Origin of the sequence: Rhodococcus sp. NPDC058505, assembly GCF_042720095.1 — a bacterium.
Taxonomy (GTDB): Bacteria; Actinomycetota; Actinomycetes; order Mycobacteriales; family Mycobacteriaceae; genus Rhodococcus_G.
Window position 1 is genome coordinate 56,029 of record NZ_JBHXNB010000009.1, and the last position, 57,671, is coordinate 113,699.

The window sequence follows — 57,671 nt, forward strand, 5'->3', positions numbered from 1 at the left end:
GATGATCTCTCGATCTCGAAGTTCGGCAAGGCAGGAACGGGCTGCCCTTACGAGCTCACGGCCTCGCTCACGAACGTCCCGCCCGCAGCCCCGATCCTCTTTCGCGATGGCGCCACAGCCCTTGGTGCAGGTGTGAAGGCTGGCGACGTCGCAACGATCGATTGGACACCGGCAACAACCGGCGAGCACACCCTGTATGCGGGGGTGTCAGGCCCGGCTCCCGGCTGGAAGGAACTCAAAGTCGACGTCGGGCGCGGCATCGATCTGGGGAGTACATGCATGGGCATGTGAATTGGTGCCCACGGGTATCGAGCGTCGTGAGTGAGTGCATCCCTGCCGGGTAGAACTCGCTCAAGGGTGGCTGAGCCGCAGCCGCACCCGGCACACCACGGCGTCGGTGTTGCGGCGCAGCGCGCGATCGAGGTCGGCGCCGTTCCCGGTCGGCAGGATCCGCTGCCAGGCGGCTGCCGGCTCGACCTCGCCGATGACCACGACGACCCGCCGTCCGGCGAAGTGTTCGGTGATGTACCGGGTCAGCGGCGCGGCGACCCCCTCGGTGCCGCCGTCGATAAGGTCGAGGCGGACACCCGGATGCCAGGCCTCCCACGCCCGGGTGAACGCGCTCGGGGACTCACCAGCCGGGCAGACCCGGACCGCGACGACGTCGCCGCCGAACGCGAGTGCGGTGTCGATCGACTCGCGGCTCAGTTCCGAGACCTCCGCGACGGGGACGACCACGATCGTGCCCGCCCGGCGGGTGGGCGGGCCCGGGACCTCGCCGCGATGCAGCCGCACGCCGAGGGCCGTGTAGGCGGCCCGCACCCGGCCCATCGCCAGGACCAGCGCGGGCAGCGCGACCACGATCAGCCAGGCGCCCTCGGTGAACTTCATCGCGGTGGTGACGAGCGCGGCGGCGGCGGTGGTCGTTGCGCCGAGCCCGTTGAGGGCCGCCCGCCACCGCCAGCCGCTGCTGCGCACGGTCACCCAGTGCCGGACCAGCCCGGCCTGGGCCAGGGTGAACCCGACGAACACCCCGATCGCGAACAGCGGAACGAGGGCGTTCATGTTGCCGCGGGCAGCGACGACGAGCACCGCGGCGCAGCCGCCGAGCGCAAGCACCCCGTACCGGTACACCTCGCGGGCCGAGCGGACCGCGAACCGGTGCGGCAGGTAGTGGTCGTCGGCGAGCAGCCGGAGCAGGGTGGGCAGGCCGCCGTAGGAGGTGTTGGCGGCGAGGGCGAGCAGCACGACGGTGGCGAACTGCACCACGTAGTAGCCGATCCCGCGGCCGAGTGCGGCCTCGGTGAGCTGCGCGAGCACCGTGCTGCCCTCGACCGGGTGCAGGGAGAACTTGCCGATCAGGACGGCGAGGCCGATCAGCATGGTGCCCAACAGGATTCCCAAGGCGACCTCGGTTCGCTGCGCGGTCCGCACCCGCGGCTCGCGGAAGCTGGGCACCGCGTTGGCGATCGCCTCGACACCGGTCAGTGCGGCGCAGCCGCTGGAGAACGCCTTGAGCAGCAGCAGCACGCCCACCGCCTGGACATTGGTGGCGACGGCCTCGCCCTCGGCGACGCTCAGCGGCTCCGTGCGCAGCAGGCCCGCCACGATGACGACGGCGATGCTCGCGACGAACACCACGGTCGGGAGCATGAACGCGCGGGCGCTGTCGGCGATGCCGCGCAGGTTCAGCGCGGTGACGGCGACGACGACGGCCAGGCAGATCCACACGGTGTGGGGGAGCAGGGCGGGCACCGCGGAGGTCAGTGCGGCGACGCCCGCCGCGACCGACACCGCGACGTTGAGCACGTAGTCGATCACCAGCGACGACGCGGCCACCAGCGCGGAGCGGTCGCCGAGCCGGGCCCTGGCCACCGCGTAGGCGCCGCCGCCGTTCGGGAACGCGGCAATCAGCTGCCGGTAGGACGCCACCAGCAGCGCGAGCAGCGCGGCGATCGCGAGCGTCACCGGGAGGGTGAACCCGAGCCCGACCCCGCCCGCGGCGGCGAGCACCAGCACGATTGCCTCCGGCCCATAGGACACCGACGCCATCGCGTCCAGGGACAGGCCCGCGAGGCCGGTGGGCACCGACAGCCGGTGCCGTTCGGGCGGCTTCGCGGCGGGGTCGCGGGGCTTCCGGATCAGCAGCGTGGAGGTCATGCGGCGAGTCTCGGCCGGTCCGCCGCGGATCCCGACGATCTTGACGATGACCTGACGGCGGTGGCCGCGGTGTTGACGGGACCGGTCGATCGGGGGATCAGCCGCCGGTCCTGCTCCGGCCGTCACCGCACGCATCGCGGCGCGCGGGCCGAGCATCGACCGACATGCCCGTCGGTATCGCCAACACCGGTCCGTATTCTCGACCCGTGCAGACGAGCCTCGACACCGCCGACCGACCCGCCGCCCCCGCCCCCACCGCGCCGCGGGTCGGCGTGCTCGCCCTGCAGGGGGACGTGCGCGAACACCTGGCCGCGCTGCGGGCCTCCGGGGCCGAGGCCATCACCGTCCGGCGCGCCGAGGAACTCGCGGGCGTGGACGGGCTGGTTATCCCCGGCGGCGAGTCGACGACGATGAGCCGTCTGCTCGTGGTGTTCGACCTGCTCGAACCGCTGCGGGCCCGGCTCCGCGCTGGCATGCCCGCCTACGGGTCGTGCGCTGGCATGATCCTGCTCGCGTCGGAGGTGCTCGACACCCGCCCCGACGCGCACTGCCTGGCCGGGCTCGACATCACGGTGCGCCGCAACGCCTTCGGCCGTCAGGTCGACTCGTTCGAGGAGGACCTCGACGTCGCGGGCGTGGCGGGGGAGCCGATGCGGGCGGTGTTCATCCGCGCGCCGTGGGTGGAGCGGGTCGGGGCGGGGGTCGAGGTGCTCGCCACCGTCCCCGACGGACCGGCCGCGGGCCGGGTGGTCGCGGTGCGGCAGGGTCCGGTGCTGGCGACGTCGTTCCACCCCGAGGTGACCGGAGACCGCCGCATCCACGAACTGTTCGTCGGCATGGTTCGCCAGGCCAGGGTGGACCGCGGGTAAACTGGCGCTACTGTGTGCTTCCCGCCGTGGCCGCCGCGCCGCCGCGGGCGCACCCACACACCCCGCACCACGACAACCAACGGGAAGAGGGAATTCACGTATGAGCGGCCATTCCAAATGGGCCACCACCAAGCACAAGAAGGCCGTGATCGACGCCAAGCGCGGCAAGGCCTTCGCGAAGCTGATCAAGAACATCGAGGTTGCCGCGCGCACCGGCGGTGGTGACCCGGCCGGAAACCCGACGCTGTACGACGCCATCCAGAAGGCGAAGAAGACCTCGGTCCCCAACGACAACATCGAGCGGGCCCGCAAGCGTGGCGCAGGCGAAGAGGCCGGCGGCGCCGACTGGCAGACGATCATGTACGAGGGCTACGGCCCGAACGGTGTCGCGGTGCTGATCGAGTGCCTGACCGACAACCGCAACCGCGCCGCTGGCGAGGTGCGCACCGCGATGACCCGCAACGGCGGCAACATGGCCGACCCGGGTTCGGTGTCGTACCTGTTCAGCCGCAAGGGTGTCGTCGTCCTCGACAAGGCCGGGCGGTCCGAGGACGACATCCTGGAGATCGTGCTGGAGGCCGGTGCCGAGGAGATCAACGACCTCGGTGAGCAGTTCGAGATCGTGTCCGAGGCCGGTGACCTGATCGCGGTCCGCACCGCCCTGGTCGACGCGGGCATCGACTACGACTCCGCCGACCCGGACTTCCGCGCCTCCGTCGAGGTCCCGGTCGACGCCGACGGGGCCCGCAAGGTGTTCAAGCTCGTCGACGCGCTCGAGGAGTCCGACGACGTGCAGAACGTCTACACCAATGTCGACGTCTCGGACGAGGTGCTCGCCGAACTCGACGCCTGAGTCGGGCCGTCCCGGCCGGGGTCGTGTTGGTCCCGGCCGGTGTCGGTGCCCGCGCCTATACTCTCGAACAGCTGTTCGCAGCGGCTGTGAGTCTTGTCGAGAGGTGGGCGCGTGCGGGTGATGGGTGTCGACCCGGGTCTGACGCGGTGCGGTATCGCACTGGTCGAGTCCGGGCGCGGGCGGCAGGTGACCGCGCTCGACGTCGACGTGGTGCGTACTCCCGCGGACATGGACCTGGCGATCCGGCTGAACGCCGTCTACGACGCGGCCTGTCACTGGATGGACGTGCACAGCCCCGAGGTCGTGGCGATCGAGCGCGTCTTCGCGCAGCATCAGGTGTCGACCGCGATGGGGACCGCCCAGGCCGGCGGTGTCATCGCGTTGGCCGCCAGCCAGCGCGGCGTGCCCGTCCGGTTCCACACCCCCTCGGAGGTCAAGGCGGCGGTGACCGGCAACGGGCGCGCGGACAAGGCGCAGGTCACCGCGATGGTGACCCGGATTCTCGGTCTCCAGCAGGCGCCCCGGCCCGCGGACGCCGCCGATGCGCTCGCGCTGGCCATCTGCCACTGTTGGCGGGCGCCGATGATCGAGCGGATGGCACGTGCCGAGGCGGCCGCCGCCGACCAGAAGCGACGGTACGAGGCGCGCCTCGCGGAACTGAACAGGTCCAGGGTGAAGAAGGCAGGTACACGATGATCGCGTCCGTCCGTGGTGAGGTGCTCGAGATCGCCCTCGACCACGTGGTCCTCGAGGCGTCCGGTGTCGGGTACCGGCTGAACGCCACCCCGGCGACCATCGCGACGCTGCAGCGCGGCACCGAGGCGCGACTGGTCACCGCGATGATCGTCCGCGAGGACTCGATGACCCTGTACGGATTCCACGACACCGAGTCGCGGGACCTGTTCGGGCTGCTGCAGACGGTGTCCGGTGTCGGCCCGCGGCTGGCGATGGCGATCCTCGCGGTCCTCGAACCGGAGGCGCTGCGCAAGGCGCTCGCCGAGGGCAATGTGTCGGCGCTGACCCGGGTTCCGGGGATCGGGAAGCGGGGCGCCGAGCGGATGGTCGTCGAACTGCGGGACAAGGTCGAGGCGGTCCCGGTGGCCCCCGGATCCCCCACCTCCGCGCCCGCGGCAGGCCCGATCCGGGACCAGATCGTCGAGGCCCTCGTCGGGCTCGGATTCCCGCTGAAGCAGGCCGAACCGGCGACCGATTCGGTCCTTGCCGCGGACCCCGACGCCGACACGTCGCGGGCGCTGCGCTCCGCGCTCGCGATGCTGGGTAAGACCCGGTGACCGGGTTCCCCGACGACGCGGGCTACCCCGACGACGACACCTCCCCGGTCACCGCCGAACTCGTTGCAGGCGACGGGGACGTCGAGGCGAGCCTGCGCCCGACGTCGCTGACCGACTTCATCGGCCAGCCGCGGGTCCGAGAGCAGCTGCAGCTGGTGCTGGCCGGCGCGAAGCTGCGCGGCGGCACCCCGGATCACGTCCTGCTGTCCGGTCCGCCCGGACTCGGCAAGACATCGATGGCGATGATCATCGCCGCCGAGCTGGGCACCTCGCTGCGCCTGACGTCCGGCCCCGCGCTGGAACGGGCGGGGGACCTGGCCGCGATGCTGAGCAACCTCGTCGAGGGCGACGTGCTGTTCATCGACGAGATTCACCGCATCGCTCGGCCCGCGGAGGAGATGCTGTACCTGGCGATGGAGGACTTCCGCGTCGACGTCGTCGTCGGCAAGGGCCCCGGCGCCACCTCCATCCCGCTTGAGGTCGCCCCCTTCACGCTCGTCGGTGCGACCACCCGGTCCGGCGCGCTGACCGGACCGCTGCGGGACCGGTTCGGGTTCACCGCACACATGGACTTCTACGATCCGCCCGAGCTGCAGCGAATCCTGTTGCGCTCGGCCGGGATTCTCGGTGTCCGGCTCGGTGAGGAGGCGAGCGCGGAAATCGCGGGCCGATCCCGCGGCACGCCGCGCATCGCGAACCGACTGCTGCGCCGGGTCCGCGACTTCGCGGACGTCCGCGCGGACGGGGTCATCACCAGGGACGTCGCGCGGGCCGCGCTCGCCGTCTACGACGTCGACCAACTCGGCCTCGACCGGCTCGACCGCTCGGTGCTCAGCGCCCTGGTCCGCAGCTTCGGCGGCGGACCGGTCGGGGTGTCGACGCTGGCGGTCGCGGTCGGGGAGGAACCCGGCACCGTCGAGGAGGTGTGCGAACCGTTCCTGGTACGCGCCGGTCTCGTCGCCCGGACCCCGCGGGGCCGGGTCGCGACGGCAGCGGCCTGGGAGCAGCTCGGATTGACGCCGCCCCCGGAGGCGGCGACCGGCGGAATAGAGGTGCGTGTGAACGAACCACAGCAGGCGCCGTGGGAGTAATGGCACACTGGTGTACTGCGCCGGTCCGCACGGGACCGGTCGCGCCGACAAACCTCAAGGACTGACTTCAACGATGGAATTGCTGTTCCCGCTCCTCATCCTCGTCCTGCTGGTGCCGATGTTCCTCGGCATCCGCCGCCAGAAGAAGGAGATGGCGAAGACCGCAGAACTGCAGGATTCGCTGAACGTCGGTGACCGCATCATGACCACCGCGGGCCTCTACGGCACCGTCGCCGCACTGGGTGAGACGACCGTCGACCTCGAGATCGCGCCGGGCGTCGTGACCACCTGGGCGCGCATGGTGATCCGGGAACTCGTCACCGAGGACCAGGACAACGCCGCCGCCGACACCGACGACTCGACGGTCGAGGAGACTCCCGAGCAGACTCAGCGCCGCCTCGATCAGGAATGATCTGATCGTCCCCGCTGCCGAGTGACCGCACTCGGCAGCGGTCGCGTGCGAGGCGGGCAGTCCGCACCCAGCTACTAGGAGAACTACGGATCGTGGCATCACCCAGCGGAGCCGTCCGGCCTGCGCGTTCGCTCGTGATCTTCGGGCTGATCGTCGCCGTGCTGTATGCGCTCGTCTTCTTCACCGGGGACAAGTCCCCGACCCCGAAGCTCGGCATCGACCTGCAGGGCGGGACCCGGGTCACCCTCACCGCACGCACCCCGGACGGCAGCACGCCGAGCCAGGACAGCCTGCGGCGGGCCCAGGAGATCATCGAGACCCGCGTCAACGGGCTCGGTGTTTCCGGCTCCGAGGTGGTCATCGACGGTGACAACCTGGTGATCACGGTGCCCGGTGACGACAGCGCCCAGGCCCGCACGCTCGGTCAGACGGCCCGCCTGTACATCCGCCCGGTGCTCGGTTCGCAGGTGTCGGCGAACACCCAGGCGCAGTCCGGTCAGGCCCCCGCGGCGGAGTCCCCGGCCCCGGCGCCCGCTCCGGCCACCGATGACCCGGCCACCGATGTCCCGGCCCCGCAGAACCGCCCGTTCCCCGCGCAGGAGCCCGACGTCCCCGCGACGGACACCCCGGAGCCCGAGGCGCCGGCACCCGCCGCCGAGACCCCGGTCGCGGACGAGGCCGACGAGGCCGCCGCGGAGATCGCGGCAGCGAAGGCGACCCGGCAGAGCACCGACCCGGCCGTGCAGCAGCAGGCGATGGCGTCGCTGGACTGCTCCGCCGCCGACCCGCTGCAGGGCAACGACGACCCGGCGCTGCCGCTGGTCGCCTGCTCCACCGACGGCACCACCGTGTACCTGCTCGGCCCGAGCATCATCGACGGCCAGGAGATCTCGGACGCCACCTCGCAGTTCAACACCCAGCAGGCCCGGCACGAGGTCAGCCTCACCTTCAAGTCCGGTGGCAGCTCCACCTGGGCGCAGTTCACCGCGGCCAACATCGGCAAGCAGGCCGCGTTCACCCTCGACTCGAAGGTCGTCAGCGCACCCGTCGTGCAGGGCGCGACCCCGGCGGGCAGCGCCACCTCGATCACCGGTGATTTCACCGCAACCACCGCGAAGGAACTCGCGAACACCCTCAAGTACGGTTCGCTGCCGCTCTCGTTCCAGGCGTCGGAGGCCGAGACGGTGTCGGCGACCCTCGGACTGGCCTCGCTGCAGGCCGGCCTGATCGCGGGCGCGATCGGTCTGATCCTGGTGCTGCTGTACTGCCTGATCTACTACCGCATGCTCGGCATCCTGACCGCGCTGTCGCTGGTCCTGTCCGGGCTGCTGGTCTACGCGATCATGGTGCTGCTCGGCCGCTACATCGGGTTCACCCTCGACCTCGCGGGCATCGCCGGTCTGATCATCGGCATCGGCATGACGGCCGACTCGTTCGTCGTCTACTTCGAACGCATCAAGGACGAGATCCGGGAGGGTCGCAGCTTCCGGTCCGCGGTGCCGCGCGGCTGGGCACGGGCCCGCAGGACCATCCTGTCCGGCAACGCGGTCAGCTTCATCGCGGCGGCGGTGCTGTACGTGCTCGCCGTCGGTCAGGTGCGCGGCTTCGCGTTCACCCTCGGCCTGACGACCATCCTCGACGTCATCGTGGTGTTCCTGGTGACCCATCCGCTGGTGCACCTGGCGTCGAAGTCGGCGTTCTGGTCGAAGCCGAGCGTCAACGGCCTCGGTGCCGTCAGCCAGGTGGCACGCGAACGTAAGACGGCGGTCGCCGCCTCGCAGGCGAAGGAGTCCTGAACATGAGCAACAACACGGACATCTCCGACGGCGCCGTCGACGAGGCGACCCTGCCCCGGCACGGTCTGCTGTCCCGGCTCTACACCGGCACCGGCGCGTTCGAGGTGGTCGGCAAGCGCCGGGTCTACTACGCACTGGTCGCCGCCGTGGTGGCCATCTCGCTGCTGAGCATGATCTTCCGCGGATTCTCGCTCGGCATCGACTTCGAGGGCGGGTCCCGCATCCAGTTCCCGGCGGCGACGGGGGCGACGACCGAACAGGTCGAGGCGGTGTACTCGGAGGCGCTCGGCCAGGATCCGGTGTCGGTGCAGACCGTCGGCGCCGGGGACAGCGCCACCATTCAGATCCGGTCGGACGCGCTCGACGCGCGGCAGACCGTTGAACTGCAGAACGCCCTGTTCGACGCCTTCCAGCCGGAGGACAAGAACGGCGAACCGAGCAAGAACGCGATCAGCGTCGCCGACGTCAGCGAGACCTGGGGCAGCCAGATCACCAAGAAGGCGCTGATCGCGCTGCTGGTGTTCCTGGTGATCGTCAGCATCTACATCGCGATCCGATTCGAGCGGGACATGGCGATCGCGGCGATCATCGCGCTGTTCTTCGACATGGTGGTCACCGCGGGCGTGTACTCGCTGATCGGTCTTGAGGTGACCCCGGCGACCGTCATCGGCCTGCTCACCATCCTCGGCTTCTCCCTGTACGACACCGTCGTCGTCTTCGACAAGGTGGAGGAGAACACCCGGGGCGTTCTGCACACCACCCGCCGCACCTACGGGGAGCAGGCGAACCTCGCCGTCAACCAGACGCTGATGCGCTCGATCAACACCACCGTGATCAGTGTGCTGCCGGTGATCGGTCTGCTGGTCGTCGCGGTCTGGCTGCTCGGCGTCGGCACGCTCAAGGACCTCGCGGTCGTGCAGCTGGTCGGCATCGTGGTCGGCGCCTTCTCGTCGATCTTCTTCGCGACGCCGCTGCTGGTGTCGATCAAGGAGCGGTGGGGGCCGGTTGCCGCGCACACCAGGAAGGTGCACGCGCGCCGGGCGGAACGATCCGGCGGGTCGGCCCCGGTTTCGGGGGCGGCACTGGCAGGCTCGACCGGGGTGCTGCCGACGCCGCGGCCCACCGGCGCTGCCCCGAGGCCGGGTGCACGGCCGACCGGGAAGCGCGACAAGAAGAGGTAGAGCGACATGCGCAGCAGTGCCGTCCGGAACCGGATCGCGGTGGCCGCCGCCTGCGCGCTGGTCGGGGCCAGCGCCGCGTGTTCGACGCAGGAGGACCAGGTCCCCTCGATCGGGTATGCCGTCGACAACGTCGTCAGCACGTACAACGCGAACACCGTCGCCGGCGCCGCCGACGGTGCGCGGCAGGCGTTCGTGCGGGTGCTGACCGGCTTCAGCTACCTCGGCCCGGAGGGCACCGCCCTGTCCGACGGTGACGTCGGCTCGATGCTGACCGCGCCCGGCGACACCCTGACCGTCGCCTACCGGATCAATCCGGACGCCGTCTACTCCGACGGTGTCCCGGTGACCTGCGACGACATGGTGTTGGCCTGGGCTGCGGGCAGTGGACGGTACCCGCAGTTCCACGCGGCAAGCCGGGCAGGCTACGCGGACATCGACCGGGTCGACTGCGCGCCGGGCGGCAAGGACGCGACGGTCGTGTTCAAGCCGGGCCGCGCGTTCGCCGACTGGCGCGGGCTGTTCGGGGCGACCGCACTGATGCCCGCGCACGTGGCGGGACGGGTCGCGAACGTGCCCGACGTCGTCGGCGCACTCAACGGCGGCGACACCGAAGCGATCGGCAGGCTCGCCGAATTCTGGAACACCGGCTGGGCCCTCACCCCGGGACCGGCGGACCCGGCGCTGTTCCCGTCGTCGGGGCCGTACCGGTTGGACTCTGTCGGCCCGGACGGCGAGGTGGTCCTCGTCGCCAACGACAAGTGGTGGGGGAACAAGCCGGGCACCGACCGGATCGTGGTGTGGCCGAAGAACTCCGACCTTCCCGCGCGGCTGTCCGCCGGTGAACTCGACGTGATCGACGTCGGCGCGGGCTCGATCGACGGGCTGGCCCCGGGGGACGGCTTCACCACGACCACCGCGCCGTCGCGCAGCAGCGAGCAGTTCGTGCTCGCGACCGGCGGGGTGTTCGGGTCGGCGGACGCGCGGCGCGCGTTCGCGTCGTGCGTGCCGCGGCAGAGCCTGTTCGACGAGTACGGCCACCCCGGCTTCGACATCGCGTCCGGGCTGGGATCGGGTGTGCTGAACTCGCGGATCGCGCAGCCGGACATGCTGATCTATCCGACCGCGGCGGGCGTGGTCGGAGACCGCTACCTGCAGCCCGACGTCGACGCCGCGCGGTCCGCCCTCGCGGCGTCGGGTCAGGGGCCGATCACCGTCCGGGTCGGCTATCTCGCCCCGGATGCGCGCCGCGCGCAGATCGTCGCCGACGTCGCCGCGGCGTGCGCGCCTGCCGGGATCACCGTCGAGGACGCGGGATCGCCGGACTACACGCCGGGCGCGCTCGGCGCGGGACAGGTCGACGCCGTGCTCGGCGGGACCGGGTCCGCGCAGGGCGCGGCGGGACTGGACTCGGTGGTGCCGCCCGCGTATTCGCTCGCGGCGGGGAACGGCACCAACATCGGCGACTTCCGCAACGGCCGGGTCACCGAGATCGCCGACCAGTTGGCGGTCGACACCGCCGAGGGCAGCCGGCTGAACCTCACCACGGAGGCCGAGAACATTCTGTGGACCGAGATGCCGTCGCTCCCGCTGTTCGCGGCGCCGCGCGCCACCTCGATCGCCGCGGGGATGCACGCGGCGGTACCGAACGCGACCGTCGCCGGGGCCGGGTGGAACATGGACCGGTGGATACTTCTCCGGTGAGCACCGACCGAACCGACCTGGCGTCCGCCGACGTCGCCCGCCTGATCCGCTGGGTGGATGACTTCCCCGAGCCAGGGGTGCGGTTCGCGGACCTGACCCCGGTGTTCGCCGACGCCGCCGCGTTCCGGGACGTGGTCGATGCGATGGCCGCGCTCGCGGACGGCGTCGACCTGGTCGCCGGCATCGACGCCCGCGGCTTCCTGCTCGGCGCAGGCGTCGCCCGGGCACTCGACGCCGGGGTGCTCGCGGTCCGGAAGGCGGGCAAGCTGCCGCCGCCGGTGCTGTCGCAGTCCTACGGGCTCGAGTACGGCACCGCGACGCTGGAGATCCCGGCGGACGGCATCGACCTGCGCGGGCGCCGGGTGCTGGTGATCGACGACGTCCTCGCGACCGGCGGCACCCTCGGTGCCGCGGCGGAGCTTCTCGAGGCGGCGGGTGCCGTCGTCGTCGCGATCGCGGTGGTCCTCGAGATCGAGGGGCTTCGCGGACGCGGTCGCCTGCCGGACCGCCCGCTGACCTCGTTGCTGCGGGTCTGAGGGCTAAAGTTGGTGCGGGTGAGCAGTTCGAATCGGTAGGGAGGTGACGGATGTGACGCAGAACCTCGACAGGTCCGGGTCCGGGGGTACGACGCCGAACGACGCGTCCGCGCAGGCGGTTCCGACCTCGGCGTCGCGTCGCGTCCGGGCCCGGCTGGCCCGCCGGATCACGGCACAGCGCAACACCACGATCAGGCCGGTGCTCGAACCGCTCGTCGCGATCCACCGCGAGCTGTACCCGAAGGCGAACCTCGCCACGCTGCAGCGCGCCTACGACGTCGCCGAGGAACGGCACGCGCACCAGAAGCGCAAGTCCGGCGACCCGTACATCACCCACCCGCTCGCCGTCGCGACGATCCTCGCCGAACTCGGCATGGACACCACCACCTTGATCGCGGCGCTGCTGCACGACACCGTCGAGGACACCGGCTACTCGCTCGAGCAGCTCACCGGCGACTTCGGGGAGGAGGTCGCGCACCTCGTCGACGGGGTCACCAAGCTGGACAAGGTGGTGCTCGGTCACGCCGCCGAGGCGGAGACCATCCGCAAGATGATCATCGCGATGGCCCGCGATCCGCGGGTGCTGGTGATCAAGGTCGCCGACCGCCTGCACAACATGCGCACGATGCGGTTCCTGCCGCCGGAGAAGCAGGCCCGCAAGGCTCGCGAAACACTGGAAGTGATTGCGCCGCTTGCGCATCGGCTGGGTATGGCGACCGTCAAGTGGGAGCTGGAGGACCTGTCCTTCGCGATCCTGCACCCGAAGAAGTACGAGGAGATCGTGCGGCTGGTCGCGGACCGCGCGCCGTCCCGGGACACCTATCTGGCGAAGGTGCGGGCCGAGATCAACGCGACCCTGTCCGCGTCCCGGATCAGCGCGACCGTCGAGGGCAGGCCCAAGCACTACTGGTCGATCTACCAGAAGATGATCGTCAAGGGCCGCGACTTCGACGACATCCACGACCTGGTCGGCGTCCGGATCCTGTGCGACGAGATCCGGGACTGCTACGCGGCGGTCGGTGTCGTGCACTCGCTGTGGCAGCCGATGGCGGGCCGGTTCAAGGACTACATCGCCCAGCCCAGGTACGGGGTGTACCAGTCGCTACACACCACCGTCATCGGCCCGGAGGGCAAGCCCCTTGAGGTGCAGATCCGCACCCGCGAGATGCACCGGACCGCGGAGTTCGGCATCGCCGCGCACTGGCGGTACAAGGAGACGCGCGGCAAGCACGGCTCCGACACCGCCGAGGTCGACGACATGGCGTGGATGCGTCAGCTGCTGGACTGGCAGCGGGAGGCCGCCGACCCGGGCGAGTTCCTCGAATCGCTGCGCTACGACCTCGCGGTCAAGGAGATCTTCGTCTTCACCCCGAAGGGCGAGGTGATCACGCTGCCCGCCGGGTCGACCCCGGTCGACTTCGCGTACGCGGTGCACACCGAGGTCGGGCACCGGTGCATTGGCGCCCGCGTCAACGGCCGCCTCGTCGCGCTCGAACGGACCCTGGAGAACGGTGAGGTCGTCGAGGTGTTCACCTCGAAGGCCGCGAACGCCGGACCGAGCCGGGATTGGCAGACGTTCGTGGTGTCACCGCGGGCGAAGGCGAAGATCCGGCAGTGGTTCGCGAAGGAACGCAGGGAGGAGGCCCTCGAGGCGGGCAAGGAGGCCATCGCCAAGGAGGTCCGGCGGGGCGGGCTGCCGCTGCAGCGGCTGCTCAGCGCCGAGTCGATGACCGCGATCGCGCATGAACTGCGGTACGCCGACGTGTCCGCGCTGTACACGGCGGTCGGCGAGCACAACGTCTCCGCGCAGCACGTCGTGCAGCGCCTCGTCGCGCAGCTCGGCGGCGTCGGCGCGGTGGAGGAGGAACTCGCCGAACGGTCCACGCCGTCGACGATGCCGATGCGGCCGCGGCGCGGCACCGACTCCGGTGTCCTGGTTCCCGGCGCGGAGGGCACCGTTGCGAAGCTCGCGAAGTGCTGCACCCCGGTGCCCGGCGACGAGATCATGGGGTTCGTCACCCGCGGCGGCGCGGTCAGCGTGCACCGTACCGACTGCACCAACGCGTCGTCGCTGCGCGGGCAGTCGGAGCGGATCATCGAGGTGCAGTGGGCGCCGTCGGCGTCGTCGGTGTTCCTGGTCGCGATCCAGATCGAGGCGCTCGACCGGCACCGGCTGCTCTCGGACGTGACGAAGGCCCTCGCCGACGAGAAGGTGAACATCCTGTCGGCGTCGGTGACCACCTCGGGGGACCGGGTCGCGATCAGCCGGTTCACCTTCGAGATGGGCGACCCGAAGCACCTCGGGCACGTGCTCAACGTGGTCCGCAACGTCGAGGGCGTGTACGACGTCTACCGGATGACCAGCGCGGCCTGAACGCGATCGGCTCGGTTCAGGCCGCGCGGCGTCACTCAGCCGACGGTGGCCGTCTCGATCTGCACCGGGGTGTTCGGCTTGCCGCCGCCCGCGGACATCGACCCGTCGTCGCCGGCCGCGGCGACCTTCTCGACGGTGGCGAGGCCCTCGTCGGAGATGGTGCCGAAGACGGTGTACTGCGGCGGCAACACCGAGTCCGCGTACACCAGGAAGAACTGGCTGCCGTTGCTGCCCGGCTGCCCGGAGTTCGCCATCGCCACCGTGCCGCGCGGGTACCGCATCGGCTGCTGCCCGGCCGGGTCGTCCGCGCCGTACACGGTGGTCGGGTACTCGTTGTCGAAGCCGTAGCCGGGTCCGCCGGTGCCCTGCCCGGTCGGGTCACCGCACTGCAGCACCTGCAGCCCGGGGCTGGTGACCAGCCGGTGGCACGGGGTGTCGTCGAAGTAGCCCTGCTCGGCAAGCGACACGAACGAGTTGACCGTGCACGGGGCCTCCGCGCGGTCCAGGGTCAACCCGATCGGGCCCTGCGAGGTGGTCAGGGTGACCGCGGCCGTCCCCACGGTCGAGACGTCCGTCGTCGCGGGCGGCTGCACCGGCTTCGCGGCCTGCCGCGACGTCGACGGGTACTCGCAGGACACCGTCGACGCTGCCGCCGCCGGGACCGCGGGCAGCGCCGGGTACACCGACATGTCCACCTCCGGCTGCGCCGTCCGGGCCGCGGCCGACGTCGTCGACGCGGCGGCGTCGGTTCCGGTGTCGTCGGACGAACAGGCGACGGCGGTCAGCGCGAGGCCGACGCCGGCCGTCGCGGCGAGGGTGCGGATCAACGGGGTACGCATCATGCGGCCACCGTAGCCGTCTGGATCTGCACGGGGGTGTTGGGCTTGCCGCCGCCCGCGGACATCGAGCCGTCGTCACCGGCGGCGGCGATCTTCTCGACGGTGGCGAGGCCCTCGTCGGAGATGGTGCCGAAGACGGTGTACATCGGCGGCAGCGGGGAGTCGTCGTACACCAGGAAGAACTGGCTGCCGTTGCTGCCGGGCTGGCCGGTGTTGGCCATCGCGATCGTGCCGCGCGGGTAGGTCACCGGCTGGTCGATCGTCGGATCCTCCGGGCTGTACTGGTCGGTGGGGAACTCGTTGACGAAGCCGTAGCCCGGCCCGCCGGTGCCCTGCCCGGTCGGGTCGCCGCACTGCAGGATCTTCAGGCCGACGGTGGACAGTCGGTGGCAGGGGGTGTCGTTGAAGTAGCCCTGCTCCGCCAGCGAGACCATGCTGTTGACCGTGCACGGTGCCTTCGCCCGATCCAGGTTCAGGCCGATCGGCCCCTGGTCGGTGGCCAGGTCCACGGTGACGGTGCCCTCGGTGGAGACCGCCGTCGCGTTCGGCACGGTCGCCTGCTTGGCCGGGGTTTGCCCGTCGGGAATGTAGGTGCAGTCGACGGTGGCGGGCAGCGCCTCCGCGCGGGCGGTGGGCAGCGCGCCCGGCGTTGGCTGCTCGGTGGGTTCCTGACCGGCGTCGGCGGCGGTGTCGACGGAGTCGTCGGAGCGGGTCAGCCCGAACACCACCGCACCCGCCGCGACCACGACGACGGCGCCGAGGACGGACACCGCGATCGTCATCCGCTTGCGTTTGCGTTCCCGCTCCGCCCGTCGCTCGAGCTGTCGCTCCAGCTTGCGTTTCGCTGCCTGGCGACGCTGCTCATTGCTTGGCACTGCTGGCTACCTCCGGATCTGGACCCACACGTGCGGCGCCGGTTTCGGCGCCGAATTTGTCGGTGACCGAGTCTGCCACCCGAACCTGTGAAACGGCGCCGCTGTCGTAACACATAGGCTGTGCGGCGGACCTGTCCCATCACCTCGAGGAGCGATTGCCGTGCTCGTCACCGGATTCCCGGCCGGCGCCTTCCAGACGAACTGCTACATCCTCGCGCAGGACGGCGCGAGCGAGTGCCTCGTCGTCGACCCCGGACAGAACGCGGCGGAACCGCTGATCGAGTTCCTCGGCAAGCAGTCCCTGACCCCCGCAGCGGTGCTGCTCACGCACGGGCACCTCGACCACACCTGGTCGGTGCAGCCGGTGTGCGAGAAGTTCGGGATCCCCGCCTACATCCATCCCGAGGACCGCTACATGCTGTCCGACCCGCTGCGCGGCACCGGTGCAGCGCTGTCCGCGATGATCGGGGACGCCGAGTTCCGGGAGCCGTCCGAGGTGATCGACCTCGCGGACGGCGACGTCCTCGACCTCGCGGGCATCACGATCACCGTCGACCACACCCCCGGCCACACCCAGGGCTCGGTGGTGCTCCGCACGACGGTCGGCACCGAGCACGGCGTTGTCCCGCTGGCCTTGACCGGCGACACCCTGTTCGCCGGGTCGATCGGCCGCTCCGACCTGCCCGGCGGCAACCACGAGCAGCTGCTCGCGTCGATCGCCGCCAAGCTGCTGATCCTCGACGACGCGACCGCGGTGCTCCCCGGCCACGGCGGCGCGACATCGATCGGGCAGGAGCGGGCGTCGAACCCGTTTCTGGTTGGACTGTCCGGGTAGCGGTAGGGAAAAGTAGGCATCGTGAGCAAGTCCAGAAACAGCGCGTTCTCCGCCCCCAAGGGCGTCCCCGACTACGTGCCGCCGGTGTCGGCGGAGTTCGTCGCCGTCCGCGACGGGCTGACCCGGCCCGCCCGGCTCGCCGGGTACGGCCACATCGAGCTGCCGATCTTCGAGGACACCGGCCTGTTCGCGCGCGGTGTCGGCGAATCCACCGACGTGGTCAGCAAGGAGATGTACACCTTCGCCGACCGCGGTGACCGGTCGGTGACGTTGCGGCCGGAGGGCACCGCGGGCGTGATGCGCGCCGTCATCGAGCACGGACTCGATCGCGGGCAGCTGCCGGTGAAGCTGAGCTACGCGGGCCCCTTCTTTCGGTACGAGCGCCCGCAGGCGGGCCGCTACCGGCAGCTGCAGCAGGTGGGGGTCGAGGCGATCGGTGTCGACGACCCGGCCCTCGACGCCGAGGTGATCGCGATCGCCGACGCCGGCTTCCGCGGGCTCGGGCTCGACGGGTTTCGGCTCGAGATCACCTCGCTCGGCGACGACACCTGCCGCCCGCAGTATCGGGAGCTGCTGCAGGAGTTCCTGTTCGGGCTCGACCTCGACGAGGACACCCGGCGGCGCGCGGAGATCAACCCGCTGCGGGTCCTCGACGACAAGCGCCCGCACATCAAGGAGCTGACCGCCGACGCACCACTGATGCTCGACCACCTGTCGCAGGAGGCGAAGGCGCACTTCGACGAGGTGCTGGCGCACCTGGACGCGCTGGGCGTGCCGTACACGATCAACCCGCGGATGGTGCGCGGACTCGACTACTACACGAAGACGACGTTCGAGTTCGTGCACGAGGGCCTCGGCGCGCAGTCCGGGATCGGTGGCGGCGGACGCTACGACGGCCTGATGGCGCAGCTCGGCGGACAATCGTTGTCCGGCATCGGGTTCGGACTCGGTGTCGACCGCACGATCCTCGCGTTGCAGGCGGAGGGCAAGACGGCGGCGACGCCCGCCCGCTGCGAGGTGTTCGGCGTGCCCCTCGGCGCCGAGGCGAAGGGCACGCTGGTGGTCATCGCCGCGCAGCTGCGGTCTGCGGGCATCCGCGTCGACCTCGCCTACGGTGGGCGCGGCGTCAAGGGCGCGATGAAGGCCGCGGACCGTTCCGGCGCGAAGCTTGCCCTCGTCCTTGGCGAGCGGGACATCGAGGATGGGGTGATCGGCGTCAAGGACCTGGCGACCGGGGACCAGCGTCAGGTGTCGCTCGATGCCGTTGTCGCCGAGGTGGGTTCGGTCCTTGCCGGCAGCTGACGGCGGGTCGGTCGACCTGGACCTGGTGCCAGCGCGCCTGATCACGCCGCGGCTGCGCCGGCTGGCGGTGTTCGCGTTCCTGCTGGGGGTGGTGGTCGGTGCGATCGTCGGTGTGTTCACCTCGGTCGCCGTCGGCGCCCTCGTCGGGTCGCTGCTCGGTGTTCCGACCGCGCTGTCCGCGTTGGCCGCGACCCGGCGCCGAACATCGATGACCGACACGGTGATTCATGCCCACTCCGGTCTCCGCGCGGTGTCCGTCGACGTCGCGCGGGCGGTGAGCGCGGAACTGCTGGTGCGCAGCGGCCGGGTGTCACAGGTCGCGCTGCGGGTAGGGGACGGCGACCGCCGGGTCACCGTCCCGCTGGCGCTGTACACCGCCGACGGCGGCCGCGAGCTCGAGGTGCTGCCGCTGCGCGCGCTGGCCGACGGGCTGGTGTCGGGGGAGCTGGCGCCCGCGGTCGCGATGTCCACGGTGCTGATCGCGCAGCTGCGGGCCGAGGCCCGCGGGGCTGGCCTGGAGGAGCGGCCGCTGTACCGGGCCGTGCAACTCGCCAGGGAAGCGAACCGCGTCCCGCAGACCGTCCTCACCGACGAGGAGGTCGTGCGGCTCACCGACTGATCGGTGTGCAGCACGAGCTCTCGTCGGTGGGCGGCGGCAGGGTCAGAGCGCGATCAGCGCCGTGCTGAAGAACAGTGACTGCGTGAACAGAACCCAGTCGTTGATGATGTGGGCACCGATCGACACCGTCAAGTTCTTGGTGCGAATGTAGGCCAGCGTCAACACCAGTCGGGCGCCGCCGATGACGATGAGCGCCTGGGCGAAGTTCCAGTCGTAGGTCGGCAGGTGCGCGGCTCCAAACCACACCGCGCTGATCAGCCACGCGAGCACGATGGCCGTCGTGCGCGGCAGCTTCCCCTTCGTGACGAGGAAGTACAGCAGCGCGAGGAACGGGATGATCGTGAACAGTTCCTCGCCGACCAGCTGGATGCCGGTGCCCGCGTAGAACGCAACGTAGTCGAGGGCGCCCCAGCCGTCGGAGCCGTCGACGGCGGGATTCTCGGCGGTCCCGAACAGGGCCTTGACGATCAGGGCGAGGATCGAGGTGACGACCAGGTTGAGGACGGCGAACCCGATCATCGTGCGCACGTCGGCGCCGTTCACCTTCCGGAACAGCGCCTTCCACTGGTCGCGAGCCAGGTACGCCAGTGTGCCCAGCGGGATCGCGACGAACAGGATCCGCGGTAGCAGGGCGACGAGGGGAGTCGACTGGGGGAGGGTGACCAGGGCAGCGAACCCGACGGCGACCGAGATCCACAGCAGGATCCACTGCTGCACGGTGAAGCCGACCGGGACGCCGGTGTAGTAGGGGAAGTCCTTGCCGTCGCGGCGCTCCACAAATTTGCCGAACCGGTCGCTCGGGGCGGCGTGGCGGACGGGTGCGGGGCGAGCACTCGATGGGTCGCTCACGGATGTGCCTCTCGTCCAAGGGATGTGTCGGCTACATCATCACGGCTCACGCCTCATAATCGGGTGACCGTCCCGCCGTGTCCGCCACCGCGTCGGGCGCGGCGAGCCGGTCGAGCACCGCGGACAGCCGGTGCATTGCCTGGAGTGTGCTAGCCAGCTCGTCCGGGTCGAGCTCCCGCGTCAGCCGCCGCGCGAATGCGCGGTGTGCCGGGTCGATCCGGCGCACCGCCCGGCGGCCCTCCTCGGTGGCCGCCACCAGTTTGGCGCGGCGATGGGCCGGGTTTGGCCGGTACTCGGCGAGACCGCGGTCCACGAGCAGGTTCGCGATCCGCTGCACCGCCTGGCGGGTGATGCCCATGTCGCGGGCGATGTCGGCCACCGGCTGGGGCCGCGGCAGTACCGCGCCGAGGACCTGCCACCAGGCGGCGGTGAGGCCGACCGGTCGCGTCAGGTCCTCGGCGACGGCAAGGAACTGCCCGTTGAGGCGGAACGACGCCAGCGCGAGGCCACTGAGGAGCTGTTGGTGGGGGAGCTCAGTCACCGGTTGGCCAGCGCGTAGAAGCCTGCCGGGTCGCGCAGGCCGTATAGGGCGAACCAGGCGTCGAGCACGTCGGGCTCGTACAGGTCGAGGCGGCGGAAGATCTCCCGCGCGAAGTGGACCGGTGCGATGCCCGACGCGGTGATCAGGTCGCGGTCGGTGACCGCGGGTTCGTCTCGGTAGCGGGATCCGCCCGCGTAGCCGACGCCGTCGAGGAATTCGGCCGCGTTGCTGGTGTGGGCGTGCTCGTCGAGGAGTCCGGCGAGGGCGAGGCCGCCCGTTGCGCCGCAGATCGCCGCGACGGGGACGCCCGCCCGCAGGAACTCGCCCGCCTTCTCCGCGAACGGCGTGAACGTGTCGGTGTTCCAGATGTTGTTGCCCGCGAGGATCAGCATCGCGCTGCCGCGCGGGTCGAGGTCGTCGAGGGTGGTGTCGGGCAGCATCCGCAGGCCGCCGGTGGAGGTCACCGGTGCGGTGGTCGCGCCGACGGTGGCGACGGCGTACCGGCCGGGGGTCTTCTGCCATTCCGGATTGTTGATGTGGTCGATGGCGTAGCCGATCTCCCAGTCGACGAACGTGTCGTAGAGGGCGACGTGCACGGTGTCAGTCATGACAACAGACTGTCAATATGACAAGGCGTTGTCAAGGGTGTTGGGTGTTGGGTGCTGGTCGGGTCAGAACGGTGCCGGCTCCTCGCGGGCGGTGGGCCGGGTCGGGTCCGTGAGGTCGACCTCGATCGGCGTCGCCGGGACGACGACGGACGGGCCGGGTCGCGGGTGGGCGTCGATGACGTAGCGGAGGTCGGCCTCCACCCCGCGGCCGTGGTGCGGGTCGAAGAGTCGGTCGAGGGTGAGCGGGTCGGTGAGGGTCAGGCCGTACGACTCGGCGAGGTTGCGGTCGGCGGCGCCCACGGTCGCGGTGTCGTCGCTGAAGGCGCCCGCGGGGTCCGTGGTCGCGAATTCCCCGGTCGGGGCGGTCCATTCGAGCCGGCCGCCGCCAAGTTGTCGAACCGTCCAGAGTCCGCTCGTCTTGAGGCGGTGGTGGCGCCGGCACAGGCAGGCGAGGTTCTGCTCGACGGTGCGGCCGCCGCGCCCGGGGTCGGCATGGTCGAAGGGGACGGTGTGGTCGAGGTCGCAGGTAGCGGCGCGGGCGCTGCAGCCGGGGAACCGGCAGGTGCCGTCGCGGGTCCGCACGATCTCGGCGAGGCGCGCCGAGGGGCGATAGGTCAGCTGCTCGCGGCGGTGCGCGGTGCGTTCGCGAATCGCGGTCGGGGTGATTCCGGCGGCGCGCAGGGCGCGCCCGATCCCGACGACGGCACCGTGCGGGAGGCTGCCCGCGCGGCGGCGGGCGAGCCAGGCATCATCGGAAACCGGTTCGGGCGCAGGGGTGTCCGGCGGGTGGAATGGCTCGCCGCGGTCGGGTGCGGGTTCCGGCGTCGGTTCGGTCCCGGTGTGTCCGCAGAGGGCGTCGAGGATCGCCTCGCGGTCGGCGTCGGTCAGGGTGAGGACCCGCCGCCAGGTGCCGTCGGCGGACAGCTCGCGTGCGAGGTCCGCGTCGATCCAGCCGTGCCCGGCCAGATACCCGGGGAGATCGTCGAGGCTGAGGAGGGTGGTCAGGTTCACGCCGACATGGACGGTGGTCGGGGGCAGCGGCCGCGCCGTGAACGACGGTGCTGCGGCGTGATGCGTCGGTGTGGTGCACTCGCTGCTCGTTCGGCCGGCGGCGGTGCAGTCGGTGCGGCCGCAGCGGCAGTCTAGGTACGGACTGTCGGTGGCGAGGGCGAGCAGGGCGTCGGCGCGGCGCTGCGCGAAGCTGCGGGGATCGTCGGCGCAGACGTCGAAGCACATCGACCGCAGTCGCATTGCGATGATCTGCCCGGCGGGGCCGGGGAGGGTGCCGTCGACGGTGCACGTCCCGTCCTCATTGGCGTGGAACCGGATGTCGCGATCGGCCTCGGCCTGCTGCCTGCGGCGTGTTGCCGCATCGGGATCGTGGCGGGCGATCAGGCGGCGCGCCTTGGCCCGCAGCTTCGTGGTGTTCAGGGTGTCCGACCCATCGAGGAGTAGTCGCTCGATGTGGTCCACCCGGTCCGGGGAGACGTTGGTGAGGGCGTCGGAGATGGTCTGCGCGCGGGCCTGGTCGATGGCTCCCGCTGCGAATGCGGCTGAGGTGGCGTGCAGTCGCCAACGCAGGTCGACCCCGAGGCCGATCACCCGGTGCGCGGTCGGCTCGGTCCACCGATAGACCAGGCCGACCTCCGCGGCGGCGAACTCGCCCTGGAATGCGTCATTGCAGCCCCGCTTCGCATCGGCCGCGCACCGCGCCAGGTAGACGGTGGCGACGGCGTCGACCTCGAGGAACTGTGCCCGCGCGATCGCCGCGTGCTGCTCGCGGAGTACCGCCGACCACTCGACCTCGGGAACGCCGGCCAGAACCCCCGACGCCGGTGCCGAGTCTCGCGGTGTCGCGTCGTCCCGCGGTGTCGAGTCTCGCTGTGTCGAATCCCCCGAATCGAACATGCGTACGAGTGTAACGGGGGGTGGGCCTCGGGTCGAGGATGCTTCGCCAGCCGTACCATGTGGTCCCGCTGCCGCCCGCGATGGTGGTCAGCTGAGTGCCCTTCTGATCCGGTCCGCGACGGCGCTCGCCTCGGCATGGTCGACATATCTCGTTCGGGGCCAGAAGAAGCCGCGCAGGCCGTCCCCCGTGGTGCGGGGCACGATGTGCACGTGCAGGTGCGGCACCGACTGCGACACCGTGTTGTTGATCGCGACGAACGATCCCTGTGCGCCCAGGCCAGCGACCATTGCCGCGGACAGCCGTTGTGCGGCGGTGAACACCGGCGAAATCAGGTCGGCGGGCAGATCGGCCAGCACCGGGACGTGGGTGCGCGGCACCAGCAGGACGTGGCCCGCGAACACCGGCCTGTGGTCGAGGAACGCCACCGTGTCCGCGTCCCGGTGGACGATGTGCGCGTCGATTCGGCCGTCGGCGATCCCGCAGAACAGGCAGTCGCCCGGCGCTGTTCGCGCCCCCGGCGGATCGGTGATCATGGGTCCATCCTGCGCCCCGGAGATGGTGGCTGTGGCTACTCGCCGGCCGGCACTCGACGTGGCTGCCCGCTGCTGCCATCGTTGAGGGAGGGAGTTGAGGAGGCGACCATCATGGATGCGAAGACGTGGTCGGTGACCATGGAGATCGACGAGCACGACGGACGGACGCGCGCGAAGGCGCGGCTGCACGCGGAGGGGAGGCCGGACCTGGTCGGCGTCGGCTTGGCCCGGCTCAACCCGGCCGACCGCGACGTGCCCGCGATCGGTGACGAGCTCGCGACCGCGCGTGCGCTTGCGGACCTGTCGCATCAGCTGATCGATGCGACCGCGGCCGACATCGAGAGCATCACCCACCGGAAGGCGCTGCTGTACGCGTAGCTGCCCGGGAAGCGAATTCCCTGCCAGGCTTGACTCGACCTAGAACGAATGTTCGACTATGGGTCATGCGGTGGCAGGGACAGACGCTGGAGGCCGTCGAATCGGACGTCGAGGACGGCGCCCTCCCCGGTCTGGCGCGGGCCGGGCTGGTGCGCAGCGTGCAGACCCCCGAGTTTGACGGCGTCACCTTCCATGAGGTCCTGTGCAAGTCCGCGCTGAACCGGGTGCCGGACGGGTCGCCACTGCCGTTCCGGTTCACCGTCAACACCTTTCGCGGCTGCACCCATGCGTGTCGCTACTGCTTCGCCCGGCCGACCCACGAGTACCTCGACCTCGACGCGGGTGCGGACTTCGACACCCAGCTGGTCGTCAAGGTCAACGTCGCCGCGGTGCTGCGCCGCGAACTCGCGCGCCGATCCTGGAAGGGGGAACCGGTCGCGCTCGGCACCAATACCGACCCCTACCAGCGCGCCGAGGGCCGCTACCGGCTGATGCCCGGCGTCATCACCGCGCTCGCTGAGTCGGGGACACCGTTCTCGATCCTCACCAAGGGCACCCTGCTGCGGCGCGACCTGCCACTGCTCACCCTCGCAGCCCGTCAGGTCCCGGTCTCACTCGCGGTGTCGCTGGCAATCGGCGACGCGGACCTGCAGCGGGCGATCGAACCGGGCACCCCGTCGCCGCGGGCCCGGCTCGACCTGATCCGGGCGATCACCGATGCGGGCTTCGACTGCACGGTCATGGTCGCGCCGGTCATGCCGTATCTCACCGACTCGACCACGCACCTGGACGGCCTGCTCGGTGCGATCGCGGAGGCAGGCGCGACCGGTGTCACGGTCATCCCGATGCACCTGAGGGGCAGCACTCGCGGGTGGTTCCTGAACTGGGTGGCCGACCACCATCCGGCGCTGATCCGCCGATACCGGCAGCTCTACGGGCGCGGCGCCACCGTCACCCCCGAGTATCGGGCATGGCTGCGAGACCGGGTGACGCCCCTCGTCGAGCGGTACGGACTCGGTGGCGCGGCCCCGCGTCCGCCGGCGCCTGCCGCGCAGCCACCGGAACCGGTCGGCGCTGGCGCGCAGGCGCTGACACTGTTCTGAGCGCGGGGTAGATTCCGGACACCGGCACGAACCATCCGACGGCGGAGGGTGCGATGAGCGAGGACCGTGCGGCGGGTCGGCGGGCGAATCTCCGCTGGCTCCGGCTCGCGATCGTCTACGTTCTCCTCGCGATCGCCGCCTATCAGATGTCGGGCTGGCTGTTCCACAATCTGCGCGGATTCCTCGGTCTGCTGTTCCTGGCGTGGCTCGCGAGCGTCACCATCGAACCGGTCGTCGACTGGTTCGAACGGAAGGGGCTGCGGCGCGGCGCGGGCACCGGCATCGTGCTGGTCGCGGTGATCCTGTTCGCGATCGGATTCGTCGCGGTCTTCGGTGCCCTCCTCGCTGAACAGTTGGCGCAGCTACTGACCGCGCTGCCCGACGCGCTGTCTCGGGTGACCGACTGGGCCAACCGCACGTTCGGAACCGACTTCGCGACCGGCAAGGATCTGATCAAGATCACCCCGGAGACGGTCCGGGACCTCGCCCAGAAGTACACCCCCAGCGTCCTCGGGGTGGTGTCGTCGCTGGTCGGCGTCGTGTTCCAGGGACTGACTCTGCTGCTGTTCGTGTTCTACATGTCCGCGGAGGGCCCGCAACTGAGGCGGACCATCTCCAGTTGGTTCCCGGCGCGGCAGCAGGAGATCATCTCCACGGTGTGGTCGATCTCGGTCGACAAGGCGGGCGGCTACGTGGTGTCGCGGCTGATCCTTGCCGCCGTCAGCACGGTCGCCACCGGGATCTTCCTGATGCTGATCGGGGTGCCCTACTGGCTGCCGTTGGCGATCTGGACGGGGGTCGTCTCCCAGTTCATCCCGACCCTCGGCACCTACCTGGCGATCGCGTTGCCCGCGATCATCGCGGCGGCCCAGCAGCCGATGGACGGGGTGTGGGTGGTGGTGTTCGGGACCGCGTACCAGCAGGTGGAGAACTACCTCCTGCATCCCCGGATCACGTCGAGGACGGTGTCGATCCATCCGGCAGTGGCCTTCGGCTCGGTGATCGTCGGGGCGTCGCTGTTCGGCGCCGTCGGCGCGCTGGTGTCGGTCCCAGTGGTCGCCGTCATCCAGGCGATCGTCGAAACCTACGGGCGCCGTTACGAACTCGTTCATGAGCGGCCGGACGGCGCGGATTCGACCTGACGCCGAGCGTGGGGACGACTGCTTCCACCTTCAACCTATAGCGCACCCGGGGGCTTGCCGCAAGGCCCGGGGTGCGGCGCAGAATCGTCCGCCGAAGCCGCAACCAGCGGACTTCTCGACGCCGAGGGGGCGCATGTCACAGCACGGGTACGAGGACGAACTCCGGTCCGAGCAGGACTACGTTGCGGGATTGCACGCGCGGCTGGACGCGGAGCGGGCCCGGGTGCAGCAACGGCACGGCGCCGCGCTGCGCAGCCCGGTCGACGCCGAGAACGGCGGCACCCTGGTCGAGCGCGACGTTGCGGTGCGGACGTTGGCAGCCGAGGTGGCGCGCCTGAACGTCGCCGACAGCGGGCTGTGCTTCGGCCGGCTGGACGCGATCTCCGGGGAGCGGTCGTACATCGGCCGCATCGGCCTCCTCGACGACGCGAACGATCGCGAACCGCTGCTGCTCGACTGGCGGGCGCCCGCGTCGCGTGCCTTCTACACCGCCACCGGTGCGCACCCGGAGGGCATGCGGCGGCGCAGGCAGTTCCACGGACGCGGCCGTGCGGTGGTCGGGTACACCGACGAGGTGCTCGGCAGTCCGGACGGCGACGCGGCGGGCGATGATGCGCTGCTCGCGGCGGTGAACGCGCCCCGCGGCGACGGCATGCGGGACATCGTGGCGACGATCCAGGCCGAGCAGGACCGGATCATCCGGCTCGAGCATCCCGGCGTGCTCGTCATCGAGGGCGGACCCGGCACCGGGAAGACGGTGGTCGCCCTGCACCGCGTCGCCTACCTGCTGTACACGCAGCGGGAGCAGATCGCCCGCCACGGCGTCCTCGTCGTCGGGCCGAATCGGGCGTTCCTGACCCACATCGACCGGGTGCTGCCGTCGCTGGGGGAGACCGACGTCGTGTTCACGACCACCGGCGACCTGGTTCCGGGCCTGCACGTCACCGCGGTGGATCCGCCCGAGACGGCCCGGATCAAGGGATCGCTGCGGATGCTGGACGTGCTCGCGGCGGCGATCGCCGACCGGCAGCGACTGCCGGAGGATCCCGTGACGCTCGACCTCGCCGACGTGACGGTGCGCATCGACGCCGAGACCGCGGCGTGGGCCAGGGAGGAGGCGCGGGGAAGCGGCCTGCCGCACAACGCCGCCCGCGCAATCTTCACCGACATCGTCACGTACGTGCTCACCGAGCGGGCGATCGGGCGGATCGGTCGCGGCTGGCTGAGCCGGACCGACCGTGAGGCATGGGAGCAGCTGCGCGCGGACCTGCGCGCCGAGCTGGCGGAGCACGCCGCCTTCACCGCGGCGCTCGACGAACTGTGGCCGATGCTCGCGCCGGAAACACTGCTGGCGCAGCTGTATTCGTCACCGAGCCGGCTCGCTGCCGCGGGAGCGGACCCGGTGTTGCTGCGGGAGGAAGGCGACGCCTGGACGGTGTCGGACGTGCCGCTGCTCGACGAATTGGTCGACCTGCTCGGGACCGACCCGGCCGCGGAGCGGGCCGCCGACCGGCGCCGGAGGGCCGAAGCCGACGCGGCGGCGACCTACGCGGCGGGGGTGCTCGATCTGATGGTCGGTCGCGCCGACCACATGGACGACGACGATCACCTGTTTGCGACCGACCTGCTCGACGCGGGAGAGTTGGCGGACCGTTTCGTCGAACGGGACACCAGGGACCTCGCGGACCGCGCTGCGGCGGATCGGGACTGGACCTACCGGCACGTGGTGGTCGACGAGGCGCAGGAGCTCTCGGAGATGGACTGGCGGGTACTGATGCGGCGCTGCCCGAGCCGGTCGTTCACGGTCGTCGGCGACCTGGCGCAACGGCGATCGGCGGCCGGGGCGTCGTCCTGGGCCGCGCTGTTCGACCGGCATGTGCCGGGCCGGTGGGTGTACCGGCCGCTGTCGGTCAACTACCGCACCCCGGCCGAGATCATGGCGGTCGCGGGCGCGCTGCTCGGTGAGTTCGCGCCCGATGTCGTGCCGCCGGAATCGGTGCGCGCGTGCGGGGTCCGGCCGTGGGCCAGGCGGGTCGACGGGGACGGTGACCTCGGGGTCGCCATCGACGAGTTCGTCCGTGCCGAGTCGGGAAGGGCGGGGACGAGCGTGGTCATCGGGCCGGACGGCGTCCCCGGTGCGGTGCCGCCGTCGCAGACGAAGGGTCTTGAGTTCGACGCGGTGCTGGTCGTCCTTCCGGAACGGATCCTCGCCGACGGCCCCCGCGGTGCGGCCGATCTGTACGTCGCCCTCACCCGAGCGACCCAACGGCTCGGCGTCCTGCACCGCGCCCCGCTGCCGCGGGCGCTGGCCGGGCTCACCGGTGACGGCCCGCACGGCGTCGACGGCGGCGCCCGGTAGCGCCGTTCGTCAGCTGCCCGTCAGCGCGGACGGGTTGTCGAGGTCGCGGGCGGCGTAGGTGTTGCAGTCCGACACCTGGCCGGTCTGGTAGCCGGTGAGGAACCACTTCTGCCGCTGTTCGGCGGACCCGTGGGTCCAGCCCTCGGGGTTCACCCGGCCGGTCGCCGCCCGCTGGATCCGGTCGTCGCCGACCGAGGACGCGGCGGACAGTGCATCCCGGATGTCGTTCTTGCTCAACGGCTCCAGGAACGGTGCTCCGCCGTCGGGGCCGGCCTGGTTGTCGGCGTAGTGCGCCCAGATCCCGGCGTAGCAGTCGGCCTGCAGCTCGGTGCGCACCGCGCCGGACTCGGGTCCGCGGGGGTCGGCCTGGGCGCGTCCGATGTCGCCGAGCTGGTTCTGGATGTGGTGGCCCACCTCGTGCGCGACCACGTACTCCTGCGCGAGGGGTCCGCCCGACGAGCCGTATTGGTCGACGAGCAGCTGGAAGAAGCTGGTGTCGAAGTAGCCGGTCGAGTCGGCCGGGCAGTAGAACGGCCCGACGTCGCTGGTCGCGTTGCCGCAGCCGGTGTTGATCGCGCCGGAGAACAGGGTGATGCCCGGCTCGACGTATCGGGTCCCGGTCTGCTCCTCGAGCTCCGCGCCCCACACCGAGTCCAGGCTCGCTGCGGTGAACGCGACGCGGCAGTTCACGTCGCGGTTGGCGTCGGCGCCGGTCTCGCAGTTCTCCAGGGTGCCGCCCGCGGCGCCGGGCTGCGGTTCGGTGCCGGACTGCCCGCCGCCGAGCAGGCTTGCGGGGTCGCCGCCGAGCAGCAGGGCCAGCACCAGCACCACGATGCCGCCGAGACCGCCGCCGAGCGCGACCTTGCCGCCGGGGCCGCGGCGCCCGCCGCCGCCCCCGCCGACCCGCACCCGGCCACCGTCCATCCGCGCGCCCTCGTTGAAGGTCATCGTCCACCCCTCGCTCTCCGCGTCCGATCCGTGCGCATCAGCTTGGCACGAAGGCTGCTGGTCGTGATGGTCCGCCGCATTGTGTCTTCGGATCGGGACCTCCGTAGGATCACAGGGCAACCACTCCCAGACATCTCGTGCTGGACGCGTGAAAGGAACCCCGTGCTGCGCACCCATCTCGCCGGCTCGTTGCGAGCCGAGCAGGCCGATCAGACCGTCACCCTCACCGGCTGGGTAGCGCGGCGGCGCGACCACGGCGGCGTCATCTTCATCGACCTGCGGGACGCGTCCGGCGTCGCGCAGGTGGTCTTCCGCAGCGATGACGTGCTCGAGCAGGCGCACCGGCTGCGCGCCGAGTACTGCGTGAAGGTCACCGGTGCCGTCGAGGTCCGGCCCGAGGGCAACCAGAACTTCGAGATCCCGACCGGCGCGATCGAGGTCAATGCGACGCAGCTCGAGGTCCTCAACGAGAGCGCCCCGCTGCCGTTCCAGCTCGACGACCAGCCCGGCGAGGAGGCCCGCCTCAAGCACCGCTACCTGGACCTGCGTCGCGAGGGCCCGGCCCACGCGATCCGGCTGCGGTCGAAGGTCAATGCGGCGGCCCGCGAGGTGCTCGCCCACCACCAGTTCGTGGAGGTCGAGACCCCGACCCTGACCCGGTCCACCCCGGAGGGTGCGCGCGACTTCCTGGTTCCCGCCCGCCTGCAGCCGGGCAACTTCTACGCGCTGCCGCAGTCGCCGCAGCTGTTCAAGCAGCTGCTGATGGTCGGCGGCATCGAGCGGTACTACCAGATCGCGCGCTGCTACCGCGACGAGGACTTCCGCGCCGACCGGCAGCCGGAGTTCACCCAGCTCGACATCGAGATGAGCTTCGTCAACCAGGACGACGTGATCCTCCTCGCGGAGGAGATCCTGACCAACCTGTGGAAGCTGATCGGGCACGAGATCACCACCCCGATCGCCCGGATGACCTACGCCGAGGCGATGCGCCGCTACGGCTCCGACAAGCCGGACCTGCGGTTCGGCATCGAACTCGTCGAGTGCATGGAGTTCTTCTCCGACACCACCTTCCGGGTGTTCCAGGCCGAGTATGTCGGCGCGGTGGTGATGCCCGGCGGCGCGAGCCAGCCGCGGCGCCAGCTCGATGCCTGGCAGGAGTGGGCGAAGCAGCGCGGCGCCAAGGGGCTGGCCTACGTGCTCATCGGCGAGGACGGGGAGCTGACCGGTCCGGTCGCGAAGAACCTCACCGACGCCGAGCGTGCGGGCCTCGCCGCGCACGTCGGCGCGCAGCCCGGCGACTGCATCTTCTTCGCGGCAGGCGCCACCAAGGCGATGCGGGGACTGCTCGGCGCCGCCCGCGGCGAGATCGCCCGCAAGCAGGACCTGATCGACCCGAACGAGTGGGCGTTCGTGTGGATCGTCGACGCGCCGCTGTTCGAGCCCACCTCCGACGCCGTCGCGGGCGGCGACGTTGCCCTCGGCTACAGCGCCTGGACCGCCGTGCATCACGCGTTCACCTCGCCGAAGCCGGAGTCGATCGACTCCTTCGACACCGACCCCGGCTCGGCGCTGGCCTACGCCTACGACATCGTCTGCAACGGCAATGAGATCGGCGGCGGGTCGATCCGCATCCACCGCAAGGACATTCAGGAACGCGTCTTCAAGGTGATGGGTATCTCGCACGAGGAGGCGGAGGAGAAGTTCGGCTTCCTGCTCGACGCCTTCGCGTTTGGCGCCCCGCCGCACGGCGGCATCGCGTTCGGCTGGGACCGGATCACCGCGCTGCTCGCCGGGATGGACTCGATCCGTGAGGTGATCGCGTTCCCGAAGTCCGGCGGCGGCGTCGACCCGCTCACCGAGGCGCCTGCCCCGATCACCGAACTGCAGCGCACGGAGTCGGGTATCGACTTCACGCCGGAGCCGGACGAGGCCTGACCTGCCGCTCCCGGGCCGCACCGGCGCGGGCCGTGACCGTTTCGTTACGCAACGGACGGATCGGTCCGTTGTCGCTGGTCGGCTCGGGAGCAGTCCGGGAACCACCCTTCCCCGCCGCGCGGAGTGCCCCCGCGATGTCACCTCGGGCAGGTAGGTTGTTGGGCGCTATGACCGCACTCTTGGCTGATCCAGTATCCGAAGTGGTTGCCGCCGCCGAACGGCTGCTCGAGCGCCGCACCGGCGCGCCGGTGACCCTCGTCGATCCCGTCGATCTCGGGGGCAGTGGCCGCACCGTCGTCCTCCGCGTTCGGTGCGCGGCGAACCCGTTCTCGCTGCCCCGCACCCTGGTGATCAAGCAGGTCCGGGAACTGTCCGAGGTCGCGCACGCCCGCAGTGTCGCCGGGTACCCGGGCGGCACCGCCGGGGACGGCACGTTCGAGGGCGACCTGCTCGGCCGCGGCGGAGCGGCAGGCGGGGAGGTGGCCGAGACCGCGTTCCTGCGGGAGGCCGTCTCCTACCAGTTCGCCACCGCGCTCGCGACGGACAGCCGTCCCGGTCCCTCGCTGATCGCGTACGACCTGTCCGCGCGGTTGCTGATCCTCACCGACCTCGGTGACGCCGACCCGCTGGCTCGGCTCCTCGTCCGCCAGGACGAGGCGGCGGTCACCAATTCCCTGATGGCCCTTGCCCAGTCGCTGGGGCGCATGCACGCCGCCACCGTCGGTCGGGAGGAGGACTTCGCCGCGCTGCTGCGCCGCTCCGGTGTCGCGCACCTCGGGAACGCGGTGTCCGGTCAGGTCGCGACGACGATTCCGAAGCTGCCCGGCATGCTCGACCGGGACCTCGGCGCCGCGCCTGCGTCGGAGGTGATCGAGATGGCGCAGCGCGCGACCGCCCTGTTCGACGGCGGACGGCACCGCGCGTTCAGCCCGTCCGACCTGTGCCCGGACAACATCATCGTCAACGACGAGGGTGTCCGATTCCTCGACTACGAGTGGGGTGGCTTCCGGGACGCCACCCTCGACCTCGCCTACGCGCTCATCTCCTTCCCCGGCTGCCTGTGCAGCTTCGAGCTGTCCACGCAGCGCTCGCTGGCGATGGTCGAGGCCTGGCGGGCCGAGGTTGTCGGCATGTGGCCGCACCTCGCCGACGATCGGACCCTGTACGCCCGGCTCCTCGAGGCTCAGCTGGTGTGGGTGTGGCTGTCCACCTACTGGTTCCTCCCGGAGGACCACGCCCGGATCGCCGCGGTGCGCGAACACCAGCTGTCGGCGCCGCGCTCCAAGGCGCTGACCGCGCGGTGGCGCGCGCTCGGCGAGTTCGCCGAGCACGCGCAGGTCGCGGTCGTCGCCGACCATGCCAGGGACGTCGCCGACCGGCTCGCCGACGTCTGGACCTGAGCCAGCGCTTGGACCTGAGCCAGCGCCTGGACCTGAGCCGACGGGACGCGACCCGGATCACCCGATCCGCGCCGCCCCGTCCCAGCCGCCCGCCGGGGCGGACATGCCGAACAGCGCCGCGACGGTCGGTGCCACGTCGACCGTCCGCACCGGGATCCGGTCGATCCGCGGCGGCCCGACAACGCGGTGACCACCGGCGACGAAGAACGGGATCGGCAGCGTCGCGGCGTGCCCGTGGTTGCCGGGGATCGGGTTGGACATCGGGGTTGGGTCGCTGAACCGCCACCCGGGCAGGCAGAACACCGCGACGTCCCCAGCGCGGTCCCCGAGCGCGGTGTCTGCGACCGCCCACGCCGACTCGACACCCTCGACCGCGGCGGCGATCCGCCGGATCCGGGTGATCGCGGCGGCCCGCTCGTCGTCGCCGCCGGTGAAGTAGACCAGGTCGGCGCCGCCGTTCTGCGCGATCCGCACCCGACCCCGGAGCAGCGGATCCGCGGCCAATGGCGCGGTCAGGCCGACCAGCCTGGTCGGCACCGACCAGTCCATTGAATGGTCGGCGAGCACGATCAGCACACTGCGGTCCCACCGCCCGGACTCGTGCAGGAACGCGGTGAACCGGCGCACCAGTTCGTCGGTGCCGCGCAGTGACTGCGTCCTGGCCAGCCGCAGCGACGGCCCGGACAGGTCGAGGTGCCCGACCCGGTCCACGTCGCCCAGGTTGACGAACGTCAGCCGCGGGGAATGCTCGGCGACGATCTGCGTCAGCGCCGTCGTGGTGAACAGGTCCGGGGCGTGCTCGGTTCCCGGGATCTGCGGCACCGGATCCCACGCCACCGATGCCCGCCCGCCGAACAGGCCATGCAGATAGCGTTTCGACAGCACCGACGCCGTCACCCACCCGCGCTCGGCGCGCACCCGGTCGAGCATCGTCGGCGCCAGCAGGTCACCCGGCCGATCCAGTTCGCGGGTGCCGCCCTCGGCGCGGTCGTGGATCGTGTTGGCGGGCACCCCGTTCCGGTTCGGGAGCACCCCGGTCATCATCGCCGCGTGATTGGGCAGGGTCTCGGCCACGGTGATCGCCGACGCGTTCGGGAACCGGACGCCGGACTCGGCCAGCGCGGTGAGGGCCGGGGTGCGGTCCGGCGTCAGCTCGTCGGGACGCATCCCGTCGACCACCAGGACGTACACGTCCGCGTCCGGGGCGGCGGCCCGCCTGCCTGCCGCCGTCGCGCGGGCGGGGGCGGTGCCCAGCACGGTGAGCCCGGTCAGGGCGGCCGCGCCGGCGAGGACGGTGCGCCGGGACGGCCCGGACGGGTTGGTGCGGTGGGTGTGGGTGGGGTGCACGGTCACCTCGTCGTTCGCGGCGGTCACGGCAGCGGGGTGGCGGGGGAGAGTCGCTGGCTGCCGTCCGCGACCGCGAGGCTCGCGCCGACCCGGGCGCCCGCCGCCGGATCGGTCGGGTCGGTCAGATACCACCAGTCCATCTGGGCGCGGTCGGCGGTCACCTCGAACACCCCGAACCCGTGCGAGTCCAGTTCGACGTGCCGCAGGTGACGGTTCGTCGCCCGCAGCGCGGCCTCGACCGCCGGGGAGGCCGAGCGGGATGGGACGCCGAGCAGGTCGTCGATGTTGGGGGAGGTCACCGACGGGACGACGAACTCGGTGCCCACGGTGCCGCCCGCGGGCTGCTGCGCGGCGTCGAGGGGCAGTTCCGCCGCCCACGACGAGTGGATGTCGCCGGTGAGGAAGACGGTGTTCGGGGCGGCGGCCGCGGCGATCGCGTCGAAGAGACGGCGCCGGTCGCTGGTGTAGCCGTCCCACTGGTCGGCGTTGTACGACAGCCCGGCCCGGGGCACGCCGACCGCACGGGTGAGCGCCTCCGTCGTGCGAACATCCAGGGGCGGCAACAGGATCGGCGCGATCATCACGGGATTGCCGACCAGCCGCCATCGGGTCGGCGCGGTGACGATGCCCGCGGTCAGCCAGTCGAGTTGGCGCGCGCCGGTGATCGTCCGGTCGGTCGCGTCGACCGCGGCCGAGGCGGCCGACACCTGCTCGGAGCGGTGACTGCGCAGGTCCAGCATCGACAGTTCCGCCAACCGGCCGAACCGCAACCGCCGGTACAGCGGCTGGTCGGGGCGGGTCACGCGGAGCGGCATCCATTCCAGGTAGGCGCGCCTGCCGTCGGCGTACCGTCGCGCCCAGGCGCCCTCGAGCCCGGGGGTGTGGTTCTCGGCGCCGTCCCGCCAGGCGTTGTCGGCGGTCTCGTGGTCGTCCCAGGTGACGATGAACGGTTGCCTGGCGTGCAGGGCCTGCAGGTCCGGGTCGGTCTTGTACTGCGCGTGCCGGATTCGGTAGTCGGCGAGCGTCACGATCTCGTGCGCCGGGTCGTGCAGTCGGACCGGGCCGCCGCGGGCGCCGTACTCGCCGCGCCCGTACTCGTAGAGGTAGTCGCCGAGGTGGACGATCGCGTCGAGGTCGTCGCGGGCGGCGAGATGCCGGTATGCGGCGAAGTACCCGGCCTCCCAGTTCGAGCAGGACACCACCCCGAACCGCAGGCGGGCGACGTCGGCGTCCACGTGCGGTGCGGTGCGGGTGCGGCCGGGGCGGGACCGCTGGCCGTCGGGTGCGGTGAACCGGTAGTGGTAGGTCGTCGCGGGTGCGAGGCCCGTCACGTCCACCTTCACGGTGTGGTCGGTGTCGGCGGTCGCGGTGACGGCGCCCGCCCGGACCACGGCGGCGAATCCGGGGTCGGTCGCGACCTCCCAGCGCACCCGGGTCGGCGCCCCCGCGCCGGATCCGGGGGTGGCGTCCGGGGTCGGGGTGATGCGCGTCCAGATGATCACCCGGTCGGGCAGCGGATCCCCGGATGCGACCCCGTTGGCGAATGCCGTGCCCGGCTCGGTGGCGGTCGCGGTCCGGGCCGCGAGCACGGCGGCGCCCGCCGCGAGGGTCGAACCCAGCAACACGGTGCGGCGGGTGAGGCGGGGCGAGTCGTCGGTGGACATGCCTGCATGACAACCGAAACTGGACGAGTGTTCAATCGGTGGCGCTGGGTCCGAACCGATGTTCACGAAGAGTTCCGACGGCCGTCGCCCACCGGCCGCCGGGCCGGCCGGGCCCGGTAGGTTCGAGCACGTGAGCGATTGGCTGGGACCGTCCGACAGCGCGGCCGAGGAGAACGGTCTGTTCGAGGCGCCGGGCGCGGTGGACCGGGAACCCGCACCCGGCGGCGTCACCGGGGGTCTCGCGCCGACCCGCCCCGACGCGCCGCTGGCCGTCCGGATGCGCCCGGAGACCCTCGAGGAGGTGCTCGGCCAGGACCATCTCCTCGGGTCGGGTGCCCCGCTGCGCCGCCTCGTCGAGGGATCCGGCGCCGCCTCGGTGCTGCTGTACGGTCCGCCCGGCACCGGCAAGACGACCCTCGCGTCGCTGATCTCCCGGGCCACCGGACGCCGGTTCGAGGCGCTGTCCGCGCTGTCCGCCGGGGTCAAGGATGTGCGCGCCGTCATCGACCTGGCCCGCAGGCGACTCGCGGCGGGGACCTCGGGTCGTTCCGTGGGCTCCACTCCCGGCGAACAGACCGTGCTGTTCATCGACGAGGTACACCGCTTCTCCAAGACCCAGCAGGACGCGCTGCTCGCCGCCGTGGAGAACCGGATCGTGCTGCTCGTCGCCGCGACCACCGAGAACCCGTCGTTCTCCGTCGTCTCGCCGCTGCTGTCCCGGTCGCTGGTGCTGCAGCTGAAGTCGCTGACGGACGGGGACATTCGTGAACTTCTCGACCGTGCGGTGACCGATCCGCGGGGGTTCGGCGGTGCCGTCACGCTGGCGGACGAGGCGATCGACCACCTGGTCCGGCTTTCCGGCGGCGACGCGCGGCGGGCGCTGACCGCGCTCGAGGCGGCGGTCGAGGCCGTGCAGGACCGCGACGGTGGTGCCGTCGTCGACCTCGCCGCGGTCGAGGCAAGCGTCGACCGGGCCGCGGTCCGCTACGACCGGGACGGCGACCAGCATTACGACATCATCAGCGCGTTTATCAAGTCGCTGCGCGGATCCGACGTCGACGCCGCGCTGCACTACCTCGCACGGATGATCGTCGCGGGGGAGGACCCGCGGTTCATTGCCCGGCGGTTGATGATCCATGCCAGCGAGGATGTCGGGATGGCCGACCCGACGGCGCTGCAGACCGCGACCGCAGCCGCGCAGGTGGTGCAGCTCGTCGGGATGCCGGAGGCGCAGCTCGCGCTGGCGCAGGCCACCATCCACATCGCCACCGCGCCCAAGTCCGGTGCGGTCACCGCCGCGATCGGGGCCGCGATCGCCGACATCCGGGCGGGCAAGGTCGGGGCCGTTCCGCCGCACCTGCGGGACGGGCACTACGCGGGCGCGCAGCCCCTCGGCAATGCGGTCGGCTACCGGTACCCGCACGACACGTCCGACGGGGTGCTGGCGCAGCAGTACCCGCCGGACGACCTCGTCGGGGTCGACTACTACGACCCGACCACGCACGGCTCCGAGCGCGAGATCGGCGCGCGGGTCGGCAAATTGCGGCGTATCGTCCGCGGCTGACGCGCCTGTGCGTGCTGTGCACCCCGATCGGGGTGCACAGCACGCACCGTTCGACGGACGAGGGGAGCCGACATGACGGGCACTCGGGAACCGGACTGGCAGCCCCGGTCCGACGCGGTCCAATCCGACCAGCTCGCGTCCTACGACGCGATGCGGGCCCGCTGCCCGATCGCATACGACGGCAACGACAGCTGGACGGTATTCGGGCACGCGGACACCGTCGCGATCGCCGACGACCCCGGCACCTACTCGAACGAGGTGTCCCGGCACCTGCAGATCCCGAACGGTCTCGACGGCGAGCGGCACCGCAGCCTCCGGCGGATCGTGGACGGCTACTTCACCGGGGACCGGATCGCCGCGTTCGAGCCAATGCTGCGGACCATCTGCGCCGGGCTGGTCTCGGCCCTGCCGAGGGGCGTCGACGTCGACGCGATGGCGGACCTGGCCGAACCCTTCGCGAACGACGCGACCTGTGCGTTCATGGGCTGGCCGGACACGCTGCGTGCCCCGATGCGGGACTGGACGGAGAAGAACCGGCGCGCAACGCTCGCCGTGGATCGGGCCGCGATGGCGGCGATCGCGGTCGAGTTCGACGGTCACATCCGGGAACAGTTGGACCGGCGCAGGGGACGCCCCGCCGCCGACCCGACCGGGGAGTTGCTCACCGAACGCGTCGACGGCAGGCCCCTCACCGACGAGGAGATCGTCTCCATCATCCGGAACTGGACGGTGGCGGAACTGTCCACGATCGCGGCCAGCGCCGGTGTCGTCGCCGAGTTCCTCGCCCGACACCCGGACGTCCAGGCGGTGCTGCGCGCCGACCCGGCGCTGCTCGACGCCGCCACCGACGAGATCCAGCGGATCAACTCGCCGTTCGTGGCGAGCAGACGCCGGGTGACCCGGCCTGCCGACGTGGCGGGGACCCCGGTCAATGCCGGGGACCGGGTGTACGTGGTGTGGGCTTCGGCAAACCGCGACCCGCGGGTGTTCGGCGACCCCGACGAGTTCCGCCTCGACCGGGACCGGGCCGACAACCTGGTCTACGGTCGCGGCGTCCACTACTGTCCCGGCGCGCCGCTCGCGCGGCTGGAGTTGCGGGTGCTGTTCGAGGAACTGCTGGCGGCGACGACCGCGATCGCGCCGGGCGGCGGGGCGACCGTCACCGCGCGCTATCCGACCGGCGGGTTCACCCGGCTGTCCCTGCGTCTTCGGTGATCGCGCCACTGCCCGCGGAACTCGCCTGACACGGACGTTAAGCTTGTGAAGGGTCGATGTCGTCGTGCACGGCGACGGTCGACGGCAGATTCAGTTCAGACGCGAAGGGCAACCAGGTGCAGACCCACGAGATCCGCAGGCGATTCCTCGACCACTTCGTCACGGCGGGTCACACCGAGGTGGCCAGCGCCTCACTGATCTTCGACGACCCGAACCTGCTGTTCGTGAACGCGGGCATGGTGCAGTTCAAGCCGTACTTCCTCGGCCAGCAGACCCCGCCGTACTCGACCGCGACCAGCGTCCAGAAGTGCGTGCGTACCGGCGACATCGAGAACGTCGGCGTCACCACCCGGCACAACACCTTCTTCCAGATGGCCGGGAACTTCTCCTTCGGCGACTACTTCAAGGAAGGTGCGATCACCCTCGCCTGGGAGCTGATCACGAAGCCGCAGGAGGAGGGCGGCTACGGCTTCGATCCCGAGCGCATCTGGGTGACCGCGTACAACCAGGATCCGGAGGCGGCCGAGATCTGGCGGCGGGTAGCCGGGATGCCCGAGGAGCGGATCCAGTTCCGTGACGGCGAGGACAACTACTGGGATATGGGCGTGCCGGGCCCGGGTGGGCCGTGCTCGGAGATCTACTACGACCGTGGACCTGAATACGGCAAGGAGGGCGGGCCCGTCGTCGACGAGGACCGCTACATCGAGATCTGGAACCTGGTCTTCATGCAGGACGTGCGGGGTGAGCTCAGCCCGAAGAAGGGGCACCCCCCGGTCGGTGTGCTGCCGAAGAAGAACATCGACACCGGCATGGGCGTCGAGCGCGTCGCGTTCCTGCTGCAGGACGTCGACAACGTCTACGAGACCGACCTGGTACGCCCGGTGATCACCAAGGCGGAGGAGCTGACCGGCGCCGCCTACGGCGTCGACAACGAGTCCGACATCCGCTTCCGCGTCATCGCCGACCACGCCCGCACCGCGGTGATGCTGATCGCGGATGGCGTCAACCCCGGCAACGAGGGTCGCGGCTACGTGCTGCGCCGGCTGCTGCGCCGCATCGTCCGCTCCGCGAAGCTGCTCGGCGCGGACCAGCCCAGCATGAGCGAGTTCGTCACCGTCGTCCGGGACACGATGGCCCCGTCGTACCCCGTCCTCGAGACCGACTTCGACCGCATCCTCGGCGTCGCGGTCGGCGAGGAGACCGCGTTCCTGCGGACCCTGGCGTCCGGCTCGAAGATGTTCGAGGCTGAGGCAGACGAGATCAAGTCGTCGGGCAAGAAGGTCTTCGGCGGCAGCGAGGCGTTCGTCCTGCACGACACGTACGGGTTCCCGATCGACCTGACCCTCGAGATGGCGTCCGAGGCGGGCCTGTCCGTCGACGAGGACGGCTTCCGGTCGCTGATGGCCGAGCAGCGCAAGCGCGCCAAGGAGGACGCACAGTCCCGCAAGCACGCGCACGCTGACCTGAGCATCTACAAGGAGTTCGTCGACCGCGGCGAGACCGAGTTCACCGGCTTCGCGGAACTGACAACGGAGGCAACGGTTCTCGCGCTGATCTCCGGTGGCGTTCGGGTGCCGACGGCGACCGTGGGGCAGGAGGTCGAGGTGATCCTCGACCGCACCCCGCTGTATGCCGAGTCCGGCGGCCAGATCGCCGACATCGGTGTCCTCACCGGCCCCGGCATGCGGGTGCGGGTCCGGGACGTGCAGAAGATCGCGAAGAAGCTGTGGGTGCACAAGGTCACCGTCGAGGACGGGCAGATCACCGAGGGTGATGCGATCCTCGCGCAGGTCGACCCGTCCTGGCGGTCCGGTGCCACCCAAGGCCACTCCGGCACGCACATGGTGCACGCCGCGCTGCGGCAGGTGCTCGGCCCGAACACCACCCAGAAGGGGTCGTTGAACAAGCCCGGCTACCTGCGATTCGACTTCGCCGCGCAGAACCAGCTGTCGGCGCAGCAGCTCGCCGACATCGAGGCCGTCGCCAACGAGGCGGTCGCCGCGAACCACCCCGTCAACACGTTCGTCACCGATCTCGACAAGGCCAAGTCGATGGGCGCGATGGCGCTGTTCGGCGAGAACTACGGCGACGAGGTGCGGGTCGTGGAGATCGGCGGCCCGTTCTCGATGGAACTGTGCGGCGGCACCCACGTGCAGGCGTCGGCGCAGATCGGCCAGATCACCATTCTCGGTGAGTCGTCCGTCGGCTCCGGAGCCCGCCGCGTCGAGGCGTTCGTCGGCCTCGACTCGTACCGCTACCTCGCCAAGGAGCGGGCCCTGCTCGCCGGTGTCGCGACCGCGCTGAAGGTGCCCTCCGAGGAGGTGCCCGGCCGGGTCGAGCAGCTCGTCGAGCGGCTCAAGGTCGCGGAGAAGGAACTCGAGGCAACGAAGGCGGCGGCGGTGCTCGCGTCGGCGGCCGGATTCGTCGAGAAGGCCGAGCGGATCGGTGGGCTGCTGCTGGTGGCCGCGCAGGCGCCGGACGGGGTGTCCGGCGGGGACCTGCGCACCCTCGCCACCGACATCCGGGGCCGCTTCGGCACCGAGGCCGCGGTCGTCGTGCTGCTCGGTGCCACCGACGGCAAGGTGCCGTTCGTCGTCACCGCCAGCAAGGCCGCGCAGGACCTCGGCGTCAAGTCCGGCGACCTGGTCGGCGCGTTCGGCCCGCTGATCGGCGGGCGTGGCGGCGGCAAGCCGGAGATGGCGCAGGGATCCGGCGCCGACCCGTCCGGCATCCCGGCCGCCCTCGCCGCGGTCCGCGCCCGCGTCACCGAGATCGCCGGGTGAGTTCGGGCCCGCCGCCGGCGGCTGACCAGCCCGGTGCGGACGACCCCGGCAGGGGGCGGCGCATCGCCATCGACGTGGGCAGCGTCCGGATCGGGGTCGCGGCGAGCGACCCCGACGGCATTCTCGCCACGCCGGTCGAGACCGTTGCCCGGGCCAAGAGCAGGGCGGACACCTCCGACCTGACGCGCCTGGTCGCGATCGTCGAGGAGTACGAGGCGGTGGAGGTTATCGTCGGTCTGCCGCAGACCCTGCGCGGGGAGCGCGGCGCCGCCGCCGGTCTCGCCGTGGCGTTCGCGGATCGGCTCCGGGAACGGATCGCCCCGATCCCGGTCCGGATGACCGACGAACGCTTCACGACGGTCACCGCGTCGCGGGCCCTGCGGGAGAGCGGGGTCAAGGCGAAGGGGCAGCGGTCGGTGATCGACCAGGCCGCGGCCGTCGCGATCCTGCAGGGATGGCTCGATCAGCGAAGCGCGGTGCTGCGGTCGGCGCACACCGCGGACGTGTCGACGGAGGAGGAGTGATCGACGAGCATCGGCAGTACCAGAGCCGTGCGGAGGCCCGCCGAGCCAGGGAGGCAAGGGAATCCGCCGTTTCCCGCCGTAAACGCGGCCGTACGGTGGGGGTTGTCGCCGCCGCGGTCGCCGGCGTCGGCGTGCTCGCGGGTGGTGGCTACCTCGCGCTGGGTCTGCTCGGGGACGACGCCCCCGCCGACTACGCGGCGGGGGACGCCGGACCGGAGGTGGTCGTCGAGGTGCGCCCCGGCGACACCGCGACCGAGATCGGCGCGCAGATGGTCGAGAAGGACGTCGTCGCCAGCAGCGCCGCGTTCTACACCGCCGCCGTGCAGAACGCGTCGATGAACTCGCTGCAGCCCGGGTACTACCACCTGGAATCCCGGTTGCCCGCCGCCACCGCGGTCAGCACGCTGGTCGACCCGTCGTCGCGGGTCGGATCGCTGGTGATCTCCGAGGGCAGGCAACTGCACGACACCACGGACGTGAAGACCGGCGCAACCAAGCGGGGCATCTACACCCTGATCTCCGAGGCCAGCTGCCTGCCCGCGGCGTCGGGTGCGCTGGACTGCGTCAGCGTCGAGGAACTCGACGCGGCAGGCGCGGGACCCGACCTCGCCGCGCTCGGGGTTCCCGACTGGGCGGCCGCGCGGGTCCAGGGGGTGCCCGACCGCACCCGCCAGCTCGAGGGGCTCATCGCCGCGGGCAGCTGGGACTTCGACCCGGGCGCCGACGCCACCGAGATCCTCCGTGGACTGGTCAGCGGAAGCGCCGCCAAGTACGAGGCGACGGGCATCACGTCCGCGGGCGCCAGCATCGGGCTGGACGGGTATCAGGTGCTGATCGCCGCATCCCTCGTCGAACGGGAGGCCCTGCCCGCCGATTTCGGCAAGGTCGCGCGGGTCATCATCAACCGGCTCGCGGTTCCGCAGCGCCTCGAGTTCGACTCGACCGTCAACTACGCCCTCGACACCACGGAGCTGGCGACCACCGACGCCGACAGGGCGACGGTCACGCCGTGGAACACCTACGCGATGGAGGGGCTGCCCGCAACACCGATCTCGTCGCCGAGCATCAAGGCCGTGCAGGCGGTCGAGACCGCGCCGCCCGGCGACTGGCTGTACTTCGTCACCATCGACGACAGGGGCACCACCCTGTTCACCAAGAGCTACGCCGAGCACCTCGAGAACAGCAAGAAGGCTGTGCAGAGCGGGATTCTGAGCAGTGGACGCTGACCACACGAGCGGGCCGCGGCGGGCGGCCGTCCTTGGGAAGCCGATCGAACACTCCCGGTCCCCGCAGCTGCACCTCGCGGCGTACCGGGCGCTCGGCCTCACCGACTGGACCTATGAGCGCATCGAATGCACCGGCGAGCAGCTGCCCGGCCTCGTCGACGGACTCGGACCCGAATGGGTCGGGCTGTCGGTGACGATGCCCGGCAAGGTCGCCGCCCTCGGGTATGCGGTCGAGCGGACCGAGCGGGCCGTGCAGGTCGGGTCGGCGAACACGCTGGTCCGGATAGACGGAGGCTGGCGCGCCGACTGCACCGACGTCGACGGTGTCGCCGGTGCGCTCGCCGAGGTCGGGGTGGTGGACCTCGCCGGTGCGAGCGCCGTGCTGATCGGTGCGGGCGGCACCTCACGCCCGGCCCTGCGCGCGCTCGCCGACCTCGGTGTCGCGGAGGTGTCCGTCGTCGCCCGGTCCGCGGACCGCGCCGCCGACACCCTGGCCTGCGCGGGCACGATGGGGCTGCGGGCCCGCCATCAGGGCTTCGAGCAGGTCGCGCTGGCCGCCGCGTGCCGGGACGCCGCGGTCGTGATCAGCACCGTCCCCGCCGACGCCGTCGCGCCGTACGCGTCCGCGGTCGCGCACGCGCCGGTGGTCTTCGACGCCATCTACGACCCCTGGCCGACGCCGCTCGCGTCGGCGGTGCTGGCGGCGGGTGGCACCGTCGTCGACGGGCTGCGGATGCTGCTGAACCAGGCGTTCGGGCAGGTCGAGCAGTTCACCGGGCGGCAGGCGCCGCGAGCCGCGATGGCCGCAGCGCTCCGCGCCCGTGCGTGATCTTCACCCGCATTGGGGTAAAAATCACGCACGGTCGGCGGCGCCGAATTCATCCACAGGACGGCGATAGCCCCAGGTCGCCGGTCGGGGAGGACTGACGGCGCGTGCGACGCTGCCCGGATGGGGGACATCGGGGGACTACTACCGCTCGCGGCCTGGTGCGGCTGGCTCGGACTGATCGACCTGCGGACGCGGCGGCTGCCGAACCTGCTGACGCTGCCGGGGGCTGCGGCGATCCTCGCGGTCGCCGCCGCGACCGGCGGGCTGCGCCAGGCCCTCGTCGGCGCCGCCCTGCTCGGGGGCGGGTACCTGCTGATGCGCCTCGCCGCCCCCACCTCGATGGGCGGCGGGGACGTCAAACTCGCGGTCGGGCTCGGCGCCGCCACCGGGATGGGCGGGGCGCAGGTGTGGCTGGCGGCGGCGGTCGGGGCGTTCGCGCTCACCGCCGCAGCCGGGGTGACGCTGCGCATCGCCGGGCGGGGCGGGGCGAGTCTGCCGCACGGACCGTCGATGTGCGCGGCCTCGCTCGTGGCGCTCGCCGTCCTCGCGTGACCGGTGTGACGAGCGGGAACAGTCCCGTGGAATGATGGGCGGCGTGCTGCGCTGGATAACTGCCGGAGAATCCCACGGACCCGCCCTCGTCGCGATGCTCGACGGCATGGTCGCCGGGGTCGAGGTCACCTCGGACGAGATCGCTTCCCAATTGGCCCGCCGCCGCCTCGGTTACGGGCGCGGCGCCCGGATGAGCTTCGAGAAGGACGTCGTCACCGTCGTCGGCGGCGTCCGGCACGGCCGCACCATGGGCGGACCGATCGCCGTCGAGGTCGCCAACAGTGAATGGCCCAAGTGGGAGACCGTGATGGCCTCCGACCCGGTCGACGAGGCGCTCCTCAAGGACCTGGCCCGCAACGCGCCGCTGACCCGTCCGCGGCCCGGCCACGCCGACTTCTCCGGGATGCTCAAGTACGGATTCGACGACGCCCGTCCCGTGCTCGAACGGGCCAGCGCCAGGGAGACCGCGGCCCGGGTCGCCGCGGGCACCATCGCCCGCAACTTCCTGCGCCAGGTGTTCGGTGTCGAGGTGCTCTCGCATGTCATCTCCATCGGCGCGTCCGAACCCTACGTCGGCCCCGGGCCGCGGCCCGACGATCTCGATGCCGTCGATGCCAGCCCGGTGCGCGCCTTCGACAAGGCAGCCGAGGAGTCGATGATCACCGAGATCGAGGCCGCGAAGAAGGACGGCGACACCCTCGGCGGTGTCGTCGAGGTGATCGTCGAAGGCCTGCCCGTCGGGCTCGGCTCATTCATCAGCGGCGAGAACCGCCTCGACGCACGACTGGCCGCCGCTCTCATGGGAATTCAGGCGATCAAGGGTGTCGAGGTCGGGGACGGCTTCGAGACCGCCCGCCGCCGCGGAAGTGCCGCGCACGACGAGATGACGCCCGGCCCCGACGGGGTGCTGCGCTCGACCAACCGGGCGGGTGGCCTCGAGGGCGGCATGACCAACGGCGAGGCGCTGCGGGTGCGTGCCGCGATGAAGCCGATCTCCACCGTTCCGCGCGCGCTGGCCACCGTCGACATGGCCACCGGCGAGGAAGCGGTCGCGATCCACCAGCGCAGCGACGTGTGTGCGGTCCCCGCGGCCGGTGTCGTCGCGGAGTCCATGGTCGCGCTCGTCGTCGCGCAGGCGGCGCTGGAGAAGTTCGGTGGCGACTCCGTCGCCGAGACCCAGCGCAACGTCGAGGGCTACCTCGCGGCCGTGCGGGAGCGGCTGGCGAGGTGAGCCCGCGCGCGGTCCTGATCGGGCCGCCCGGTGCCGGGAAGTCGACCATCGGGAGGCGGCTGGCCCGGGCGCTCGACCTCGACGTCTACGACACCGACGTGGCAATCGAGCAGGAGACCGGCCGGACCATCCCGGCGATCTTCGCCGAGGACGGCGAGGCGGGGTTCCGGACAATCGAGGAGGACGTCGTCCGCCGCGCCCTCGGGGAGCAGGACGGCATCGTCTCCCTCGGCGGCGGCGCGATCCTCTCCGACACCACCCGGCGCAGGCTGGCCGGGCACACCGTCGTCTACCTCGAGATCAGCGTCGCCGAGGGCCTCAAACGGACCGGCGCCAACACCGGTCGCCCGCTGCTCACCGGCGGCGACCCGCGACAGAAGTACCGCGATCTGATGCGCCGCCGCCGACCCCTCTACCGGGAGGTCGCGACCATTCGGTTGCGCACCGACGGCCGCAGCCCCGCCCGGGTCGTCGAGCAGTTGCTCGCGAAGCTTGACCCGACGAAGACCGACCCGGCGCCGCTCGACCCGCGGCCCGGTGACACGCAGAAGGAAGAAGGCAGGCAGTGACCGAACCCGTACGCGTCCAGGTCGAGACGGCCAACCCGTATCCGGTGATCATCGGCCGCGGTCTGCTCGACGACATCGTCGGCGAACTTGCGGGCATCCGGACCATCGCGATCATCCACCAGCCGACGCTGCTGCAGACCGCGGACGTGCTCAAGGCGGCGCTCGCCGCGAAGGGGATCGACGCGCACAGCATCGAGATCCCGGACGCCGAGGACGGCAAGGATCTCGCGGTCGCCGGATTCTGCTGGGAGGTGCTCGGCCGGATCGGCCTGACCCGCAGCGACGCGGTGGTCAGCCTCGGCGGCGGCGCGGCAACCGACCTCGCCGGGTTCGTCGCGGCGACCTGGATGCGCGGGGTGAAGGTCGTGCACGTGCCGACCACGTTGCTGGCGATGGTCGATGCCGCGGTCGGCGGCAAGACCGGCATCAACACCGACGCGGGGAAGAACCTCGTCGGGTCGTTCCATGAACCGTCCGCCGTCCTGATCGACCTCGCGACCCTGGAAACGGTGCCGCGCAACGAGATCGTTGCCGGCATGGCCGAGGTGATCAAGACCGGCTTCATTGCCGACCCGGTGATCCTCGACCTGATCGAGGCGGACCCGGAGGCCGCCCTCGACCCGACCGGGGAGGTCCTGCCCGAACTGATCCGCCGCTCTGTCGAGGTGAAGGCGACGGTCGTCGCCGCGGACCTCAAGGAGTCGAGCCTGCGGGAGATCCTCAACTACGGGCACACCCTCGGCCACGCGATCGAGCGGCGCGAGAAGTACCGCTGGCGGCACGGTGCCGCGGTGTCCGTCGGGCTGGTCTTCGCCGCCGAACTCGGTCGGCTCGCGGGCCGCCTCGACGATGCCACCGCCGATCGGCACAAGTCGATCCTCGAGTCGATCGGGCTGCCCACCGGCTACGACGCGGACGCCTTCGCCGACCTGATGAAGGGCATGCAGACCGACAAGAAGAACCGCGCGGGCATGTTGCGGTTCGTGGTCCTGGACGGCCTGGCGAAGCCGAGCCGACTGGAGGGCCCGGACCCGACGCTGCTCGCCGCGGCCTACTCCGCGATCTCCCGTGACCCGGGCGCGACCGCCGGTACGGTACTGCTGTGACGATCCAGATCATCAACGGGCCGAACCTGGGGCGGCTCGGACGCCGTCAGCCCGAGGTGTACGGCGCGACCACACACGCCGACCTGGTGGCCCTGTGCGACCGCACCGCCGCGGAACTCGGTGTGCAGGTGCAGGTCCGGCAGTCCGATCACGAGGGCGAGCTGCTCGGCTGGATCCACGACGCCGCGGACGCGGGGGAGCCGGTGATCCTCAATGCGGGTGGTCTGACGCACACCTCGGTGGTCCTGCGGGATGCCTGCGCGGAGCTGACCGCGGGGCTCGTCGAGGTGCACATCTCGAACGTGCACGCCCGCGAGGAGTTCCGGCAGCATTCGTACCTGAGCCCGCTCGCGACCGCTGTCATCGTCGGTGCCGGGGTGCAGGGCTACGCTCTCGCGATGCGGTTCCTCGCCGAGCGCTGACCATCGGCGGCCGCGCCGCCCCGGGAAGCCGGAACTGTGAGTGATTTTCACCCCGACCGGGGTGAAAATCACTCACGGGCAGCGGAGCTGCATTCAGTCCTTCGGCGGCTGGACCGCGCGGAACACCTCGGTGGGGGCGTCGTCGGCGGGACCGGTGTCGTCGGAGGGTTCGGAGTAGGGGCCCTCGGCGAACCCGTACGATCCACCGTCCTCCTCGTGTGACCACTGCTCGGTCGTCTCGGGGTCACCCGCGATTGCTGCCGCCACCGGGACCGGCGCGGCGACCGCGGCCTGCTTGTCCGCCTTGTTCGCGTCCCGATGCGCGAGGAACCGCCCGACCGCGACCGCGAGCATCGCGGGAACGAACACCAGCAGCAGGGTGAAGGCGGCGCCGGAGGTCAGTTCGAAGAACAGCGGGTTCTCGCCGAGCGCGATGTCGGACACCGCGCCGATCAGCCAGCACACCGCACCCGAGAGCAGGCCGGCGACGGCGCCCGCCTTGAGCCAGGTCATCGTCAGGTCCGCCTCCTCCCGCTCGGACGGATGCGCGCGGGCGTCACGGATGCCGTCGACTCCCGCCCACAACAGTGCCGCGAGGACGACGACGATGATGCCGAGCCAGCGCATCAGCGACCCGTGCAGGGGCCACGCGGTGATGGCGATTCCGAGCACGACACGGGTGATGACGTGGACGAATGTCATGCCGAGACCGCGAACAATCCAGGGTTTCATGCGGACAGCGTAACGAGCGTCACGTCGGGGCTGTGACCCAACCGACACCGCCGGCCGCGGATACTCGGCCAATCGGACGGCGACCGCGCCCGACCGGGCGGGTCACTGTCGTACGTTGGACCCATGTTCACTGCCGATCACGGCGCACGCCGCGCCGCCCTGCGCCGACTGCTCGCCGAGCATGACCTCGACGTCCTGCTGGTCACCGACCTGCTCAACATCCGCTACCTCACCGGATTCACCGGGTCGAACGCGGCGCTGATCGTCGACGCGGGCGACGGCCCGGACACTGAGGACCGGACGGTCATCTGCACCGACGGCCGCTACGTCACCCAGGTCGGTGCGCAGGTGCCGGACCTGCGGGCGGTGATCGACCGGTCGAGCGCGGCGGCCCTGGTCGGGCGGCTCGCGGACCGTGCGGGCGTGCGGGTGGGGTTCGAGAGTCATGTGGTGACGGTCGACGCGCTGGCCGCGTGGCGGTCCGCGGCGCCGGACCTTGCCCTGACCCGTGCCCCGCGACTGGTGGAGCGGCTGCGGGAGGTCAAGGACGAGCACGAGGTCGGTCTGCTCCGGCGGGCTTGTGCGGCTGCGGATCTGGCGCTGGCCGTGCTGATCGAGCGGGGCGGGCTGCGGCCGGGCCGGACCGAGCGGGAGGTCGGGCGGGACCTTGAGTTCCTGATGCTCGAGCACGGCGGCGACGGCGTCTCGTTCGAGACGATCGTGGCGGCGGGCGCGAACTCGGCGATCCCGCATCACCGGCCGACGGACGCGGTGTTGGCGTCCGGGGACTTCGTCAAGCTCGACTTCGGAGCCACCGTCGCCGGCTACCACTCCGATATGACCCGCACCTATGTGCTCGGGTCGGCTGCGGCCTGGCAGCGGGACGTGTACGACCTGGTGCTGCGGTCGCAGGCGGCGGGGCGGGCGGCGCTGGCACCCGGGGTCGCGGTCGGCGAGGTGGACGCGGCGTCCCGTTCGGTGATCGAGGACGCGGGTCACGGCGACCTGTTCCTGCACGGTCTCGGGCACGGTGTCGGCCTGGAGATCCATGAAGCGCCGGGGATCGGGAAGGGCGGCACCGGTACACTGCTAGCCGGTGCTGCGGTGACCGTCGAGCCGGGGGTGTACTTCTCCGGGCGCGGAGGCGTCCGGATCGAGGACACCCTCGTGGTCCGCGAGCAGGGGCCCGAGCTCCTCACGCTCACCAGCAAGGATTTGACAATCGTCTAAAAGGAGACGCGAAGCCAGTGGCGGACACCAGTGATTTCAAGAACGGGCTCGTACTGAAGATCGAGGGCCAGCTCTGGCAGATCGTCGAGTTCCAGCACGTCAAGCCGGGCAAGGGTCCCGCGTTCGTGCGGACGAAGCTGAAGAATGTGCTCTCGGGCAAGAACGTGGACAAGACGTTCAACGCCGGGGTGAAGGTCGAGACCGCGACCGTCGACCGCCGCGACATGACGTACCTGTACCACGACGGCAGCGACTACGTCTTCATGGACGGCGACACCTACGACCAGATCTCCATCCCGGAGGCCACCGTCGGGGACGGCCACCGCTTCCTGCTGGAGAACATGCAGGTCCAGGTCGCCACGCACGAGGATGCCCCGCTGTTCGTGGAGCTGCCGGTCACCGTCGAGCTGCTGGTCCAGCACACCGATCCGGGCCTGCAGGGTGACCGCTCCACCGGCGGCACCAAGCCCGCGACCCTGGAGACCGGCGCCGAGGTGCAGGTCCCGCTGTTCATCAACACCGGTGACAAGCTGAAGATCGACTCGCGTGACGGCAACTACCTGGGCCGCGTGAACTCGTAGCGTGTCCGGTAGCCAGAAGAAGCTCGGGGCCAGGCACAAGGCCCGCAAGCGTGCCGTCGACTTCCTGTTTGAGGCGGAGGCGCGTGACCTCGACCCGGTGAACCTTGCGGATGAGCGGGTCGAGCTGTCCAGCAGGGACGACACCGTCGCGCCGGTGAACCCGTACACGGTCACGGTGGTGACCGGTGTCGCGGAGAACCTGGACCGGCTGGACCGGGTGATCGCCGACCATCTGCAGGACTGGACGCTCGACCGGCTGCCCGCCGTCGACCGGGCCATCCTGCGGATCGCGGTGTGGGAACTGTTCCACGCCACGGACGTGCCGCCGGTCGTCGCGGTCGACGAGGCCGTCGAACTTGCGAAGGAACTGTCCACCGACGAGTCGCCCGCGTTCGTCAACGGCATCCTCGGGCAGGTCGTCCTCGTCGCGCCCCAGGTGCGGGCCGCCGCCGCCGCGACCGCGCAGTCTCAGCAGCAGGCCGCGGAGTCGTCCGACGACTGACTCGCCGCCACGGGTGAAGGGCACCCTCGACCGGTTGGACCGGGCGAGGGTGCCCTTCACCCGTATCCGGGCTGTGGTCAGGCCCACGTCGCGCGGGTGCGGGTGACGGGTGCCCGCGCTGCTAGGCTGAGCGGCGTCAGACATCCTTTAACGATCCGTCCCGAGAGGCGGAGAAGGAGGTCCAGCTTGTCGAACACACCCACCGGTAGGGAGTTGCTCTCCGCTGCCGACGTCGGTCGCACGGTCGCCCGGATCGCGCACCAGATCATCGAGAAGACCGCGCTGGACGCGGAGAACGATCCACCCCGTGTGGTGTTGATCGGTATCCCGACCCGCGGCACCACCCTCGCCCACCGCCTCGCCGCGAAGATCGAGGAATTCTCCGGCATCCGGCCCCCCGTCGGATCCCTGGACATCACCCTCTACCGCGACGACCTGCGGACCAAGCCGCACCGCCCGCTCGAGCGGACCTCGGTGCCGGACGGCGGGGTCGACAGCGCGCTGGTGATCCTCGTCGACGACGTCCTGTTCTCGGGCCGCTCGGTGCGGTCGGCGCTGGACGCGCTGCGGGACCTCGGCAGGCCCCGTGCCGTGCAGCTGGCGGTCCTCGTCGACCGCGGCCACCGGGAGCTTCCGCTGCGCGCGGACTACGTCGGTAAGAACGTCCCCACCGCGCGCAGCGAGGACGTCCAGGTGCTGCTGGTCGAGCACGACGGCGTCGACGCCGTGACGCTCAGCAGCGGAGAGAACGAGGGAACCGCCCAGTGAAGCATCTGCTCTCGGTCACCGACCTGACCGCGGAGTCGGCCACCGCACTGCTCGACGAGGCCGAACGATTCCAGCAGGCGCTGCTCGGCCGCGAGGTCCGCAAGCTGCCGACCCTGCGCGGGCGCACCGTGATGACCGTCTTCTTCGAGAACTCGACCCGCACCCGCGTCTCCTTCGAGGTCGCCGGGAAGTGGATGAGCGCGGACGTGATCAACGTCAGCGCGTCGAGTTCATCGGTGAGCAAGGGCGAGTCGCTGCGGGACACCGCGCTGACCCTGCACGCCGCTGGCGCGGACGCGCTGATCGTGCGGCATCCCGCGTCGGGCGCCGCGCACCGGATCGCCGAGTGGACCGGCGACGGTAACGGCGGCGGGCCCGCCGTCATCAACGCGGGCGACGGCACCCACGAGCATCCGACGCAGGCGTTGCTGGATGCGCTCACCCTGCGGCAGCGGCTCGGCGACATCGCGGGCAAACGGATCGCGATCGTCGGCGACATCCTGCACAGTCGGGTCGCGCGGTCCAACGCGTTCCTGCTGTCGATGCTCGGCGCGGAGGTGGTGCTGGTCGCGCCCCCGACGCTGCTGCCGGTGGGGGTGTCGAGCTGGCCGGTCACCGTCTCGCATTCGATCGACGCCGAACTGCCGGGCCTGGACGCGGTGCTGATGCTGCGGGTGCAGGCGGAGCGGATGAACGGCGGGTTCTTCCCGTCGCCGCGCGAGTACTCGATCACCTACGGCCTCAACGAGAGGCGCCTCGCGCTGCTGCCGGAGCATGCGGTGGTGCTGCACCCGGGGCCGATGCTGCGCGGTATGGAGATCGCGTCCGCCGTTGCCGATTCACCGAAAACTGCTGTGCTGCAGCAGGTCACGAATGGAGTTCACATCCGCATGGCTGTCCTGTTCGGGTTGTTGGTCGGTACCGGGGAAGGGGTGGCGCTGTGAGCGGCGGCGAGGTGCTGATCACCGGAACGCGGATCTACGGCGAGGGTGACCCGGTCGACGTGCTGATCCGCGGCGGCGAGATCGCCGAGATCGGGGCGGGACTCGCCGCGGCGGACGACGCCACCGTGATCGACGCCGCGGGCCAGATCCTGCTGCCCGGCTTCGTCGACCTGCACACCCACCTGCGGGAACCTGGCCGCGAGGACACCGAGACCATCGAAACCGGCTCCGCGGCAGCGGCTCTCGGTGGATTCACCGCGGTCTTCGCGATGGCCAACACCAGCCCGGTCGCCGACTCGGTGGTCATCACCGACCACGTGTGGCGCCGCGGCCAGGAGGTCGGGCTCGTCGACGTGCACCCGGTCGGGGCGGTCACCGTCGGGCTGGCGGGCAAGCAGCTCGCCGAGATGGCGACGATGGCCGCCGGCGTCGGGCAGGTCAAGCTGTTCTCCGACGACGGCCACTGCGTTGACGACCCGCTGGTCATGCGCCGCGCCCTGGAATACTCCAGCGCGCTCGGTGTGCTGATCGCGCAGCACGCGGAGGAGCCGCGGTTGACCGTCGGCGCCGTCGCCCACGAGGGCCCGACCGCCGCCCGGCTCGGGCTCGGTGGCTGGCCGCGGGCGGCGGAGGAGTCGATCGTCGCCCGCGACGCCCTCCTTGCCCGCGACGCCGGAGCCCGCGTGCACATCTGCCACGCCTCCACCGCAGGCACCGTCGAACTGCTGAAGTGGGCCAAGGGGCAGGGCATCTCGATCACCGCCGAGGTCACCCCGCATCACCTGCTGCTCGACGACTCCCGGCTGGAGACCTACGACGGGGTGAACCGGGTGAACCCGCCGCTGCGGGAACGTTCCGACGTGGAGGCGCTGCGCGCGGCGCTGGCCGACGGCACGATCGACTGCGTCGGCACCGACCACGCCCCGCACGCCGAGCAGGACAAGTGCTGCGAGTTCTCGCAGGCCCGCCCCGGCATGCTCGGGTTGGAGACGGCGCTGGCGATCATCGCGCAGACCATGGTCGAGCCCGGGCTGCTGGACTGGCGCGGCGTCGCGAAGGTGATGAGCGAGCGGCCCGCGGAGATCGTCGGGCTGCCCGACCAGGGCCGCCCGATCGCGGTCGGCGAGCCGGCAAACCTGACGCTGGTCGACCCGGCCCGGGAGTGGACGGTCCGCGGACCCGAGCTCGCGTCGATCGCGAACAACACCCCCTACGAGGCGATGACCTTCGGTGCGAAGGTCACCACCACCCTGCTGCGGGGCACGCCGACGGTGCTCGAGGGGCGGGTGCGGTGATGGACCGGGTCCTGATCACCGCCGGCTTCGCGGCCCTGTGGGTGGTGCTGGTTGCGTTGATGTTCTGGGGCTGGCGGGGCCGGGCGAAGCGGCAGCGGGAGCGCGTCGGCGACCTGCCCGCCGTCCCCGCCGAGCGGGGGGCGCAGCTGATCCCGCCGAGCACCGGACTGTATGTGGGCAGCACCCTCGCCCCGAGTTGGCAGGACCGGATCGCGGTCGGCGACCTCGGCCACCGGGCCACCGGCGAACTGAGCCGCCACGAGCTGGGTGTGCTGCTCGAACGCGACGGGGCGTCGCCGATCTGGATCCCGCAGGAGTCGATCCGCGCGATCCGGACCGAACGCGGGCTCGCGGGCAAGGTCATGAGCAAGGACGGGGTCCTGGTGATCCGGTGGGAGCTGCCCACCGGAACGGAGATCGACACCGGATTCCGTGGAGACGACAAGAGCGTGTACCCGACCTGGGTGGATGGAGAGAAAGAGTGAGCATCGTGAAGTCAGGGCCCGCGGCCCTCGTCCTGGAGGACGGCCGGATCTTCCGCGGCGTCGAGTTCGGCGCCACCGGGCAGACCCTGGGTGAGGCGGTGTTCTCCACCGGCATGACCGGCTACCAGGAGACCCTGACCGACCCCAGCTACCACCGCCAGATCGTGGTGGCCACCGCCCCGCAGATCGGCAACACCGGCTGGAACGACGAGGACAACGAGTCCGTCGGCCCGACCGGAAAGTCGTCGGAGTCGCGAATCTGGGTGGCCGGTTTCGTGGTCCGTGATCCGTCGCGCCGCACGTCGAGCTGGCGGGCCACCGGGTCGCTGCAGGATGAGCTGGAGCGGCAGGGCGTCGTCGGCATCGCAGGCATCGACACCCGCGCCCTGGTCCGGCACCTGCGCACCCGCGGATCGATGCGCGCCGGCGTGTTCTCCGGCGCCGCGCTCGCCGACGACGCCAGCATGCTCGCCGCGGTGCAGGGGCAGCCCGCGATGCTCGGCGCTGACCTGGCCGGTGAGGTGTCCACCAGCAGCGGCTACGTCGTCGAGCCGGTCGGCGGCAAGGCCCGCTTCACGGTCGCCGCGATCGACCTCGGCATCAAGACCAACACGCCGCGGATGTTCGCGCAGCGCGGGATCCGGGTGCATGTGCTGCCCTCGACCGCGAGCCTCGAGCAGATCCTCGACCTGAACGCGGACGGCGTGTTCCTGTCCAACGGCCCCGGCGACCCGGCGACCGCGGACGGCGCGGTGCACCTGACGAAGGAGGTCCTCGGCCAGGGTCTGCCGCTGTTCGGCATCTGCTTCGGCAACCAGATCCTCGGTCGCGCCCTCGGCCTGGACACCTACAAGATGAAGTTCGGGCACCGCGGCATCAACATCCCGGTGGTCGAGCACGGCACCGGCCGGATCGCGATCACCGCGCAGAACCACGGGTTCGCGCTCGAGGGCGAAGCGGGCCAGGAGTTCGACACCCCGTTCGGTCGCGCCCAGGTCTCCCACACCTGCGCCAACGACGGTGCCGTCGAGGGCGTCCGCCTGCTCGACGACTCCGCGTTCTCCGTGCAGTACCACCCGGAGGCCGCGGCGGGCCCGCACGACGCCGCCTACCTGTTCGACCGTTTCACCAGCCTGCTCGAGGGAGCCAAGAAGTAATGCCGAAGCGCACAGATCTCAAGCACATCCTGGTGATCGGTTCCGGTCCGATCGTCATCGGCCAGGCCTGCGAGTTCGACTACTCCGGCACCCAGGCGTGCCGCGTGCTCCGGGAGGAGGGCCTGCGGGTCTCGCTGGTCAACTCCAACCCGGCCACGATCATGACCGACCCGGAGTTCGCCGACTCCACCTACGTCGAGCCGATCACCGCGGAGTTCGTCGAGAAGGTCTTCGCCCGCGAGGCCGCGAAGGGCACCCCGATCGACGCCGTCCTGGCGACCCTCGGCGGCCAGACCGCACTGAACACCGCCGTCGCGCTGCACGAGCAGGGCCTGCTCACCAAGTACGGCGTCGAGCTGATCGGCGCCGACTTCGACGCCATCCAGCGGGGCGAGGACCGGCAGAAGTTCAAGGACATCGTCACCAAGTGCGGCGGCGAGTCGGCGCGCTCGCGGGTGTGCTTCACGATGGACGAGGTGAAGGACACCGTCGCCGAGCTCGGCTACCCGGTCGTGGTGCGGCCGTCGTTCACGATGGGCGGCCTCGGGTCCGGGATGGCCTACGACGAGACCGACCTGGAGCGGATCGCCGGCGGCGGCCTCGCCGCGTCGCCGACGGCGAACGTCCTGATCGAGGAGTCCATCCTCGGCTGGAAGGAGTACGAGCTCGAGCTGATGCGCGACGGCCGCGACAACGTGGTCATCGTCTGCTCGATCGAGAACGTCGACCCGGTCGGCGTGCACACCGGTGACTCGGTCACCGTCGCGCCCGCGATGACGCTCACCGACCGCGAATACCAGGAGATGCGTGACCTCTCCATCGCGATCCTGCGCGAGGTCGGCGTCGACACCGGCGGCTGCAACATCCAGTTCGCGATGGACCCGAAGGATGGCCGCCTGGTCGTCATCGAGATGAACCCGCGGGTGTCCCGCTCGTCGGCGCTGGCGTCGAAGGCGACCGGCTACCCGATCGCGAAGATGGCCGCCAAGCTGGCGATCGGCTACACCCTCGACGAGATCGTCAACGACATCACGAAGGAGACGCCGGCCTGCTTCGAGCCGACGCTCGACTACGTCGTCGTCAAGGCGCCGCGGTTCGCGTTCGAGAAGTTCCCGGGCGCCGACGGCACCCTGACCACCACGATGAAGTCCGTCGGTGAGGCCATGTCCATCGGCCGCAACTTCACCGAGGCGTTCGGCAAGGTGATGCGCTCGCTGGAGACCAAGCGGGCGGGCTGGTGGACCGGCCCCGAGGTGGAGGGGGACGACCTCGACGCGCTGCTCGAGGAGCTGAAGGTCCCGCACGACGGCCGCATGTACGGCATCGCGAAGGCGTTCGCGCTCGGTGCGACCGTCGAGCAGCTGTTCGACGCCACCGCGATCGACCCGTGGTTCCTCGACCAGTTCGAGCAGATCCACGAGCTGGGCGAGCACCTGCGTGCCGCCGAGCACCTCGACGAGGTGACGCTGCGGCAGGCCAAGTACCACGGCCTGTCGGATCGGCAGATCGCCGCGCTGCGGCCCGAGTTCGGCGACCACCGGGTGGGGGAGGACGCGGTCCGCGCGCTGCGCGACGAGCTGAGCATCCACCCGGTGTACAAGACCGTCGACACCTGCGCCGCCGAGTTCGAGGCCAAGACGCCGTACCACTACTCGACGTACGAGCTCGATCCGAACGCCGAGACCGAGGTCGCCGAGCAGCGGGAGAAGCAGAAGGTGCTGATCCTCGGCTCCGGTCCGAACCGCATCGGTCAGGGCATCGAGTTCGACTACTCGTGCGTGCACGCGGCGCTGACCCTGTCCGAGGCCGGGTACGAGACGGTGATGGTCAACTGCAACCCGGAGACCGTCTCCACCGACTACGACACCGCCGACCGGCTGTACTTCGAGCCGCTGACCTTCGAGGACGTGCTCGAGGTGTACCGCGCGGAGTCGGCGTCGGGCACCGTCGCCGGCGTCATCGTGCAGCTCGGCGGTCAGACGCCGCTGGGTCTGGCGCGGCGGCTGAAGGAGGCCGGTGTCCCGATCGTCGGCACCAGCCCCGAGGCCATCGACCTGGCCGAGGACCGCGGCGAGTTCGGCCGCGTCCTCACCGAGGCCGGGCTGCCCGCGCCGAAGTTCGGCACCGCCACCACCTTCGACGGCGCCCGGGACATCGCGTCCGGGATCGGCTACCCGGTGCTGGTGCGGCCGTCCTACGTGCTCGGCGGGCGCGGCATGGAGATCGTGTACGACGAGAAGTCGCTGCAGGACTACATCGCCCGCGCCACCGAGATCTCCGACGACCGGCCCGTGCTGGTCGACCGGTTCCTCGAGGACGCCGTCGAGATCGACGTCGACGCGCTGTGCGACGGCACCGAGGTGTACCTCGGCGGCGTGATGGAGCACATCGAGGAGGCGGGCATCCACTCCGGTGACTCCGCCTGCGCGTTGCCGCCGATCACCCTCGGCCGGGCCGACCTGGAGAACGTGCGCCGCTCCACCGAGGCGCTCGCGAAGGGCATCG

53 protein-coding genes (2 of these 53 only partly in view) are annotated in these 57,671 nt (G+C 71.1%); 41 read left to right on the top strand and 12 right to left on the bottom strand.

The features are described from left to right. Positions 1 to 291, top strand: partial view of a hypothetical protein gene (locus ACFWPA_RS09410; protein ID WP_378570056.1) — the 3' portion only. It extends 93 nt beyond the left edge of the window; the window shows 291 of its 384 coding nt (coding positions 94–384); its start codon lies beyond the left edge, outside the window; its stop codon occupies positions 289 to 291. 60 nt (positions 292 to 351) lie between these two features. Here ACFWPA_RS09410 and ACFWPA_RS09415 read toward each other — a convergent pair whose 3' ends face one another. Then, complete coding sequence (locus tag ACFWPA_RS09415) at positions 352 to 2,160, bottom strand: APC family permease (protein WP_378570057.1); 1,809 nt, start codon at positions 2,158 to 2,160, stop codon at positions 352 to 354. Positions 2,161 to 2,432: 272 nt separating this feature from the next. On the opposite strand from ACFWPA_RS09415, the gene pdxT reads away from it, so the two are divergent. The 11 genes from pdxT (at position 2,433) to ACFWPA_RS09470 (ending at position 14,265) form a co-directional block, all read left to right on the top strand. Then, positions 2,433 to 3,029, top strand: a complete 597-nt coding sequence (pdxT, locus tag ACFWPA_RS09420; RefSeq protein ID WP_378506400.1) for a pyridoxal 5'-phosphate synthase glutaminase subunit PdxT — start codon at positions 2,433 to 2,435, stop codon at positions 3,027 to 3,029. 100 nt (positions 3,030 to 3,129) lie between these two features. Further along, positions 3,130 to 3,882, top strand: coding sequence for a YebC/PmpR family DNA-binding transcriptional regulator (locus ACFWPA_RS09425; protein ID WP_378570058.1), 753 nt, complete (start codon positions 3,130 to 3,132; stop codon positions 3,880 to 3,882). A gap of 111 nt (positions 3,883 to 3,993) precedes the next feature. Continuing rightward, positions 3,994 to 4,578, top strand: coding sequence for a crossover junction endodeoxyribonuclease RuvC (gene ruvC / locus ACFWPA_RS09430; RefSeq protein WP_378506228.1), 585 nt, complete (start codon positions 3,994 to 3,996; stop codon positions 4,576 to 4,578). Then, positions 4,575 to 5,174 carry a Holliday junction branch migration protein RuvA gene (gene ruvA / locus ACFWPA_RS09435; RefSeq protein ID WP_378506229.1) on the top strand — a complete coding sequence of 200 codons (600 nt, stop codon included), beginning with the start codon at positions 4,575 to 4,577 and terminating at the stop codon, positions 5,172 to 5,174. The genes ruvC and ruvA overlap by 4 nt, the downstream gene beginning before the upstream one ends. Further along, positions 5,171 to 6,265 carry a Holliday junction branch migration DNA helicase RuvB gene (ruvB, locus tag ACFWPA_RS09440; RefSeq protein WP_378506230.1) on the top strand — a complete coding sequence of 365 codons (1,095 nt, stop codon included), beginning with the start codon at positions 5,171 to 5,173 and terminating at the stop codon, positions 6,263 to 6,265. The genes ruvA and ruvB overlap by 4 nt, the downstream gene beginning before the upstream one ends. A gap of 73 nt (positions 6,266 to 6,338) precedes the next feature. Beyond that, positions 6,339 to 6,677, top strand: coding sequence for a preprotein translocase subunit YajC (gene yajC, locus ACFWPA_RS09445; RefSeq protein WP_378506231.1), 339 nt, complete (start codon positions 6,339 to 6,341; stop codon positions 6,675 to 6,677). A 92-nt stretch (positions 6,678 to 6,769) separates the two neighbouring features. Next, positions 6,770 to 8,473: a protein translocase subunit SecD gene (gene secD, locus ACFWPA_RS09450; protein ID WP_378506232.1), complete on the top strand. Its 1,704-nt coding sequence runs from the start codon at positions 6,770 to 6,772 to the stop codon at positions 8,471 to 8,473. Positions 8,474 to 8,475: 2 nt separating this feature from the next. After that, positions 8,476 to 9,654: a protein translocase subunit SecF gene (gene secF / locus ACFWPA_RS09455; protein WP_378506233.1), complete on the top strand. Its 1,179-nt coding sequence runs from the start codon at positions 8,476 to 8,478 to the stop codon at positions 9,652 to 9,654. 6 nt (positions 9,655 to 9,660) lie between these two features. After that, positions 9,661 to 11,355 carry an ABC transporter substrate-binding protein gene (locus ACFWPA_RS09460; protein WP_378506234.1) on the top strand — a complete coding sequence of 565 codons (1,695 nt, stop codon included), beginning with the start codon at positions 9,661 to 9,663 and terminating at the stop codon, positions 11,353 to 11,355. After that, entirely contained in the window at positions 11,352 to 11,891 is a 540-nt protein-coding gene (locus ACFWPA_RS09465) for an adenine phosphoribosyltransferase (RefSeq protein ID WP_378506235.1), read from the top strand. The genes ACFWPA_RS09460 and ACFWPA_RS09465 overlap by 4 nt, the downstream gene beginning before the upstream one ends. 52 nt (positions 11,892 to 11,943) lie before the next feature. Beyond that, positions 11,944 to 14,265: a RelA/SpoT family protein gene (locus tag ACFWPA_RS09470; RefSeq protein WP_378570059.1), complete on the top strand. Its 2,322-nt coding sequence runs from the start codon at positions 11,944 to 11,946 to the stop codon at positions 14,263 to 14,265. A 35-nt stretch (positions 14,266 to 14,300) separates the two neighbouring features. Here the strand turns inward: ACFWPA_RS09470 and ACFWPA_RS09475 are convergent, their stop codons facing one another. Next, positions 14,301 to 15,107: a peptidylprolyl isomerase gene (locus ACFWPA_RS09475; RefSeq protein ID WP_378506237.1), complete on the bottom strand. Its 807-nt coding sequence runs from the start codon at positions 15,105 to 15,107 to the stop codon at positions 14,301 to 14,303. Beyond that, positions 15,104 to 15,979 carry a peptidylprolyl isomerase gene (locus ACFWPA_RS09480; protein ID WP_378570060.1) on the bottom strand — a complete coding sequence of 292 codons (876 nt, stop codon included), beginning with the start codon at positions 15,977 to 15,979 and terminating at the stop codon, positions 15,104 to 15,106. The genes ACFWPA_RS09475 and ACFWPA_RS09480 overlap by 4 nt, the downstream gene beginning before the upstream one ends. Positions 15,980 to 16,139: 160 nt before the next feature. Here ACFWPA_RS09480 and ACFWPA_RS09485 point away from each other — a divergent pair, with 160 nt between their 5' ends. Genes ACFWPA_RS09485 through ACFWPA_RS09495 form a run of 3 tightly spaced genes read left to right on the top strand, consistent with a single transcriptional unit; the run spans position 16,140 to position 18,735 of the window. Next, a complete protein-coding gene (locus tag ACFWPA_RS09485; RefSeq protein ID WP_378570061.1) occupies positions 16,140 to 16,814 on the top strand; it encodes an MBL fold metallo-hydrolase in 675 nt (224 codons plus the stop codon). A gap of 21 nt (positions 16,815 to 16,835) precedes the next feature. Beyond that, complete coding sequence (gene hisS, locus ACFWPA_RS09490; protein WP_378570062.1) at positions 16,836 to 18,116, top strand: histidine--tRNA ligase; 1,281 nt, start codon at positions 16,836 to 16,838, stop codon at positions 18,114 to 18,116. Next, positions 18,103 to 18,735: a hypothetical protein gene (locus ACFWPA_RS09495; RefSeq protein WP_378570063.1), complete on the top strand. Its 633-nt coding sequence runs from the start codon at positions 18,103 to 18,105 to the stop codon at positions 18,733 to 18,735. The genes hisS and ACFWPA_RS09495 overlap by 14 nt, the downstream gene beginning before the upstream one ends. 42 nt (positions 18,736 to 18,777) lie before the next feature. Here ACFWPA_RS09495 and ACFWPA_RS09500 read toward each other — a convergent pair whose 3' ends face one another. The 5 genes from ACFWPA_RS09500 to ACFWPA_RS09520 all read right to left on the bottom strand — a co-directional run bounded on the left by ACFWPA_RS09500 (position 18,778) and on the right by ACFWPA_RS09520 (position 23,175). Next, complete coding sequence (locus tag ACFWPA_RS09500) at positions 18,778 to 19,584, bottom strand: CPBP family intramembrane glutamic endopeptidase (protein WP_378570064.1); 807 nt, start codon at positions 19,582 to 19,584, stop codon at positions 18,778 to 18,780. Positions 19,585 to 19,630: 46 nt separating this feature from the next. Beyond that, a complete protein-coding gene (locus tag ACFWPA_RS09505; protein ID WP_378506243.1) occupies positions 19,631 to 20,125 on the bottom strand; it encodes a MarR family winged helix-turn-helix transcriptional regulator in 495 nt (164 codons plus the stop codon). Further along, positions 20,122 to 20,733, bottom strand: a complete 612-nt coding sequence (locus tag ACFWPA_RS09510; RefSeq protein WP_378570065.1) for a DJ-1/PfpI family protein — start codon at positions 20,731 to 20,733, stop codon at positions 20,122 to 20,124. The genes ACFWPA_RS09505 and ACFWPA_RS09510 overlap by 4 nt, the downstream gene beginning before the upstream one ends. A 63-nt stretch (positions 20,734 to 20,796) precedes the next feature. Further along, positions 20,797 to 22,641 (bottom strand): DUF222 domain-containing protein, encoded by a 1,845-nt coding sequence (locus tag ACFWPA_RS09515; RefSeq protein ID WP_378570066.1) that lies wholly within the window; start codon positions 22,639 to 22,641, stop codon positions 20,797 to 20,799. An 87-nt stretch (positions 22,642 to 22,728) separates the two neighbouring features. Next, positions 22,729 to 23,175 carry an HIT family protein gene (locus ACFWPA_RS09520; RefSeq protein WP_378506246.1) on the bottom strand — a complete coding sequence of 149 codons (447 nt, stop codon included), beginning with the start codon at positions 23,173 to 23,175 and terminating at the stop codon, positions 22,729 to 22,731. A gap of 111 nt (positions 23,176 to 23,286) precedes the next feature. Between ACFWPA_RS09520 and ACFWPA_RS09525 the strand changes: the two genes are divergently transcribed. From ACFWPA_RS09525 to helR, 4 genes are all read left to right on the top strand, one after another. Next, the gene (locus ACFWPA_RS09525) at positions 23,287 to 23,553 is read left to right on the top strand and encodes a DUF1876 domain-containing protein (RefSeq protein ID WP_378506247.1); all 267 of its coding nucleotides are present in this window, start codon (positions 23,287 to 23,289) and stop codon (positions 23,551 to 23,553) included. 65 nt (positions 23,554 to 23,618) lie between these two features. Next, positions 23,619 to 24,656: an Rv2578c family radical SAM protein gene (locus tag ACFWPA_RS09530; RefSeq protein ID WP_378570067.1), complete on the top strand. Its 1,038-nt coding sequence runs from the start codon at positions 23,619 to 23,621 to the stop codon at positions 24,654 to 24,656. A gap of 53 nt (positions 24,657 to 24,709) precedes the next feature. Next, positions 24,710 to 25,798, top strand: a complete 1,089-nt coding sequence (locus ACFWPA_RS09535) for an AI-2E family transporter (RefSeq protein ID WP_378506249.1) — start codon at positions 24,710 to 24,712, stop codon at positions 25,796 to 25,798. 133 nt (positions 25,799 to 25,931) lie between these two features. Next, positions 25,932 to 28,157: an RNA polymerase recycling motor ATPase HelR gene (gene helR, locus ACFWPA_RS09540; RefSeq protein WP_378570068.1), complete on the top strand. Its 2,226-nt coding sequence runs from the start codon at positions 25,932 to 25,934 to the stop codon at positions 28,155 to 28,157. 9 nt (positions 28,158 to 28,166) lie between these two features. Here the strand turns inward: helR and ACFWPA_RS09545 are convergent, their stop codons facing one another. Beyond that, complete coding sequence (locus ACFWPA_RS09545) at positions 28,167 to 29,105, bottom strand: neutral zinc metallopeptidase (protein WP_378506251.1); 939 nt, start codon at positions 29,103 to 29,105, stop codon at positions 28,167 to 28,169. Between the two features lie 162 nt (positions 29,106 to 29,267). Here ACFWPA_RS09545 and aspS point away from each other — a divergent pair, with 162 nt between their 5' ends. Together aspS and ACFWPA_RS09555 are read left to right on the top strand one after the other, a co-directional pair. Then, complete coding sequence (aspS, locus tag ACFWPA_RS09550) at positions 29,268 to 31,040, top strand: aspartate--tRNA ligase (protein ID WP_378506252.1); 1,773 nt, start codon at positions 29,268 to 29,270, stop codon at positions 31,038 to 31,040. A gap of 167 nt (positions 31,041 to 31,207) precedes the next feature. Next, positions 31,208 to 32,440 carry a kinase gene (locus ACFWPA_RS09555; protein WP_378506253.1) on the top strand — a complete coding sequence of 411 codons (1,233 nt, stop codon included), beginning with the start codon at positions 31,208 to 31,210 and terminating at the stop codon, positions 32,438 to 32,440. 57 nt (positions 32,441 to 32,497) lie between these two features. Here ACFWPA_RS09555 and ACFWPA_RS09560 read toward each other — a convergent pair whose 3' ends face one another. Beyond that, positions 32,498 to 33,787 carry an alkaline phosphatase family protein gene (locus tag ACFWPA_RS09560; RefSeq protein ID WP_378506401.1) on the bottom strand — a complete coding sequence of 430 codons (1,290 nt, stop codon included), beginning with the start codon at positions 33,785 to 33,787 and terminating at the stop codon, positions 32,498 to 32,500. Positions 33,788 to 33,810: 23 nt separating this feature from the next. Continuing rightward, positions 33,811 to 35,451, bottom strand: a complete 1,641-nt coding sequence (locus ACFWPA_RS09565; protein ID WP_378506254.1) for an alkaline phosphatase D family protein — start codon at positions 35,449 to 35,451, stop codon at positions 33,811 to 33,813. 130 nt (positions 35,452 to 35,581) lie between these two features. Here ACFWPA_RS09565 and ACFWPA_RS09570 point away from each other — a divergent pair, with 130 nt between their 5' ends. From ACFWPA_RS09570 to aroQ, 11 genes are all read left to right on the top strand, one after another. Continuing rightward, entirely contained in the window at positions 35,582 to 37,015 is a 1,434-nt protein-coding gene (locus ACFWPA_RS09570; protein ID WP_378570069.1) for a replication-associated recombination protein A, read from the top strand. A 72-nt stretch (positions 37,016 to 37,087) separates the two neighbouring features. Further along, positions 37,088 to 38,230, top strand: a complete 1,143-nt coding sequence (locus ACFWPA_RS09575; protein ID WP_378570070.1) for a cytochrome P450 — start codon at positions 37,088 to 37,090, stop codon at positions 38,228 to 38,230. A 116-nt stretch (positions 38,231 to 38,346) separates the two neighbouring features. Further along, positions 38,347 to 41,013, top strand: a complete 2,667-nt coding sequence (gene alaS, locus ACFWPA_RS09580) for an alanine--tRNA ligase (RefSeq protein ID WP_378570082.1) — start codon at positions 38,347 to 38,349, stop codon at positions 41,011 to 41,013. Next, a complete protein-coding gene (ruvX, locus tag ACFWPA_RS09585) occupies positions 41,010 to 41,537 on the top strand; it encodes a Holliday junction resolvase RuvX (RefSeq protein ID WP_378570071.1) in 528 nt (175 codons plus the stop codon). Before alaS ends, ruvX begins: the two co-directional genes overlap by 4 nt. Next, entirely contained in the window at positions 41,534 to 42,763 is a 1,230-nt protein-coding gene (gene mltG / locus ACFWPA_RS09590) for an endolytic transglycosylase MltG (protein WP_378506258.1), read from the top strand. Before ruvX ends, mltG begins: the two co-directional genes overlap by 4 nt. Next, the gene (locus ACFWPA_RS09595; RefSeq protein WP_378506259.1) at positions 42,753 to 43,592 is read left to right on the top strand and encodes a shikimate dehydrogenase; all 840 of its coding nucleotides are present in this window, start codon (positions 42,753 to 42,755) and stop codon (positions 43,590 to 43,592) included. Before mltG ends, ACFWPA_RS09595 begins: the two co-directional genes overlap by 11 nt. Before the next feature lie 120 nt (positions 43,593 to 43,712). After that, positions 43,713 to 44,144 carry a prepilin peptidase gene (locus ACFWPA_RS09600; protein WP_378506260.1) on the top strand — a complete coding sequence of 144 codons (432 nt, stop codon included), beginning with the start codon at positions 43,713 to 43,715 and terminating at the stop codon, positions 44,142 to 44,144. A 43-nt stretch (positions 44,145 to 44,187) separates the two neighbouring features. Next, positions 44,188 to 45,375: a chorismate synthase gene (gene aroC, locus ACFWPA_RS09605; protein ID WP_378506403.1), complete on the top strand. Its 1,188-nt coding sequence runs from the start codon at positions 44,188 to 44,190 to the stop codon at positions 45,373 to 45,375. Beyond that, the gene (locus ACFWPA_RS09610) at positions 45,372 to 45,944 is read left to right on the top strand and encodes a shikimate kinase (RefSeq protein WP_378506261.1); all 573 of its coding nucleotides are present in this window, start codon (positions 45,372 to 45,374) and stop codon (positions 45,942 to 45,944) included. The genes aroC and ACFWPA_RS09610 overlap by 4 nt, the downstream gene beginning before the upstream one ends. Beyond that, positions 45,941 to 47,050 carry a 3-dehydroquinate synthase gene (aroB, locus tag ACFWPA_RS09615; RefSeq protein ID WP_378570072.1) on the top strand — a complete coding sequence of 370 codons (1,110 nt, stop codon included), beginning with the start codon at positions 45,941 to 45,943 and terminating at the stop codon, positions 47,048 to 47,050. The genes ACFWPA_RS09610 and aroB overlap by 4 nt, the downstream gene beginning before the upstream one ends. Continuing rightward, a complete protein-coding gene (aroQ, locus tag ACFWPA_RS09620) occupies positions 47,047 to 47,472 on the top strand; it encodes a type II 3-dehydroquinate dehydratase (protein WP_378506263.1) in 426 nt (141 codons plus the stop codon). Before aroB ends, aroQ begins: the two co-directional genes overlap by 4 nt. Before the next feature lie 93 nt (positions 47,473 to 47,565). On the opposite strand, the gene ACFWPA_RS09625 is transcribed toward aroQ, so the two are convergent. Continuing rightward, positions 47,566 to 48,204: a B-4DMT family transporter gene (locus ACFWPA_RS09625; protein ID WP_378506264.1), complete on the bottom strand. Its 639-nt coding sequence runs from the start codon at positions 48,202 to 48,204 to the stop codon at positions 47,566 to 47,568. A 123-nt stretch (positions 48,205 to 48,327) separates the two neighbouring features. Here ACFWPA_RS09625 and ACFWPA_RS09630 point away from each other — a divergent pair, with 123 nt between their 5' ends. The 9 genes from ACFWPA_RS09630 to carB form a co-directional block, all read left to right on the top strand. Next, positions 48,328 to 49,434 carry an aminopeptidase P family protein gene (locus ACFWPA_RS09630; RefSeq protein WP_378506265.1) on the top strand — a complete coding sequence of 369 codons (1,107 nt, stop codon included), beginning with the start codon at positions 48,328 to 48,330 and terminating at the stop codon, positions 49,432 to 49,434. Positions 49,435 to 49,451: 17 nt separating this feature from the next. After that, entirely contained in the window at positions 49,452 to 50,015 is a 564-nt protein-coding gene (efp, locus tag ACFWPA_RS09635; protein ID WP_378506266.1) for an elongation factor P, read from the top strand. 1 nt (position 50,016) lies between these two features. Further along, a complete protein-coding gene (nusB, locus tag ACFWPA_RS09640; RefSeq protein WP_378506267.1) occupies positions 50,017 to 50,517 on the top strand; it encodes a transcription antitermination factor NusB in 501 nt (166 codons plus the stop codon). 186 nt (positions 50,518 to 50,703) lie between these two features. Next, entirely contained in the window at positions 50,704 to 51,285 is a 582-nt protein-coding gene (gene pyrR / locus ACFWPA_RS09645) for a bifunctional pyr operon transcriptional regulator/uracil phosphoribosyltransferase PyrR (RefSeq protein ID WP_378506268.1), read from the top strand. Further along, positions 51,282 to 52,229, top strand: a complete 948-nt coding sequence (locus tag ACFWPA_RS09650) for an aspartate carbamoyltransferase catalytic subunit (protein ID WP_378506269.1) — start codon at positions 51,282 to 51,284, stop codon at positions 52,227 to 52,229. The genes pyrR and ACFWPA_RS09650 overlap by 4 nt, the downstream gene beginning before the upstream one ends. Next, positions 52,226 to 53,524 (top strand): dihydroorotase, encoded by a 1,299-nt coding sequence (locus tag ACFWPA_RS09655; protein WP_378506270.1) that lies wholly within the window; start codon positions 52,226 to 52,228, stop codon positions 53,522 to 53,524. Before ACFWPA_RS09650 ends, ACFWPA_RS09655 begins: the two co-directional genes overlap by 4 nt. Next, on the top strand, positions 53,524 to 54,009 hold the full coding sequence (locus tag ACFWPA_RS09660) for a transporter (RefSeq protein WP_378506271.1): 486 nt from the start codon (positions 53,524 to 53,526) through the stop codon (positions 54,007 to 54,009). The genes ACFWPA_RS09655 and ACFWPA_RS09660 overlap by 1 nt, the downstream gene beginning before the upstream one ends. After that, positions 54,006 to 55,166, top strand: coding sequence for a glutamine-hydrolyzing carbamoyl-phosphate synthase small subunit (carA, locus tag ACFWPA_RS09665; RefSeq protein WP_378506272.1), 1,161 nt, complete (start codon positions 54,006 to 54,008; stop codon positions 55,164 to 55,166). The genes ACFWPA_RS09660 and carA overlap by 4 nt, the downstream gene beginning before the upstream one ends. Then, positions 55,166 to 57,671, top strand: partial view of a carbamoyl-phosphate synthase large subunit gene (carB, locus tag ACFWPA_RS09670; RefSeq protein WP_378506273.1) — the 5' portion only. 833 nt of this gene lie beyond the right edge of the window; 2,506 of the gene's 3,339 nt are visible here — the first part of the coding sequence; the start codon lies at positions 55,166 to 55,168; its stop codon lies beyond the right edge, outside the window. The genes carA and carB overlap by 1 nt, the downstream gene beginning before the upstream one ends.

Excerpts from the sequence above, each read along its gene's own strand:
- ACFWPA_RS09535 (WP_378506249.1), top strand. The coding sequence starts at position 24,710 with ATGAGCGAGGACCGTGCGGCGGGTCGGCGGGCGAATCTCCGCTGGCTC.
- ACFWPA_RS09660 (WP_378506271.1), top strand. The coding sequence starts at position 53,524 with ATGGACCGGGTCCTGATCACCGCCGGCTTCGCGGCCCTGTGGGTGGTG.
- ACFWPA_RS09555 (WP_378506253.1), top strand. The coding sequence starts at position 31,208 with ATGACCGCACTCTTGGCTGATCCAGTATCCGAAGTGGTTGCCGCCGCC.
- ACFWPA_RS09575 (WP_378570070.1), top strand. The coding sequence starts at position 37,088 with ATGACGGGCACTCGGGAACCGGACTGGCAGCCCCGGTCCGACGCGGTC.
- yajC (WP_378506231.1), top strand. The coding sequence starts at position 6,339 with ATGGAATTGCTGTTCCCGCTCCTCATCCTCGTCCTGCTGGTGCCGATG.
- ACFWPA_RS09475 (WP_378506237.1), bottom strand. The coding sequence starts at position 15,107 with ATGATGCGTACCCCGTTGATCCGCACCCTCGCCGCGACGGCCGGCGTC.
- ACFWPA_RS09625 (WP_378506264.1), bottom strand. The coding sequence starts at position 48,204 with ATGAAACCCTGGATTGTTCGCGGTCTCGGCATGACATTCGTCCACGTC.
- ruvA (WP_378506229.1), top strand. The coding sequence starts at position 4,575 with ATGATCGCGTCCGTCCGTGGTGAGGTGCTCGAGATCGCCCTCGACCAC.
- ACFWPA_RS09415 (WP_378570057.1), bottom strand. The coding sequence starts at position 2,160 with ATGACCTCCACGCTGCTGATCCGGAAGCCCCGCGACCCCGCCGCGAAG.
- ACFWPA_RS09425 (WP_378570058.1), top strand. The coding sequence starts at position 3,130 with ATGAGCGGCCATTCCAAATGGGCCACCACCAAGCACAAGAAGGCCGTG.
- ACFWPA_RS09525 (WP_378506247.1), top strand. The coding sequence starts at position 23,287 with ATGGATGCGAAGACGTGGTCGGTGACCATGGAGATCGACGAGCACGAC.
- ACFWPA_RS09600 (WP_378506260.1), top strand. The coding sequence starts at position 43,713 with ATGGGGGACATCGGGGGACTACTACCGCTCGCGGCCTGGTGCGGCTGG.
- ACFWPA_RS09545 (WP_378506251.1), bottom strand. The coding sequence starts at position 29,105 with ATGACCTTCAACGAGGGCGCGCGGATGGACGGTGGCCGGGTGCGGGTC.
- helR (WP_378570068.1), top strand. The coding sequence starts at position 25,932 with ATGTCACAGCACGGGTACGAGGACGAACTCCGGTCCGAGCAGGACTAC.
- secF (WP_378506233.1), top strand. The coding sequence starts at position 8,476 with ATGAGCAACAACACGGACATCTCCGACGGCGCCGTCGACGAGGCGACC.
- ACFWPA_RS09510 (WP_378570065.1), bottom strand. The coding sequence starts at position 20,733 with ATGACTGACACCGTGCACGTCGCCCTCTACGACACGTTCGTCGACTGG.
- ACFWPA_RS09565 (WP_378506254.1), bottom strand. The coding sequence starts at position 35,451 with ATGTCCACCGACGACTCGCCCCGCCTCACCCGCCGCACCGTGTTGCTG.
- ACFWPA_RS09515 (WP_378570066.1), bottom strand. The coding sequence starts at position 22,641 with ATGTTCGATTCGGGGGATTCGACACAGCGAGACTCGACACCGCGGGAC.
- ACFWPA_RS09630 (WP_378506265.1), top strand. The coding sequence starts at position 48,328 with ATGTTCACTGCCGATCACGGCGCACGCCGCGCCGCCCTGCGCCGACTG.
- ACFWPA_RS09460 (WP_378506234.1), top strand. The coding sequence starts at position 9,661 with ATGCGCAGCAGTGCCGTCCGGAACCGGATCGCGGTGGCCGCCGCCTGC.
- ACFWPA_RS09530 (WP_378570067.1), top strand. The coding sequence starts at position 23,619 with ATGCGGTGGCAGGGACAGACGCTGGAGGCCGTCGAATCGGACGTCGAG.
- ACFWPA_RS09520 (WP_378506246.1), bottom strand. The coding sequence starts at position 23,175 with ATGATCACCGATCCGCCGGGGGCGCGAACAGCGCCGGGCGACTGCCTG.